Here is a 56,929-nt window from a genome sequence, read left to right on the forward strand (position 1 = left end):
TCGCCACAACCGCTGCCGGAACAGACGGCTGGCGTATTGGGCGCCCTGATCGGAATGAAATAGCACCTGCTGCGGTTTGCCTCGTTGTTCGTAGGCCATGTCCAGCGCCTTGATGACCCGCTCAGCATCCGGCTTTGCGGAAAGCGCCCAGCCGATCACTCGCCTTGTATGCAGATCCAACACTACCGCCAAGTAATGCCAGCGACCTTGTGCCCAGATGTAGGTGATGTCGCCGCACCACACCTGATTGGGGCGCTCGGTGGTGAACTCCCGGTTCAGTTGGTTCGGGATATTTGGACGTTCAACCGTAGCCTGCTTGTAAGCGTGCGAGCCAGGTTGCTTGCTGACCAGGCCCAACTCACGCATCAACCGACGTACACGAAAGCGGCCGATGCTTACGCCATTCTCACGCAGCATACCCACAACGCTGCGGCTACCCGCTGAGCCTCGGCTCTGGCTAAACAGCTGGTTGACCTGGCTGCGCAGTACAACGCGGCGGGCATCAACACGGCTGCGCCGCAGGCAGTGGGCGTAGTAGCAAGACCGCACCACGTCGAACGCTGAACAGACCACTTCCACCGACTCCTGCTCACTCAACTGGTCTATCAGCGCGTACGATTGAACTCGTCCGACATCAAGAGAGCGGTAGCCTTTTTTAGGATCGTTTTCTCTCGTTCCAGTCGGTCAATTCTGGCTTCCAGCTCCTGGATCTTCTGCTGCTCGGGTGTCAGTGCTTTGCTTTTCGGCGTGACTCCCAGGCGGTCCTCTTGGAGCTGTTTCACCCAGCGGCGTAATGCCGAATCCACGACACCCAACGAACGGCAGGCCTCGATATGGCTGTAGCCTTGATCCAGTACCAAGGCCGCTGCCTCTCGCTTGAACTCGGCGGAAAATGTACGTCGTTGCTTGCTCATCAGACACCTCTTTCACGGCGAGGATTTTCGCCTAAATCGGTGTCCGGAATCAGTAGACCACTACAAGCCGTTGGTGCTCTAACACGGGGCAATCGATAAGCACGGTAGAGCGCCTTGCCAATAGGTGCCGAGAAAAGCACCGGCCACAAGACCGGGGCTTTTTGTGGGCATCTATTCGGCAGGAGTCTAAAGCGGCCTTATTGCTCATCGCACCCAGCGTTGCCACAGCTTTCCAGGCACTTCTGGTTGGCGGCACCCATACGCTCGACATCATTGCAGGCATAGACCTGGAACCAGTTCTGCTTGGCGACGCGGCAAGCTTCACTCTTGTACGGCACGGTGACGTGTTGCTGTGGCTCCTCTGGTGAGCACTGGTAGGTGGCATCGAAGGTTTTCATTCCAGCATCGGCGGCTACCTGGGCAACGATGTCGTCCAGCTGTTGGCTGCGCTCGGCATGGCCCGGAGTGCTGCTAATACCAGCGATGTTCTGCAGGGTTGCATTAGAGGCGTCGGTCTCCGAACGACGGGCTACTGCTGAGCTCCCCTTGAGTGCACTGTTGGTGCCCATGCTGGCACCACTCAGCGCCGACACCGCGGGCTGCAAGCTCCCTGCATTCTGTACGCCGAGGTTCTGTTGTGCGGTGGCGATGCCTCCGGCTTGGCCGTCGGTGAGAATATCGGCCGCCATCCCGGTGATCATTTGGTTGCGGATTTCGCTGGAAACTCCAGATACCGAGCTGACAGCTCCCGCGCCAATACCAATAGCCATGACCTTGCCGAACAGGTCACCACCGCCCGAGCCAGTTTGCGCCTGCTGGCGAGCTGCAGCTTGTTGTTGAGCTAGCTGCTGTGCCTCCTGATTGGTCGCCATCTCACGGCGCAGGCGATTGTTTTCCAGCCGGGTCTTGTACAGGGCATCGATGCGCTCTCCCTGGGAGTATTCACAACGCTCGGGACTGCCATCGACAGTGCAGACTCCATTGCCGTCGGGAGCGAAGCTGCTCATCTCGCCTTCATATATCGGGCTTTCATTGATGCTCACTTGGCCCTTGGTGAAGCCCAAGCCACCGTTGACTGCCACCATGGTGCCTCGAATCTGCAGGCCGGTGTCCAATCTGGACCAGGTGACGGTACCAGCAGGAACGCCTTTCTTGAACGGGCCGGAAATGCGTTCCAAGCCGGATGCATCGTAAGCATCCACAGTGCCTGACCAGCTGTTTTGTTCGCAGGTACCACTTGCGAGGCGCCAGCCAGGGAAGCCGCACGACTTGGCGCTGGCCAGTTGAGCGCTGGACATATGGCGGGGCCCCAGCTTGCCATTGCTGACCATGGCCTGAGAAACCTTGCCATCAGGTGAGGTGACCTGTACCAGACCATCATCCAAGTGGCCGAGGTCGAAGTTCCCCTGTACCTGCTCGCCGTTGGCAAAGCGCATGACGCCTGGGCCGTTGGCCAGGGGGAAGTTGACGATGCCTGCCGCATCGAAGTGAATATATTGCTTGGTGGCTTCTAGGTGGGGAAGGCTGTAAGTCACGCCGTCAAAAGCAATGTTGGCGTGTTTGGACTGTGTGGGCAGGCTGCAGGTGCCGGTCCAGGTATTGCCCTGAGGATCGCCCAAGGTACAGGTGCTACCTGGGAGCAAATAAACTCCCATCGAGAAGGAGACCATGGTGAATTTGTCGGAGCTGACCGTCCAGCCCGCAGGTGAGGTGTAGGTCCCTTTGGGGCCGGCCATGCAGCCGGAGCCGAACGTCAGGCTCCCATTAATTTGTCCGCGAAACAGCACCGTGCCGTTGGGGCGGTAGATTTCCCCGTCGCCCTCAAGATAGCCGGGCTGGGGCGTTCTGAACTCACCTTTGCAGGTTACATTCAGGTTGCCGCTGAAATCGAACCAGCGCCCCGAGCCCTTACCCTGTGGTACGCCGCCTTTCCACTCGCCGCTGTATTCGAAAGCCGAGGTGGCCGGACTGGTCTGAAAACGGTGGGTATAGACGCCATCGGAGATACCGGTTGGCATTGCTGCTGGCGTGAATTGCGTGCACCCGACGAGAAGCATGGACATCGCGCCCAGGCAAATGGTGGTGCGTGATGAGGCGAGCAGGCGCATATGGCACATCCTTGATTGGTTTATCGGATCCGAAGTTTCGCTCGCCGCCTGCTTTAGGAGAGGCGCGGATGAGAGCGATCGCAGATTGCCATATTCCGGGAAGGGCTCAAGCGTGAAAGGCTCGACTTTTATTGGTACGTTTGGAGTCTCGAGGAGGCAGTTAGCTCTTAGTCTTGCTTGGCCTATCGAGACCAACAGCTATTGGCCCAGAGTGTGTAAAAACGTCCGGATAAACCCCTGCTATGATTTCTGAGAAATTTGTCGCGAGGGAAGCCCGCGCAGAGGTTTATCCAAGGTGAGTACCGAGGTCACAGCAACTTGCTTCCCGAGAGCCTCGGTGATTACCTCAGCGAGACTAATGCGGTGCGGGTGGTCGATGTCTTCGTCGATGTATCTGCCTCTCTTCCCATCTGTATGAGGCGCTCGATGTCTAGCCGATACTCCCCATCTCCTACCAGAGCTGTCCTAGACCTGCAAAACGCACGTTCGCTTGTGGGAAAGCGGCTGAGTGTGCTGCTGCACGACCAGTACTATTTCAACGACGAGAAAGATCCGGGATATATAGGTTCTCTAGAGTGGCGTTTTGGCGAGCAAGAAGTTCTATCCATGTATCTCTTGAGTGATGGCCAGCGAGTCGGCTCGGACTTGTTGCCTTCTGATACGCCGGCTTCCTTTGAGATAGAGCCGAACGTGACATGCTCCTGGAAGAGGGAGAACCTGCTTGCAGGTCTATCGGCAACCCAGCTAGAGAACACAAAAATTTGCGCAGTTGAGGGAGTTGTCGACTCTTTAAATGGGCATGAGCCTTGGCTGGCCGGATTCAGAGTTACGTTCGAGACCGGTGACTCATTGATCTACCTTAATCAGGGCGACGAGGCCGTCGTATTGGTTAATGCGCTACCGCCGGTAAATGTAGGCCTCGAAACACGCTTTGTAACCTCGATTTGATGACAGCTAGAGGTGGTGCTGTTCATAAAGGTCAGGAATTGGCCGGTAGCTGCCCGTCGTCACCGCCTGCAATCGGCCAGAAGCGTCGCACGGGAAGGTGACTTTCTAGCGGAATCACGTGCTGAAATTGTCCGTTTGCTAAACTCTTAAACTCTCGAAGCAACCATCAGTACTCCCAGGGAAGCAAGCGCTAATGGAACTGACATTGAACGCCGCACGAGCATTAAGAGATGGTGGCATCGATGCCATGGCTGCCTTGGATCAGATGCTGATTCAGACTCTGAAATACCTCCCTGCAACACAGCATGCAGACATCAAGCTCGTTACCGGCCGGCTCATGGGCGCTGTCGCGAAGGAAACGATTGAAAAGGCCATTACGGCTTTCCCTGAGCTGAACCCGGACGACGAAACCTGGATTTCGGTGGCGATCAGCAAGGGGCTCGAAAGATCTTCAGCACCTTAAACATTGGCAAAGTGTCTTGCACACATGTCGCCAGATCCGTACTCAACTAGCCTCCAGCTCCGACCGCTCTTCATAGCCGCTGGCAGGTAGCTACCTCTCGAGAAAGCCCACTATCGCCGCCGAAAGCGGCCGGTTGCGAGTTGCTCGCTCTCGGCCGGCAGCTTCCATATCTACCAGCAGCATCCTCGCTGCCCTCCGAAAAGGCTGCTCTCGCTCCGTGATCTGGAACGTGGCCCATTCGGTTTTCACCTCCGGGCCAACCGGCCATAATGGCGCCTGCTTCTCCACTCAACCTGGCTGCCGCCATTGCGCAGCAGCGCGACTCTGCAAGGAACGCTCATGAGCTTTTTCCGGAAGCTGTTCGGACTCTCACCCAAACCCGCCACCGAGGCAGCATCGCCAACGCCACAGGCGGCGCAGACGCCTGACAGCGAGAGCCTCTTCGACGCCGCCAACCAGGCCGCACGGGAGGCCAGTGCCGACTGCCTGGATCGCCACTGGCAGTCGGTCGGCGCCGTCGAACAGGATGTGCTGGGCTACCTCATGAGCCCGAGTTTTTCCGGCGGCCCGTATTGGCCCTCCACCCGCCAGGCCTACCGCATCGTGCGCCGCGGTGACGCCATCATCCTGGCAACCGAAGGCCTCTCGGATCCCTTCGACGATGAAGAGGGGCAGGGCAACGGCTTCGAGATGGAGCTGTTCCTGGAAACCGCCGATATCCCGGAGCATGCCCGCGGCAAGCCGGGCGAGGTCGACCCGCTCAGGTACAGCTGGGCCTTCGAGCTGATCAAGCACGTGGCCGGCACCGTGGCCAATGCTGGCGGCATCGTCAATCAGATCGAGCAGTACGGCGTGCTGTCCCTGGAGTTGCCTGGCCTAAGCCAGTCGCACTACATGAGCGAGCAGATTCCCCCTGCATTCGTCAGCGACGACGATGCCGTGGGCGTACTCATCGGCGGCCCGGCGCCTGACTTCGCGACGCGCCTGGATGACATGCCGTTGTCGCCCGTCACGCTGATGCCCGTGGTGCTGATCACCGCTGCGGAGCTCGACTACGTGCGTGCTGGCGGCGCCGCCGCCCGTGAGGATCTGGTGCAGCGCCTGCAGGCGGCCGGTGTCGGCCACCGCAGTAACCTGCAGCGCGCCAGCGTGGTGTGAGTGGGCGGGCTGCTGCCTGGCGGCCTGACCTTTCAACTTCACCAATTCATGACTCGAGTGCCGACAGATGTTATCCGCACAGCAAGCCTGCTCAATCGTCCTTGGCCTCTGTGAAGGTGTCACCAGAGACGGCAAGCCGGAGCGTTTTGCCATTCAGTCTTGCGAGCTTTCGGCGAAAGGCGACTATTGGGTGATCTACTGCAACAGCGAAGACTACGTAGTGCACGGCAAGACCGAATACTGTTACGTCGGCGTCAACGCCCATCTCGTCGACGTCACGACCGGTGAATGTGAAACAGTGGCCAGCTGTTTTTCGGTTGAGCAATACCTGCAAGACAAAAGCGACCGTCAGGCCGCCGCTGGCAACAGCTATGTACTTTGCCCGGCCTTCTCCCGTGAAGATAAAGCTGCAGTGATCAACCTGCGACGAAAGCTGTCGTGCTCATGCCCGGACAGCTTTGTCCTGCTATCGAGCACCGGCCGACATTGGCTTACCGGCATACGCAGGTACCTCGAAGATGCCCAGCGAATGCTCGCGGGCGAAGGCATCACGACAACCATCGAGCTAGACCCAGACCCGAAAGGCGCCATCGCCATCGGGCCGGAGGCTTGGCACATCGATAGCGTGCTAAAGGCTGTTCAGAAAAAGCTCGAAAGGGACGATTGACGAGAAAGGCGAAAAATTCTTCTCTGCCACAGCCGGCCTGAATGCTTGGCAGTGAGAGACGCCAGCATGGAGCGGGCAGGGCAGATGGCTGCCGTGCCCCGCCCCAATCTTCAACCCTTGCGCGCCTCCCGCACCGCTGCCTTGTGAGCCGCCCTGACCAGATCCCAGGCATCCGCGCTAAGCAGGTAAGCGGCTTCGCTTATGTGTTGCACGTCCAGGGCATCTGCCTGAGTGATGTTCATGGCGGCGAGACTGTGCAGCAGGCCGCGCACCGCTCTAAGCCGCTGTTCGACGCTTTCCTGCAGATCCATGTACGAGCAATTGCTGTCGATCAGCATTACCGCTGTCGTGGTTGGGTTGCTGGAGAGTGGGAGGAGGTTAGTCATGGCCCTGGCCTCCGTTCTGGTGACCATCGCGGCGGCGTGCGGACGGATTTAGGGCGTGTTTGTGCTTCATGGGTTGGTGCTCCTACTGTTCGATAAGAGCTGCCACGAACCGTCGCCAAACGATCATGGGTGGCAGCCGTGCGCAGGTTGGCGAACCGGGACAGTAGGCACCCGGCAGACCCGAAGGTCTCCCACGCACGGCCACCATAAAGCAGCACTGCGGGCACAAAAAAAGCGCCTGCAATGGACTCTCTGGCGCTTGTGCGCCTACTGAAGTTCGGGTCGCCAAACCCGGTCGCTGAATTTGCAGCAACGTGCGCAGGTTAGCGTGGCAGATGTTCGAGGGCAAGCGGGTGGTCGGCTCAGTAGCGGCGGTTGTTGAGCGCCTGTGTTGGATCAGGCTGCTACGGAGCGAAGTGCAGAATGGAAGTGGTCGAGTCGAACAGGGAGACAACGCTTTTGAAGGTTTGAAAACCTGCTGCTCGCGGGCTGTTTCTGATTCATACCGGCAGCTTCTGGCTGGTAGCTGCTACCTGGGACAGGCTGCTGTCGGCCAAAAGTGGACATTGGCGACGCTTTATCTAGCGTGTATTTGAGATTAAGATCTAGCTCAGGAGATGGCATTCCTCCTTAACCGCCTCTGGCTAATGATGCCTACGAACCCTGGAAAGGGCCGTAGGCTATTGCGCGCTTTCCAGTATCACCCCCTCTTCTGGAAAGCCTCTATGTACAGCTCTCTGCTTGCCGTCATCATTGGCGGATCTCTCGGCCGTGTTGGCCGTTGGGTTTTGTCGATGAAGCTCAACCATCTGTTTCCGAACCTCCCGCTGGGCACCCTGTTAGTCAACCTGATCGGTGGATTCATCATCGGAATGGCGATGGCGTTCTTTGGCCGCTTTCCGAACCTTGACCCAGCGTGGAAGTTGCTGATCACCACGGGGTTCTGTGGTGGGCTGACGACTTTTTCCGCGTTTTCTGCCGAAGTGATGTTCATGCTTCAGCAAGAGCGCTTAGGGTGGGCGGCGGTCACCATAACCACACACGTGCTGGGCTCGTTGCTGATGAGCTTCGCCGGCTATTATGGCGCTACCAAACTTTCGTAGAACCCACTAAAAAAGGCCCGTCTGCGACAGGCCTTTTTGGCAGCGGGATCACATCCGCTGGACGTCCCCATCCTGGCGAATCTCAATTTTCTGCTGCTGTTCCTCCTGCAACTGATCTTGCGCTTTGGGTGCAAAGCGCAAGATCAGGCAGGCCACAGCGGCGGATAGCAGCGAGCCCAGCATGATGCCGATTTTGGATTCTTCGACGAACTCGGGGTGGCCTGGGAAAGCTAGCCCGCTGATGAAGAGGCTCATGGTGAAGCCAATCCCGCAGAGCATCGATATGGCATAGATCTGCAGCCAAGTGCAGCCTCGCGGCTTGGCCGCCAGCCCTGACTTCACCGCCAGCAGCACGCCGCCGAACACCCCTAGTTGCTTGCCGATGAACAGCCCTGCTGCGATGCCGAGCGGCAGCGGCGCGATGACGTCCGCCATGGAAAGGCCTGCGAAGGAGACGCCTGCGTTGACGAAGCCGAAGGCGGGGACGATTAAGAAGCCTACCCATGGTGCGATGCCATGCTCCAAACGGTGTAAGGGCGAGTCAGCGGCGTCCGGCTCTCCAGGTGTAGGTATGTAGGGAATCAGGAACGCGCCCACGACGCCTGCAATGGTGGCATGCACTCCTGAGAGAAGCGTCACGTACCAAAGCAAGGCCAGGCCGATCAGATACGGCCATAGCACCATCACTCGCATGCGATTGAGCACGAACAAAACGCCGATGATCACTGCTGCTGCGAGCAGCGCCATGAGGTTGATTGAGGATGTGTAGAAGATTGCGATGATGGCCACTGCGCCCATGTCATCAATGATGGCCACGGAAACCAGCATCAGCTTGAGGGATAGCGGTGCATGGGGCCCTAGTAGAGCCAGGGCGCCGATGGCGAAAGCGATGTCGGTAGCGGCAGGAATGGCCCAGCCATTAGTCAACAGAGGGTCGCCCTGGGTTAGCGTCAGATAGATCACTGCCGGTACTGCCATACCCATCAGAGCTGGCAACGCCGGTAATCGGCGCTGCTCCCAGGAAGATAGGCGCCCATCTACCAGCTCGCGCTTGATTTCCAGGCCAACCAGCAGGAAGAAGATGGCCATTAGGCCGTCATTGATCCACAGGTGTAGTGTCATAGGGCCAAGCTTGTCGCTGAGCGTAGGGCCTGTTTCAACGTGGAGAAGATGCAGGTAGGTGCTGGCCCAGGGACTGTTGGCAACAATCACGGCGGCTGCGGCTGCGATCATCAGCAGTACGCCACCGGCTGCCTCGCTGGCCAGAAAGCGCTTGAGCGCGGACTGCCTTAGGGGGGATGACGATTGGGTCATGAAGGGTTCTCCTTTAGCGAATGAAAACTGGCGCTGTATCGCGCAGAGCACGCGGCCGTTAAACGGCGGACACAGCGAAGCACTGGCCAGGAAATACGCTGGTCAGCGGTAGGAATGCGGAGTGTTGAGTTGGCAGGGCGTGCCCAGCGGAGCTTCAGAGAAGCGGGGCGTTGCCATGAAAATTGGGACTGCTGCATGTCTCTGGAAAGCCTCACGGAAAACGACTAATCGTTCTCCGTATACGGGGCTAATCCCGGGCGCACGCAGCACACGCCAATAAACAGAATCATATCTCGGGGTCATGCGAACCTCAATCAAACAGCATTTCAGGCTGTTACGCGTGCTCTTCAAAAAATCGTTGATGGCACTAGCAATGCGATCAATGTAACATGTGGATATCCGCATATTCGGTTTTCCATTTATACGAGTCGCCATGCTGACCCCACCCGAAGCCTTCAAGTGCCTGGCAGACGAGACCCGCGCTCGTGCCACCCTCCTAATCTCTGAGCACGGAGAGCTCTGTGTCTGCGAGTTGATGTGCGCCCTGGAAGACAACCAGTCCAAGATCAGCCGTCACTTGGCGCAGCTCCGGACAGCCGGCCTGATGCTTGATCGCCGGCAGGGACAATGGGTGTATTACCGGCTTAATCCCAGCCTTCCAGAGTGGTTCAAAGACGTGCTTCGCATTACGTCAGAAGGCAACGCTGCGTGGCTGGGCGACAGCACGGCCCGCCTGAGCAAGATGAATGGACGCCCCGAGCGTGCCACCAGTTGTTGCTAGTTTTTGCCGAGAGCCTTTGAGATGGTCGTCGCAGCGGCTGTATTTGTCTTCACCCTTATCCTGGTCATCTGGCAGCCACGCGGCTTAGGCGTTGGCTGGAGCGCAACTGTCGGTGCCACCCTGGCCCTGCTGGTTGGTGCGGTATCGTTTCAGGACATCCCGACTGTCTGGGCGGTGGTATGGAACGCGACCGCAACATTCATCGCGATCATCATCATTAGCCTGTTGCTGGACGAGGCCGGTTTCTTCGAGTGGGCGGCCTTGCACGTTGCTCGTTGGGCGAATGGTAACGGACGGCGCCTCTTTGCATTTACAGTGTTGCTGGGAGCAGCGGTTTCAGCGTTATTCGCTAATGACGGTGCCGCGCTAATCCTCACCCCCATCGTCATTTCGCTTTTGGTGGCACTGCGTTTCTCGGCGGGCGCCACACTGGCATTTGTCATGGCTGCAGGCTTCATTGCAGACACCGCGAGTATGCCGCTGGTGGTCTCCAATCTGGTCAACATCGTTTCTGCTGACTTCTTCAAACTGGGCTTTGCCGAATATGCCTCCGTCATGGTGCCGGTCACCGTGGCCAGCGTGGCATCGACGCTGCTGGTGCTTTTCCTGTACTTCCGCCGTGAGGTGCCAGCCACTTACTCGTTGGCCGATCTGAAAGATCCTCGATCCGCGGTGCGAGACCGCAGCACCTTCATCTGTGGCTGGTGGGTGCTCGGGCTGCTGCTGCTCGGCCTATTTGCGCTGGAGCCGATAGGCGTGCCAATCAGCGCAGTCGCTGCTGTATGTGCAGCGATCCTGTTTGCGGTTGCATCCAAAGGACATGTGATCTCGACTTGCCGGGTACTGCGTGAGGCGCCTTGGCAAATCGTGGTCTTCTCGCTGGGCATGTACCTAGTCGTCTACGGGCTGAGTAATGCAGGTCTCACCAGCCACCTCACAGCCGTACTCAACCGACTTGGCGAGCATGGCGTCTGGGCCGCAGCGCTCGGCACCGGGCTGCTGTCAGCCCTGCTGTCATCGGTCATGAACAACATGCCCAGCGTACTGATCGGTGCGCTGTCCATCAATGCGAGCGCCACCTCGGGCTTAGTACGCGAGGCGATGATCTACGCGAACGTGATCGGCTGCGATCTTGGCCCGAAGATTACGCCCATCGGTAGCTTGGCCACCTTGCTGTGGCTGCATGTCCTTCAGCGTAAAGGTATCCGAATCACCTGGGGTTACTACTTCAAGGTTGGTGCCTTGCTCACTTTCCCAGTTCTGCTCATCACCCTTTCTGCGCTCGCTCTGCGGTTGAGCCTTTGAGCCCGCCAATGGCGGTAGGAGTTAGCATGCGAGTTCTATTCATGTGCACGGCCAACAGTTGCCGGAGCATCCTCTCTGAAGCGATGTTCAACCACATCGCGCCCCAGGGATTCGAGGCTGTGAGTGCCGGTAGTTTTCCCAAGGGGCAAGTGTTGCCGCGCAGTCTGCAAACGCTGAAAGAGGCAGGTATCTCTACCGCAGGCTTGAGCAGCAAGGGTAACGACGCTTTCGAGGCGAGCCCGCCTGATATCGTAATTACCGTCTGCGACAAGGCCGCTGGTGAGGCATGCCCGGTGTACTTCGGCCCGGCGCTCAAATCGCATTGGGGGCTGGAAGATCCTTCCGATCTGCAGGGCGAAGAAACCGAGATTTCAGCTGCTTTCAATGCGACGCTCGCGCAGATTGAACGGCGTTGTCGCGCATTCCTGGAACTGCCGTTTGAAGACTTGAGCCGTGACGAGCTGAAGCGCGAGCTGGATCGTATTGGCCAACTCTGAGGAATCCATCTATGACCGTTGAACTCCCCAACGTCGAACACGCCCTGATAGGCCAATTCTCCAAACGCATCGAAGCGAGCCAGCACAAGCCGCGAATCCTATTGCTCCATGGCTCCACCCGTGAGCGCAGTTTCAGCCGGCTGTTGGTCGAAGAAGCTGCGCGACTGCTTCAGCACTTTGGCGCAGAGACCCACATCTTCGATCCATCGGGCCTTCCGCTGCCTGATGACGCGCCGGTTGAGCACCCCAAAGTTCAGGAGCTACGTAATCTTGTACTGTGGTCTGAGGGACAGGTCTGGTGCTCACCGGAGCGACACGGCGCCATGTCCGCTGTATTCAAGGCTCAGATCGACTGGATTCCGCTCACGCTGGGTGCGGTCAGGCCCAGCCAGGGCAAGACACTCGCGGTTATGCAGGTATGCGGTGGCTCGCAGTCGTTCAACGTGGTCAACCAACTGCGCGTTCTGGGTCGATGGATGAGGATGTTCACCATCCCTAATCAGTCCTCGGTGCCCAAGGCCTACATGGAGTTCGGCGAGGATGATCGAATGAAGCCATCTGCCTACTACGATCGCGTGGTCGACGTGATGGAAGAGCTGATGAGGTTCACCCTTCTGTTGCGTGATCAGAAAGACTTCCTCTTGGATCGTTATTCCGAGCGCAAGGAATCGGCTGAACAGCTATCTGCCCGCGTTAACCAACGCTCCATCTGAGGTGCCGGATCATGATCAATGTGAGGGAGGCATCCGATTCGGATGCCGAAGCAATCCAAGCAATCTGTGAACCTGTGGTGCTTGTCACTGCTATCTCGTTCGAAGAGGTGCCCCTTCAGTAGAGGAAATGCGGGGGCGGATACTTGCGACCCTTGAGACCTATCCCTACTTGGTGGCTGAACAAGAAGGAGTTGTCATCGGCTATGCCTACGCAAGCCAGCACAGTGCTCGAGCAGCATACCGCTGGGCTGTCGATGTGACGGTGTACATCGCTGAAAACGCGCGCCGTGAAGGGGGTGGGGCGGCGGCTGTACGCGACCTTGTTATCGATGCTCAAAGGGATGGGCTACCGCTCCGTCTATGCGGGAATTGCACTGCCAAATGCAGGGAGCGTCGGGCTTCATGAGCGGCTAGGTTCCCGGCATATCGGCACATTCCCCCAGGTGGGATACAAGCATGGTGCGTGGCATGACGTGGGGTACTGGCTTCTTGATCAGGGCGACCGATCAGTGTCGCCCCTGGGGCCTATTCGCTTTCTTGGGTACCTGCCGAATTGCGATTAGCTCATTATCTCCTAAGGCGAGGCAATGACTGCTTCTGGCCGATTGCTGCCGGTGACGACGGGCAGCTATAGCTAGAAACATAACAAAGGCGCAAAGAACGACTCATTCGAATGACATGGGGCATTTTCCTAATCTCATAGTCGTCAGGAACGCTGATGGCCGGGCAGATCGCCATTTGTAATCCGCAAAACGACTATCTCTCTGCGTCGCCCGCTACGCTGTAATCGTCCGCATTGAGCGGTTAGCGACGGCCTGACATCGACCGTCCCCTACATGGTCAAACCTCGGTCTGCTCCGCCATTTCCAAGGCGTCATCGACCTCAATCCCAAGATATCTAACGGTGCTCTCCAGCTTCGTATGGCCGAGCAGCAGTTGAACCGCACGCAGGTTCTTCGTTCTGCGATAGATCAGTGATGCCTTCGTACGTCTCATTGTGTGAGTGCCATACATGGCAGGATCAAGGCCAATGGCTTTCACCCAGCCTTTCACGATACGAGCGTATTGACGGGTGGATAGATGCTCTGAGGTACGCAGCCGGCTGGGAAAAAGGCAGTCCTCGCTACGGAGCTGTGCTTGATGTATCCAGGCCGCGAGAGCAGACCGTGTTTGCTCAGTGATCTCGAACTGCACTGGCCGCTGCGTTTTCTTCTGCATCACCGCGGCTCGCTATGACACGTGTTCGCCATGGGCAACGTCGCACACACGCAGCTTAGTTAAGTCGCAGGCTCTAAGCTTGCTGTCGATAACCAGATCGAAGAGGGCCAGATCACGGGTTTTTTGTGCAATTTGCAGCCTTACTCGGATGGCCCAGATATCTCTCAGTCGGAGCGGGGTTTTCTGCCCGACCAGTTTTCCTTTGTTCCAGGGCTGACGGCTGCAGGTAGCGATGGTGTTCATGGCAAATCCTCCAGGTGTGGGAGGATAAGGATGGCTAGCGAGAGCAGTAGTCGCTAACCGGCCATGAGCAATAGTTAGGATGTGTCTATAAAGCTAGGGGCGATTCAGCTTACTGCGTGCATGAGGTGTAGTGGTCAACAATTCCCGGACACAGAATTGAGTTTTTCTTCCGCAATCGCTGGCGGCACGAAACCGTTGTGCTGATGCGGTCTTGTCCAATTGTAGCGCTGCATGAGATAGCGACCTATATCTTGCTCGGCCAGCGTTGTCGTCATGTAGCCCGCCGTCGGCACCCACTCCGTTTTCAAGCTACGAAACAGCCGCTCCATGGGGGCGTTGTCGTAGCAGTTTCCCCGTCGGCTCATGCTTTGCGTCATCCGATAGCGCCAGAGCCGCTGACGGAAATTACGGCTGCCATATTGGCTGCCCTGGTCGCTATGAAACAGGACACCCTGCGGCCTGCCACGCATCTCGTAAGCTCTGTCGAGCGCCTTGATGACCAAGTCGGCATCGGGCTTGGCAGACATCGCCCAGCCCACCACTCTGCGGCTGTACAAGTCCAGGACGACGGCCAGGTAGCTCCATCGACCCTGCGTCCAGATATAGGTGATATCGCTGCACCAGACCCTGTTTGGCGCTGCAACAGTGAACTGCCGGTCGAGGATATTGGGAATGTCAGGGCGCTCAATCGTGGCCTTCTTGTACGCATGAGAACCTGGCTGCTTGCTGATCAATCCCTGTTCCTTCATCAAGCCCCGGACCTTGAAGCGCCCGACCTCGGTGCCTTCGTCCTTGAGCATGGCAACGATACTGCGACTACCGGCTGAGTCACGGCTTTGGCTGAACAGCTCGTTGATGCGGCTGCGCAGACTCACTCGGCGCACATCGATGCGACGCCGTCGTGCCAGATAGGCGTAGTAACACGATCGGGGTAGTTCGAAGACCGAACACAACAGCTGAACAGGATGACGCTTGGCCAACTGCCGAATCGACTTCAACGTCTGCGCCCGTGCTCCTCGGCCATCAAGAGCGCAGTGGCCTCCTTTAAGATTTTCTTCTCAAGCTCCAGCCGGTTGATACGGGCCTGGAGTTCCTGGATCGTCTGCTGCTCAGGCGTGAGCGCCTTGGCACTAGGCGTGATACCTCCACGCTCCAGCTGCAACTGGGCGACCCAGCGGCGTAATGCGGTCTCACCCACGTCGAGGGATTTGGCGGCCTCAGGGCAGCTGTAGCCTTGGTCGAGCACCAGGCTGGCAGCCTCGCGCTTGAAGGCAGCAGTGAAAGTACGTCGTTGTCTGATCATCGAACACCTCTACATGGCAATCATCTTCGCCTAAAAAGGTGTCCGGGGTTAGTAGACCACTACAAGGTTTTTAGACTAGGTTTTAGCACTGACATTACTCTGCACTCTCGATGACTAAGCAGCCAACAAAATTGTTTACGCACGGACGACTTAATAAATGCGCGCGATGAAAAGCTTAGCCTTGCCTTACGTTTGTTGGCGATGGCTGGCGGCTGCATTTCTGTGCATCGGTGCTTTGGCCAGTGCCGATACGTTACCCAGTAGCACGACGGCATATGACGCACCTCCGACGAAAGCTTTACCGATTGCGCTGACGGATATTCTCGATCGTGCCGACGAAGATCAGCAGCGCGTGGATTGGGCAAAGCGGCTGCTTGCCTCGCCGGATCCGGTCGAGCATCTGAACGGCGTGCTAGACGACATCGCTCGTCCGGCTCACATCAAACAACGCACCTCTCACAGCGTCGTCTTTGGTGAGTTGCCTGTTATGCGAATTGAGAGCCTGGCTCGACATTGGGAGTTCGATGCTCGTCGTCTAGAGCGTTGGGAGATGCAAGCGCGTCGTGCGTTTAGCCCTTACTCCGACAGCGCACTGCACTTGGCTCAGCGCCGCGCTGTTTGGGCATCGACGCAAGCAGCGGGGGTGCTGGAAGGGTTGCCCCCGGTTCTCTCTGCTCGTATCGAGAGCATGCTGACGCAGATCGATGCTGCCGAGTCCAGTCTAAGCGTGGAGCTTTCCCGGCAGTTCGCACTCATGCAGCGGGCAAGCGAGCTCAAAGCGCTTATCGAAGCGGGCAGCAACGAGGTCGCTGCAGCGCTCGATGATCTGGATCGTCGGTTGCTGCGGGTCGATGTGCCGCCGCTTTGGCAAGCACTTGGGGCGAGCACGGAGCAGACCACCACCTGGGCTGCCATGTGGCGCGGTCTGGAGATCGAGGAGCAATTCGCGCGCGACTACCACGCGGCTGGCACGCGTAATCAGCAGGCTCTTACGCTGGTTCAGATTCTGCTGCTGCCGCTGATTCTGTGGCTGGTCGTCCGTAGCCGCCGCACGCTACGTGGCAATGACGAGCCGGAAAAGCTAACACGCGCATTGCGTCGTCCTTTCTCTGCCTGGCTGCTGCTGTGCATGCTTGCCGTACTGGTGCTGGAGCCGGATGCCCCGCTATTGGCCCAGGAAGCAGCGCTGCTGGTAGCGCTGGTGCCTGTACTGAGGCTGCTGCCCGGTGGGGTGCTACGCGCTCTTGGCGTGTGGCCATACATCGCCATCGCGATGTATGGGCTTGATCGCTTGGGCATCGTGGCTGCGGGCGATAGCGGGATTTATCGAATCTACCTTCTCTTAATCAACTGCCTTGCGCTGGCGCTAACCCTTTGGTTGCTGCGTAGCGCAATGCCAGCCGTCCAGAAGCGTGACAGTCGATTGCAGCGAATCATGCGCCCCATCGGCTGGGCAGCGTCGGCCTTGTTGAGCGTAGCGCTTGGCGCCAACATCGTCGGCAATACCTCATTGGCCGAGACGCTGACCAGTGGCGTGATCGATAGTGGTTATATGGCGCTGTTGCTCTATGCCAGCATTGCTGCGTGCGTGGGGCTGTTCCGAGCGCTGTTGGGGCAACCGGAACTCGCCAATCGCCATTTCGTTCGGCATCAGGAAATGGCTTTGCAATCCGCATTCACTCGCCTGCTGATGTTTGGCGCCGCATTCGGCTGGCTCCTTTACAGCATGGATCGATTTCGCGTGCTGCGGCCGCTGTATAGCGTGAGTAGCACGGTCATGGAGTTCGGTATCGACGTTGGTGAGGTTTCGGTAAACCTCGGCGATCTGCTGGTATTCCTGCTGTCGGCCTGGCTTGCCTTATGGGCGGCTCGCAGTGTACGACGACTGCTTCGTGCAGAACTGCCAAACCACATCAGGTTGCCGCGAGGCGTGGGCAACAGCATTGCATCGCTCAGTTACTACGGCGTCCTTTTACTCGGCTTGTTGGTGGCGCTATCGGCGGCCGGGTTCAAAGTCAGCCAACTGGCGCTGATATTTGGTGCGCTGGGCGTGGGCATAGGATTCGGGCTGCAGAACGTGGTGAACAACTTCGTTTCTGGTCTGGTGCTCATGTTCGAGCGGCCTATCCAGCCGGGTGATCTGGTCGATGCGGCTGGAACCTCTGGCACGGTTCGCGAGATCAGCTTGCGTGCGACCACCATTCGCACATCGGATGGCGCCGACGTGGTCGTGCCCAACGGTCTGCTGCTCAGCGGCAACCTGACCAACTGGACTATGTTTGATCAAAGTCGGCGCATTGAAATCCCAGTAGGCGTCGCCTACGGGTCGGATCCTGCAACGGTCATGACTGTATTGAGTACGGCCGTGCGTGAAACGCCAGGTGTGGCTGAACAACCCGCGCCTGTGGTCGTCATGACCGGCTATGGTGACAGCGCCCTGAATTTCACCATAAGTGCCTGGACACACGATATCAGTACCTGGACTAGGTTGCGTGGCGAGATGCTCACCCGCCTTTTGGCCGCTCTGCAAGACGCAGGAGTCTCGGTGCCCTATAAACAGGTTGATGTGAATCTGCATACCGTGCAGGAGCAAAAACCACTGCAGCCTTCAGTTTAATGAAGTGACAAACCAGCTGCCGCCATAAACCGTAGCCATAAGGGATTAAGCAGAAAGTATGAGCACACCATTGATTCTGTTCACCAAGGCACTGGACTTGGCATACGAGCGGTACGATGGGGCTCACGCACACGGATCACATCACCGCATGCGTCAGAATCTTTGAGAATATCCACAAAGAGGAGTCAACTCCCTCGAAGGATCACTTAATGCTAAAGCTGATTTTGTATGGCACGGCCTCACCACGCCTAGCCGAGGCGCGCATCTGAAAAAGCTGTACCGTATATTTGCCTGACGCCGGTAACGTCCCAGTCCAGTCTGAGCCAACACTGCCACTACCCAAGGCACTGGACTGCCCCGGTTGATCGCCTGGGGCGAACACGTTGAAGTTCGCATTGCTACTGCCGGTGATCAGCACCGTCATACGTTGTCCCGACTTCGCCGCCAACGTGTACTGGACAGTGTCATAGCCCTTGAACGTGCCATTAACCTGCGCGCTATTTGCACCCTTTGCAAAGCTGACCGTTACGGTGGTCACCTTGTCGGCTGCCCAGCATGCAGAGGAGGTGAGCACGAGCACTAGGCTGTAAATCATTGCGTTGTTCATATGCACTCCTTTGAAAGTGTGATGAAGATTACAGGGTGGATGCGTCGCAAGGGCGTGAACAATGTCGTAATAAATATTCAGATTGCAAAAAGCCAAGAAATCCAATCCAGCGATTTCTTCATCATAACTAATGCGTTATTGGAGGCCGCGCCATCAATACATTGATCGACATTACGTTGTTGTCTCGGTTAAAGGCAGAGCTGCTTGCTAAACATCAGTAGTGTAATCAGACCTCGTAACACGTGCGCTTTGCAAAGCTCTACAGCCACCTGGTGAACAGCACTCCACTATCAGCCTTGTCAACGATTGCCAGGGAAGACTGTTTCCAGCAACTGCCCGCCTGGGGTGCGCAAGAAAATGCGCCGCTCGTTGAGGGTCGCAATCTCCGTCGCTCTGTAGGCAACGCCAAGGCGCTCAAGCTTTGCCTTGAACGCGTCGTAGTCGCCCATGCGGAAACCCACGTGATCGATAAATTCGGCGACACGAAACAGGCCTGCTCCGTGGCTTTCAACAATGTGCACCAGAGGCTGGTCATCGCTGTACAACCAATGGCCAGGAATACCACCGATCTCGATAGGGCGGGGGCGCTCCTGCAGATCAAAGACTTGCATCATGAAGTCGCGAGTACCGCTGAGGTCTCGAGTACGAAGTGTTACGTGATCAATGAACACGATAGGAGCCCTCATTAAGTCAATGGGGAAACGATATCGCTGATCAGGTTGGCGTAGAATCCGGCCAAAAGCGCAATCATATTCAGGGAAATCCGAATAATGCTCTTGGAAAATCTGGCGCTGTTTTTGTTGATCGTTGAGAAAGGTAGCTTGTCGGCGGCTGGTCGTGAGGTAGGGCTCTCGCCAACCTCTGTATCAGAGCGACTCGGGGCGTTGGAGAAGCATTACGGGGCGACATTACTAACCCGCACTACACGTTCGATCAGCCTGACCGATGAAGGCCGGCTTCTGGTAGACGGCGCGCGTCGAATGCTTGCCGACGCCGAAGACATCGAGAGCAACATCAAACTGGGCACAGAGCGTATTTCCGGCCTTATACGCCTGAGTGCACCGGTCGATCTGGGGCGCAATCGTATCGTGCCCATACTGGATCAATTTCTCGACGACAATCCTAACGTCAGCCTTGACCTGAATCTGACTGACGGCTTTCTCGATCTTGCTGGTCAAGGCATCGACTTTGCGATTCGCTATGGGGCGTTGTCCGACAGTACGCTGCGCGTACGAAAACTCAGCGAGGGGCGCCGAGTTGTGTGTGCATCCCCGGCTTATCTAAGTGCTCACGGAACGCCCCTGCATCCATCTGAGTTGGCCCAGCAGCAGTGCATCCTGATGCGCTTTGGTGCCAACATTCACCGTGAATGGCTGTTCCGAGCTGACGGTCGCTCGTTCAAGGTTTTGGTGCCAGGCAGACGCATCGCCAATGACGGCGATCAAGTACGCCAGTGGTGCCTGGCCGGTCATGGTATCTGTATCAAATCTTACCTTGATGTGCGCGATGATTTGGAGGCGGGGCGGCTTATCGAAGTGCTGGGGGCTTATTCTTTACCGGGTGTGGACTTGCAAATTGTCTACCCTTCCGGCCATACGTTGCCACGTCGCGTCAAATTGCTGATGGACGAAATCTCCTCGAAGCTGGTGACTTGAGCCCGCTTCAAGGAGTGTTCTGTTTGGGTTTGCCGAGCCTTATGTCTCAGCTCTGCTGAGACCACGCCGGAAAATCGGAGTAACCGCGTTCGGTACCGCCAAACAACTCAGCGCCTTCCAAGCCGGCTAATGGGTAGCCCTTCTCCAGCCTCAGTGGCAGATCCGGGTTGGCCACGAACTTGCGGCCGAAGGCGACGAAGTCAGCATAGCCTTTACTCAGCACCCAATCTGCCAGTTCCAAGTCGTATTTGCCGGCTACCACAATGGCGTTGCGAAAGCGCTCACGCACAGCCTGGCGGAACTCCTCGGGAAACTTAGGCGCATCGTCCCAATCCGCTTCCACCAAGTGCAGGTACGCAATACCTTTGTCCTGCAGATAGGTGGCCGCTTGCAGAATCGTTGGCAGAATGTCCGGACACGCCATGCCCCGCGCCGTCAGGAATGGCGCGACACGAATCGCGGTGCGCTCGGCACCCACTTCATCGATCACCGCATCCATGACCTCTTTGAGAAAGCGCAGACGGTTTTCCCGCGAACCGCCGTATTCATCCGTGCGCACGTTGGAGGTGGTACGCATGAACTGATCAATCAGGTAGCCGTTGGCGCCATGCACTTCCACACCGTCGAAGCCTGCGGCCATGGCATTGCGGGCGGCGTTGCGGAAGTCGTTGACGACGTCGTGTATTTCGTCACGGCTCAGGGCCCGCGGCGTTGGGCATTTGACCATGCTGCCCACACCTGTCGCAGGATCCACTTTCCAGATGCTGCCTTCGAACGCGATGGCAGACGGCGCAACCGGTAGCTCGCCGTTATGGAAATCCGGGTGCGACATACGCCCCACGTGCCATAGCTGCAGAAAAATACGACCGCCAGCGGCATGCACCGCATTGGTCACCAGGCGCCAGCCGGCAACCTGCTCGTAACTGTGAATGCCGGGCGTGTAGGAATAGCCCTTACCCTGCGGGGAAATCTGCGTGGCTTCGGTAACAATGAACGCTGCCGATGCACGCTGGGCGTAGTACACCGCGTTCATGGCGTTCGGCACGTCACCAGGCTGAGTGCTACGCGAGCGGGTCATGGGAGCCATGACCACACGATTAGGGGTGTGCAGTTTGCCAACAGAACCGGGGGTAAATAATGCGGACATCAGCGCCTCCTTCTAGGGCGTCAGTGAATATTCTGGAAAGAGAATAGCCTGATGGAAACGTCTGATAATCGGCCCACAACGGAAAACAGTTTGCGGGCTATCCGGATAATCCAAGAATAAAACACCCACTCTGGCTTGAATGTTCAGCGGGCCGTCATACATGAGGAAGCAGGGAGCAAACGTTACCTTCGCGTTATGTCGGTAGACGAGTCAGCACCTTTTCAGGTGAACAGAGTGCTCATGCCCATTGAGCCGTGCGGACTGGATCAAACGTACGATCACCGCCGCAGGCCTACCGCTACGCAACACGCCCGCGAACAGTCGGTTCGACCGCCCAAGTGCCCACGGCTGGATTTGATTCTTGCCCCCGTTGCTATCGATGGGCACCACACCGCTTTCTAAATAGCGCGTCATCCCCATCCTGCGTCTGAGGCTGTAATCCAGCGCAGCACTTTTTCGGCGATCTGACACTTGTGGGTCGAGTGCCAATCGAAGTGCTTTCGGCGTGCATGGGTCATGCAGTCGATCTCCGTAACTTCTATTGCAGAAGCCGCGTTGTACCCAGCAAAGTCGTCGTAGACCCTCCCACCATTTTTAGTTGCCAAGAAAATTTCGGGAATGCTCGCCAGCACGGCTCAGACTGAAGTCGTAGGTAACCGTAGCAAGTTCAGAAACTAGCTGGTGGCAAAGATCCAGATATAAATTCGGTGAGTTATCTACACGCCAATTATCGATATTTGCGGAGTTTCGTTTGCGTGAACGACTCCTTGCGTCAGGATGTCTTGTTCGAACGGTTACGCTCAAGACGGGCCTCGTTTGCACAGGCCAGGAAGGTCTCGATTACCTGGCAGCGGCGTTCAGCTAGGCAATACAGGTAGGTCTCGGTGTACACCGGATTACCTTCCAAACGGATGGCTTTGAGGTTGGGGCCTGGGATGTACTCGGCTTCTGACACTACGCCCAATCCAATACCTCGCGCCACCGCCTCGCGCAGTGCCTCACGGCTGCCAATTTCCATGATCATGCGCGGCGTCACTTCGCGCTCGGCCAGCGCCTGCTCAAACGCCAGGCGAGTGGTCGAACCTTGCTCGCGTCGTAACATTGGCTGACCCTGCAGCTCTTCTATCCGCACCGTATCGTGCTGAGCCAAGGGATGTTCATGATGGGCGAATACGATGATGCGATGACGGGCATACAACGTCGAGTGGAAAGCTGGATCCTCATGCAGGCCAGCCAATACCCCGATATCCGTCACGTAGTTCTCCAGGTCAGCCAACACCGACGCTGAGTTACCCACCCGAATAGACAACTCGACCTGGGGGTAATCTCGACGATAGGCATCGACCATCTCGATAACGTGAAACGGCCCAACCGCACCTAGACGCAGTTGCCCTCTGACCAAGGCACCTGAGTCTCGTAATAGCCCGTGTGCTTCCGCTTCAAGAGCCATCAGTTGCTGCGCGATGGGCAGTAGCTGCCGGCCAACCGTCGACAGTTCGGCACGGCGACCACGGCGGTGAAACAGTTCGAGATTATGCAGCCTTTCTAAAGCCAATATCTGCGTCGTCACGGTCGGCTGGCTGAGCCCGAGTGATCGTGCACCCGCGCTAAAACTGCCCTGGCGTGCCACTGCCAGGAAGGCACGTAGCTTACTGTTCGACACCTATAGATTCCTTCAATAGTTTTGCGAGAAAACCAATATTGAATCGATGGCATGACGGTCACATTACAAAACTAGGGTAAGCGGCATTCCAACCACAACTCGGATATGCCATGAAAACTCTCCGTAAGCTGTTTTGCGCTGTCAGTGTGTCGTTGCCGCTATTAGTCAGTAGTGAAGTGTTTGCCGAAACGGCATTGAGGATCGGCCTCATCCCCTCCGAAGACTCGCAGTCGATGATCGAGAGCAGCCAGCAGGTGCTTGATCAACTGCAGGCCAAGCTGGGCATGCCGGTCAAACCGTTCGTGGCAACTGATTACAACGGTGTAATCGAGGCTTTGCGTTCCAAGAAACTGGACGTCGCTTATCTGGGGCCGTTCTCTTATGTACTCGCAAGCCAAGTAGCCGATGTCGAGGCCTTTGCCGTAGCAGTGACGAAGAAGACCGGCAAGAGCGCGTACCGCAGCCTTATCGTGACGCGCTCTGACAGCGACATCCAATCGCTGGCAGATCTAAAAGGCCATACGTTCGCCTTTGTCGATCCAAGCTCAGCCTCTGGTCATCTCTTCCCAAAATCGGGTATCGAGCAGGCCGGTTTTCAGCCTGATGAGCTTTTTTCACGGGTGATTTTCTCGGGCTCACACGATGCCAGCATCCTGGCTGTGGCCAATCGCAAGGTGGACGCAGCCGCTGTGGCCGACCGTATTCTTGCCACCGCTACGGCGCAGGGCCAGGTCAAACCGGACGAATTGCGCGTTGTCTGGAGCTCTTCAGATATCCCCGAATCGCCAATGGTCTGGCGCAAGGATCTGGATCCGGCGCTGAAGCAGAAGTTGGCTGCAGCACTCGCTGAGGTCAAGGATATTCCCTGGGGGGATCAGGGCATGCTCAACGGCTTTCAACCGACCCGTGACAGCGCCTACGACGTGGTTCGCGACACCGCCAAGGTGCTCGATCTCGACCTGAGCAAAATGAAATGATCAGCGTCCACCAGCTTACCAAGCGCTATGGGGACAACCCCGTACTGCGGGGCATCGATCTGCAGATCGGCGTTGGCGAGTTCGTCGTGGTGCTTGGCCAGTCTGGCGCTGGCAAGTCCACGCTGCTGCGCTGCATGAACCGCTTGGCTCATGCAGATGGCGGCATGCTCCAGGTCGCCGGAATCGATGCCATGCAAGCGCGTGATGAGCGTGCCCTACGCCGCCAGGTGGCGATGATTTTCCAGCACCACAATGTGGTGCCCCGCCTCTCGGTGTTGAAGAACGTGCTTACTGGGCGCCTGGGATCGCTGTCGACACTGGCCTCGGTTTTGCAGCTTTTCAGCCGAGCCGATGTGGAGCTGGCGCACCAGTGTTTGCGCCGGGTAGAGCTGATGCACAAGGCTGAAGCCCGCACCGACTCTCTTTCCGGCGGGCAAATGCAACGGGTCGGTATCGCGCGCGCGCTGGCTCAGCAGCCCAAGGTCATCCTCGCCGACGAGCCTGTTGCGAGCCTTGATCCGAAGACTGCGCGCCTGGTCATGCAATACCTGCGTGATGCTAGTCGGGATCTTGGAATTACCGTGGTTTGCAACCTGCATCAGGTGGACTTTGCCCGCGAGTTTGGCGATCGCATCATCGGTCTGGCACATGGTCGTCTGGTTTACGACGGCGACGCGGATGGTCTCGACCAGCCTACGCTGCATCGCATCTATCCCGGCGCGAACGAAGACAACCCGGTCGACGCCGAATGCTCTTTGCAGCTGCGTTACAGCACTGGCCTGGGAGGCTGAAATGCGCACCCAAAATTACCGCTGGATGGTAAAAACTCCAGACAGCCTGCGCGGTTGGGCTTCAACTGCCTCACTGGTATTGATACTGCTGGTCGTATTGCACTGGAGTGCAAATGGCGCTCAGCTCAGTTGGGGCGAATTGGCGTCAGGCCTTCCGCAAATCGGCGATTTTCTCTCGCGCTCGGTGCCGCCAGATCTGGATATCTTGCCCAAGCTGATCGCACCGGCCTTGGAAACCCTGCAGATCGCGATCTGGGGCACGCTGTTGGGGATTCTCTTTGCCGTACCTCTGGCCTTTCTCGCTGCTCGCAATCTGCAGAGCAACTGGTGGCTGTATCAAGGAACCCGGCAAGCGCTCAACATCATTCGCAGTATCAACGAGCTAATCCTCGCCCTGGTCTTCGTCTCCGCTGTGGGCTTGGGGCCATTTCCCGGTGTCCTGGCGCTGGCAGTGCATGGCGTAGGCATGCTCGGCAAGTTCTTCGCTGAAAGCATCGAAGAGATAGACCAGGGGCCCCTTGAGGCGCTTCGCGCCACCGGTGCCCGGCCTCTGCAAGTGATCGTGTTTGGTGTGCTCCCGCAAGTCATCACGGCCTGGATTGCCGTGATCCTCTACCGCTTCGAGGTCAACCTGCGCTCGGCAACCGTGCTCGGCATGGTCGGTGCGGGCGGTCTCGGGTTCGAATTAGTCAGTAGCATCAAACTGTTCAAGTATCAGGAAACGGCCACTTGCATCATCGTCATCACACTGATGGTGATTGCCGCCGACATGATTTCGAATCGACTGCGCGCCTCGATTCAGCAAAACGGTAGGCACTGAGCAGCCTTCCGGTGGCTACTCCACAAGGCCGTGTCGACCAGCACGGTCTCTCCAGGCAATTACACGCAACCTAATCGAGCGGAGCATCGCAGCGGTGACGCACGTCTTCTCTACACAAAATGATATCGGCTCAGCCGATGAAGGGCTCGAATCAATCGATTTGAGCCGAATTAGCCTGGCGGCGAACATGGCCTCACATTCAAACAACAATAAAGGAACTGCCATGTCTGCCCACTTCCACAATCCAGTTGCTACCTATTTTGGTAGTGGCAGCCTGAGCCAGATCGCAGCCCTCACCGAAGGCCAGACGGTCGCCCTGGTGACCTTTCCCGAGGCGCGCGGTCTGGGCGTGATAGACAAGATCCAAACGCTGCTGGGCGAGCGTCTGATTCATGTGGTGGAAGACGTGCAGCCTAACCCGGATGTCGCACAGCTGAGCGCGACATACGAACGTTTCTGGGCGCAGGCCGGTGAATGTGAAACGGTACTGGCCGTAGGTGGCGGCAGTGCCATCGATACCGCCAAGGCGTTGATTGTCGGCACGGCGAGCGGGCGCTTCGATGAGTTGCTGATCCTGCTGGGCAGTGGCAAGCCGTTTACCCCGGCGCGCTGCAAAGCACTAATTGCCGCGCCTACAACTGCCGGTACTGGCAGTGAAGTGACGCCATGGGCGACCATTTGGGATGCGGGGCAGCAAAAGAAATATTCACTGCACTTGGAGTGCACCTGGCCCAAAGCGGCAATCATCGATCCGGATCTGATGCTGACGGTACCGGCGGGCGTGACTGTCTCCACCGGCCTCGATGCACTGTCACACGCGCTGGAGTCGATCTGGAACGTCAACGCCAACCCGATCTCCGACACCTTTGCGATCTCTGCCATCGAAGACATCCTCGACTGCCTGCCGCGCTTGCGCGAAGACCTGGGCAGCCGCGAACTACGCGCTCGCATGGCGCTGGCCGCTTTGAAAGCGGGCCTGGCCTTCTCCAATACCAAGACTGCGCTGGCCCATTCCATTTCCTACGAAATGACCCTGCGCCAAGGCCTGCCGCACGGTATTGCGTGCTCCTTCACCTTGCCCTACGTGCTGGGTCTGGCTTGGGGGAGAGATGCCGCGCGCGATCAGACGCTCCAGCGGGTATTCGGGCCTGACCTGGCCAAGGCACAGGAGCGCTTGCGCGGTTTTCTCCATCGCCTGGGCGTGAAGACCGAGTTCACTGATTACGGGGTGACCGAGGTCGAGGCACAGGAGATGATCCTGTTTGCCCTGCAAGGCGCTCGCGGCAAGAATTTCATCGGTTCGCGCGCCGCCTGACACACCGCCTACCTAACATGGGCGGCTGTTCAGGTCGCCTGTTTCCTGTTGCACCGAATAAGAGTGCCGTTCTTCCAACAGCCTGGTTGGAGGGAGCGTAACAAGAAGGAAAATATGATGAATCGTGAGCATTCTCTGTCTGGTTTCGCCGTGCCTGCCAATCCATCCTTTCGCTTAGCCCAGTGGCGAATGCTGTTGGCAGCGATGTTCTGCTACCTGTTTTTCTACACCGGTCGACAGACCTTTGGTTTTGCCATTCCCGGAATGCAGGCCGAGTTTGGCTTGACCAAGGAAACCCTGGGCTGGGTGTCTGCCGCGATGCTTTGGGCCTATGCCATCGGCCAGGCCATTAACGGCAATCTGGCGGACAAGTTCGGCGGGCGTCGCATCATGAGTCTGGGCGCAGTTCTTTCCTGCCTGGCCAACTGGGTCACCAGCTTCGCAGGCGGTGTCGTCAGCTTGATCCTGCCTTGGGGCGTCAACGGGTATTTCCAGGCCCTGGGTTGGGCTCCAGGTAGCCGTCTGATCTCCAACTGGTGGGGCGTGTCCGAGCGCGGCAAGGTTTATGGCTTCTACGTATTCGCTGCGGGCTGCGCTTCGATTCTGTCCTACGTTACCTCGGTGGTCGTGCTTGAGGTGCTGCAACTGGACTGGCGCTGGATTTTTCGCCTGCCGGTGCTGCTCATGCTGGCGGGCGGCATCCTGTTTTTCATCATCGCCCGTGAACGCCCGCAGGACATGGGCTTCGAGCCGCTGGCCGACACCGGTGTGGCAAACGCCGACGACAAGAGCCAAGAGGCCAGCGGCGAAGTTGAAAGCTCTGCGCAGCGCTACAAGGCCGTACTGAGGAACACTCGACTGATCATCGCGGCGGTTTCCCTGGGGTTTCAAAATGCGGCGCGCTACGGCTTGATCGTCTGGGTACCGGTGCACTTTCTGGGCGCCGACTGGAAAAGCGGTGACAGCTGGATCGACCCCAAGTGGATCACCGTCGCGCTGCCCGTCGGTATGGCGGTAGGCGCACTGAGTAACGGCTGGGTATCCGACAAACTCTTCGGCTCCAAACGCTACCTCGCCATCATGCTGTACATGTTCCTCGGCGCAGCGACCAGCCTGTGGATGTGGAGCCTGCCTGCGCACAGCACTATCGCGCTGGGCGCATTGTTCCTATGCGGCTTCTTCGTCTATGGCCCAGCCTCCAGCTTCTGGGCGTTGTGTCCCGACCTGGTTGGCGCCAAGCGCGCAGGCACCGCAACCGGCGTCATGAACTTCTCGTCCTACCTTTTTGCGGGCCTGGCGGAGCCCTTGATCGGCAGCATGCTGGACAGCACGGGCAACACTTCACTGATCTTTGTAGTGGTCGCGTCTGCCTGTATTTGCAGTGCACTGGTCGCACTGTTCGTGCGGCGCTGACCTAGGCTCAACCAGCAGAACTCTCGGAATCGGTAATCTCCATGTACCAGTACCACAAATGGCTCCGCTCCTTTCACGCGGTTGCCCGCAATGGCAGCTTTACCCTCGCCGCAGACTATCTGAGCGTGGGGCAGCCAACTGTCAGCGAGCAGGTGAGTGCATTGGAGAATATGTTTTCCGTCGAGCTCTTTCATCGTCGCGGGCGCTCTATCGAGATGACGGCAGCGGGCCGCCAACTCTATGCCATCACACAGGGCCTGTTCGGCCAGGAGGACGAGGCGGTGCAACTGCTGCAGAGCTTCCGCCAGCGCAAGGCAGGCTTATTGCGACTTGGCGCAGTGTCGCCGCCAATCGCCATGAGCCTGACCTACGCACTGATGCAGCAATATCCGGATGTTGAGTTGGAAACGTCTTTTTCATCCGAGCGCGAAACACTCGAAAGGCTCTACAACTTCGACATCGATGTGGCGATCCTGGCGCTCTCGGAGTTCGATCATCGGCTGCACACGCGCCTGTATCGCCGCTACCCGATCATCGGAGTGGTTCGCGACGATCACCCGTGGGCAGTTCTGGATCAGGTGCGTGTCGAGCAGCTTCGCGGCGAGCGAGTGATCCTGCGCGAACGGGGCTCACGTACCAGGCAACTGGTGGAGGAAGCCTGTCAGCGAGCCGGTATTGAGCTGGACTGCGCCATGCAACTCAACAGCCGTGAGGCCATCGTGCATGCCATTGCTCAGGGAATCGGCATTGGCTTCGTTTCGGCGGTCGAGTATGCCGAAACGCCTGGCACCCGGCCGATCACCTTCGTCGACCACCCGTTTCACATTGAGTACCACCTGTGCTGTCTGGGCATACGCCGTAACCGGCCGATGATCGCCGAGCTATTCCAGAACAGCTTACCGCCACCGACCTGAATGCAACCGAATTCATAACCCAGCCTGCCCTGTCGACGGGGAGGGCAGGCCTCTCTCATCCTTCGTTTGGAGATACACCATGAACTACAAGCAACCGACTCAATTGCAAGCCGCGATTCTCGACTGGGCAGGTACCGTCGTCGACTTCGGCTCTTTCGCACCAACGCAGATATTCGTCGAAGCCTTCGGCGAGTTCGGCATCGAGGTTTCCCTTGATGAAGCGCGCGGGCCTATGGGCATGGGCAAGTGGGATCACATACGCACGCTCTGCGACCTGCCTGCCGTTGCCGAGCGTTACCGAGCGAAGTTTGGCCGAACGCCGAGCGATGCTGACGTGACAGCCATCTACGAGCGCTTCATGCCACTGCAGATAGCCAAGATCGGCTTACACTCGGCATTGATTCCCGGTGCACTGGATGCCATTGCGGCGTTGCGCGAGAAGGGTTTGAAGATCGGCACCTGTTCCGGCTATCCGGCGGTGGTGATGGCCAAGGTCGTGGAGCTGGCTCGGCACAATGGTTACGTGCCGGATCACGTCGTCGCCACCGACGAAGTGCCCAATGGTCGCCCTTATCCGGCTCAGTCACTGGCCAACGTCATCGCGCTTGGTATCAGCGATGTAGCAGCCTGCGTGAAGGTCGACGACACCTGGCCTGGCATTCTGGAAGGCCGCAGCGCCGGTATGTGGACAGTGGCACTGACCTGCTCGGGCAATGCGCTTGGCGTGACGTATGAGCAGTATAAAAACATGCCTCAGGACAAGCTGGATCAGGAGCGTATTCGCATTGGGCGCATGCTGGAAGGCTCGCGTCCACACTACTTGATCGACACCATCGCCGATCTGCCAGCGGTGATCGATGACATCAACGCCCGCCTGTCGAGAGGCGAGGTGCCGCAAAACACCTGAGCCCTGCACGCTGTATCTCTGGGGCTGTCGGCAAAGGCTGACTGCCCCACACTCGGTCGCGATGCAGCGGCCAACCGACAATAAGAGGTGATCACCATGATCTACGTAAACCCTGGATTACCTGGCGCCGTCGTCACCCTCAAGCCACGCTACGGCAACTACATCGGTGGCGAATTCGTCGCCCCGGTCGGTGGCCAGTACTTCACCAACACCAGCCCGGTGGATGCCTCGGTGATCAGTGAATTCCCCCGTTCCGACGCCAAGGACATCGACAAGGCCCTGGACGCCGCCCATGCAGCCGCCGATGCCTGGGGCAAAACCTCGGTGCAGGATCGCGCGCTGGTTCTGCTGAAGATCGCCGACCGCATCGAAGCCAACCTTGAGCTGCTCGCCGTGGCGGAAACCTGGGACAACGGCAAGGCCGTGCGCGAAACCCTCAACGCTGACGTGCCGCTGGCCGCCGATCACTTTCGCTACTTCGCCGGCTGCATCCGCGCGCAGGAAGGCAGCGCGGCGGAGATCAACGAACACACCGCGTCCTATCACTTCCACGAACCGCTGGGTGTGGTCGGGCAGATCATCCCCTGGAACTTCCCGCTGTTGATGGCCGCGTGGAAGCTGGCTCCGGCGCTGGCAGCCGGCAACTGCGTGGTACTCAAGCCCGCCGAGCAGACGCCGCTGTCGATCACTGTATTTGCCGAACTGGTCGGCGACCTGCTGCCGCCGGGCGTACTCAACATCGTTCAGGGGTATGGCCGTGAAGCCGGCGAGGCGCTGGCCACCAGCACGCGCATCGCCAAGATCGCTTTCACCGGCTCCACCCCGGTCGGCTCGCACATCATGAAGTGCGCTGCTGCCAACATCATTCCGAGCACAGTCGAGCTGGGTGGCAAGTCGCCGAACGTGTTCTTCGAAGACATCATGCAGGCCGAGCCGGCCTTCATCGAGAAAGCCGCCGAAGGCCTGGTGCTGGCCTTCTTCAACCAGGGCGAGGTGTGCACCTGCCCGTCCCGCGCGCTGGTGCAGGAGTCGATCTTCGAACCGTTCATGGTCGAGGTGATGAAGAAGATCAAGGTCATCAAGCGCGGCAACCCGCTGGACACCGACACCATGGTCGGCGCCCAGGCGTCGCAGCAGCAGTACGACAAGATCCTCAGCTACCTGGAAATCGCCCAGCAGGAAGGTGCCGAGCTGCTCACCGGCGGCGCTACCGAGAAGCTCGAGGGCGACCTGGCCAGCGGTTATTACATCCAGCCGACCCTACTCAAGGGCACCAACAAGATGCGCGTGTTCCAGGAGGAAATCTTCGGCCCAGTGGTCGGCGTGACCACTTTCAAGGACGAAGCCGAAGCCCTGGCCATCGCCAACGACACCGAGTTCGGCCTGGGCGCCGGCGTGTGGACGCGCGACATCAACCGCGCCTACCGCATGGGCCGTGGCATCAAAGCCGGCCGCGTATGGACCAACTGTTACCACCTGTACCCGGCGCACGCTGCCTTTGGCGGCTACAAAAAGTCCGGGGTCGGGCGCGAAACCCACAAGATGATGCTCGACCACTACCAGCAGACCAAGAACCTGCTGATCAGTTACGACATCAATCCGCTGGGCTTCTTCTAAACGGTGCCAGACAAAACCTGCTAAGCAGGTTTTGTCTCAATCCCCAGCGACGGATTCTGGCCAAAAATGTGCATTAGATGACAGTCCCATTCAGGACTTTTCTGTGCAGATGCAGTACGAAAGCCAGACCTAATGCGAAGGATCCGATCTGCAGTCAACCAACATGCTTCTTTTTGACAGTCCTTGAGCGCTGTGCTTGGCTTCTTAAGCAAATACCCCGACTGCACCGTGCTAACGCCCTCATACTTGCGGTGAGCGCTTTGCTCACGACGACCAGCCAGCTGTGTGAAGAATGTTGTATCGCTGCGGCGCTCATGATCTAGCCAAGCCGATATTCCTACATCGCTGCGTACCTACGTTTTATTGCGTATGGATTGCTCGAGAAAGGAAGCTCCATGGATTTTCTGCATCAGGTTCTGAACCAGTCACCCGAACTTGCATTGTTTCTGTCCCTAGCGATTGGCTATTGGGTGGGTAGCATCCAATTCGGCAAGTTTCAGCTTGGCGGTGTGGCCGGATCGTTGCTGGCTGCCGTGGTCATCAGCCAGGTCGGCGTGACCATCGACAACGGCATCAAGTCGGTACTGTTCGCCCTGTTCATCTACGCCGTAGGTTTCGAGAGTGGGCCCCAATTCTTCCGCTCGTTGGGTCGCAACTCGCTGCGCGAAATCGTGCTGGCAGCGGTCATGGCGCTCAGTGGTTTGGCGACGGTAGTCATTGCCGCCAGGTTACTGGATCTGGACAAAGGGCTAGCCGCCGGTATCGCGGCAGGTTCCATGACGCAATCGGCGATCATTGGCACCGCCAGTGCGGCTATCGCCAAGCTGGATCTACCCCTTGAGCAGATCCAAGCGCTGCAGGGCAACGTCGCTGTCGGTTATGCCGTGACCTACATCTTCGGTTCGTTCGGCGCGATCATCATGTGCGTCAACGTCCTGCCCTGGTTCATGAAACGCACCATTCGCGATGACGCGACCAAAGCCGAGGCCGAACTGCTCTCCGGCGCACGGGTTTACGGGCAGGGTGAACAGCCGGCGGTAGCGCCGCTGGTTGGCCGCATTTACCGCGTCGAGCAGGCTGCGGGCAAGACCGTCGAGCAGCTCGAAGCGCTCCAGCAAGGCAGCGGCCAGACCACCTTGACCGTCGAACGCATCAAGCGCGGAGGTGCCTTGGTCGGCATTGCGCCGGATACGGTGCTTGAGAACGGCGATGTGGTGTTGGTGGTAGGGCGCCGTGCGCGCGTCGTGGCGATAGCCGAGCAGCTTGGTGCCGAACTGCAATCCTATCCCGACATGGATGTGGTGGTGGTTCAGCGTGAACTCACGATCGACAACCCCGCGTTCCTCAATCGCACCGTGGCGGACATTCGTCAGGAGGCTAACCGGACGCTGCGCCACGGCGTGTACGTCGTGGAGGTCAAGCGTGGCGGGCGGCCGCTGGCCTTGCAGCCCGATACGGTGATCGCTTCAGGCGACCTGGTCATGCTGTACGGCACCCCGGATGACATCCAGCGCGTAGCCAAGCAGGTCGGTTCGGTCATCGTGCCCAGCGACAAGACCGATTTCGTGTTTCATGGGTTCGGGCTTGTGGTGGGCTTGCTCATCGGCATGATCGTGGTGCGCCTCGGCGCCGTACCGCTGACTCTGGGCAGTGGCGGGGGTGCACTGATCGCCGGGCTGGCCTTCGGCTGGTACCGCAGCCTCCACATGACCCGGGGCAACATGCCCACCCCTGCTTCGACACTGTTGCGTGACCTCGGCCTGGCCGGTTTCGTGGCCGTGGTCGGTCTGCAGTCTGGGCGCCAGGCGGTGGAAACCATCGCCACGCAGGGCGTTTCCATCTTCTTGGTCGGAGTGGTGGTGTGCATTGTCCCCATCCTCATCGCCATGTTCGTGGGCCGCTATGTGCTGCGTTACGACAATGTGGCGCTGTTCGCCGGTGCCCTGTCTGGCGCACGCAGTGCCAACCCAGCCTTTGGCGAGGTGCTCGACAAGGCGGGCAATTCGATACCGACGGTTCCCTTCGCGGTCACATACGCCCTGGCCAACGTGTTTCTCACGTTGCTCGGGCCGCTGGTTGTCGCCTTCGCCTAACTGTAGAGAGGATGCCATGAGCAACGAGCAAGCCCAGAACGAAGACTACGCACAGTACGCCAAGTTGAGCCCATTCGAACTAAAGGACGAGTTGATCAAGCTTGCCTCGGGCAGCGAAAACCGGCTGATGCTCAATGCCGGGCGGGGCAATCCCAACTTCCTCGCGACGCTGCCGCGGCGAGCCTTCTTCCGCCTGGGGCTGTTCGCCACCGCCGAGGCCGAGCTGTCTTACTCCTATATGCCCCACGGCGTGGGTGGTTTGCCGCAGATCGATGGAATCGAGGTGCGCTTCGAACGCTATACCTCCGAGTACCGTGATCAACCTGGCGTGCTGTTCCTCGCCAAATGCCTCAGCTATGTACGCGATCAACTGGGTCTTTCTGCGTCGGCCTTTCTCCACGAAATGGTCGAAGGCGTCCTGGGCGTCAATTATCCCGTGCCGCCACGGATGCTGAGGGTTTCCGAGCAGGTGGTGCGCGAGTACATCGTCAAGGAGATGATCGGTGGATTCATCCCCGCAGGCACCGTCGACCTATTCGCTGTGGAGGGGGGCACGGCAGCCATGACCTACATCTTCCATTCGCTGCAGCAGAACGGTCTGCTCAAGCGCGGCGACAAGGTCGCGATCGGCATGCCGGCCTTCACGCCCTACATCGAGATCCCAGAGCTGGAGGAGTTTGGCCTGGAGCAGGTGCACATCGATGCCGATCCTTACGCCAATTGGCAGTACCCGGATGCCGAACTCGAAAAGCTGAAAGACCCGGCGATCAAGATCTTCTTCTGCATCAACCCCAGCAATCCGGCGTCCGTGAAAATGGATGAGCGCAGCCTGGAGACGGTCGCGCGCATCGTCACCGAGTCACGCCCGGATCTGTTTATCCTCACCGACGACGTATACGGCACCTTCGCTGACGATTTCCGCTCGTTGTTCGCGATCTGCCCGCACAACACCATGCTGGTCTATTCCTTCTCCAAATACTTCGGTGCCACGGGGTGGCGCCTGGGCGTGATCGCCGCGCACAAAGACAGCGTTTTCGACAAGGCGCTAGAGGCGCTGCCAGATGAGACCAAAGCGTCGCTGAGCCGGCGATACGGCACGCTGCTTCCTGACGTCGAGCGCCTCAAGTTTATCGACCGGATCGTCGCTGATAGTCGCACCGTCGCCCTCAACCACACGGCCGGCCTGTCGACGCCGCAGCAGGTGCAGATGGTGCTGTTTTCCCTCTTCGCTTTGATGGATGAAAGTGACGGCTACAAGATCGAGCTCAAGAAACTAGTGCGCCGCCGTGAGGCCGCGCTCTACCGGGAGCTGGGCGTTGCGCCAGAGCGTGACCTGAATGCCGTCGAGTACTACACCTTGCTTGACCTTGAAGAGCTGGCACGCAAGATCCACGGCGACGACTTCGCCGCTTGGGTGAAGGCCAAATTCAGCAGCGGCGATCTGCTGTTCCGAATCGCCAAGGAAACCGGAATCGTGCTGTTGCCAGGCAAAGGGTTCGGCACCAAGCAACCTGCCGCCCGCGTATCCCTGGCCAACCTCAATGAATACGAATATGCCAGCATCGGCCGCTCGCTCAGGGCCATGGCTGACCAGTACTACGAGGAGTTCAAGGAATCCAAGGAAGGTACCCAGAGTTCGCCGAGAAAGGCCACCTGAGGCAGGTATCGTGGAAACTGTTGGGGTTCTGGTGAACCTCACCGTAAAACCTGCCGGCGATCTGGCCCACCCCACGCAGAACCCTTCCAAGCCCAGAAACGGATACTCCAGATGAGAATCGCCGTCTTCAGTGCACGCCCCTATGACCGTCATTCACTCGATCGTGCCAATGAGGCCGCCGCAGCGGGGCAACGGGTCCAGTTTCTGTACAACGAGGCCACACTCGATTCCCGTACAGCCGCGCTGGCGGATGGTTGTGACGGGGTTTGCGTGTTCGTCAATGATCGGCTTGATGCGCCGGTGCTGCAGACATTGCATGAGTTGGGGGTGAGTGCCATCGTGCTGCGCTGTGCAGGCTTCAATAACGTGGACTTGGCCACGGCGCAGCGGCTGGGCTTCTTCGTCGCCCGCGTGCCTGCGTATTCGCCCGAAGCAGTGGCCGAGCACACACTGGCGCTGGTGATGACGCTGAACCGCCATACACACCGCGCCTACAACCGCGTACGCGAGGGCAACTTCATGCTTAATGGCCTCCTCGGGCGAACGCTGCACGGCAAAACGGTGGGCATCGTGGGCACAGGAAAGATCGGGCTGGCGACGTCGCGAATCTTTAACGGCATGGGCTGCAGGGTGCTTGGCCATGACCCGTATCCATCGCCTGCCTTCCAAGCAATTGGTGAGGATGTAGAGCTTGATGAACTGCTGGCACGCTCAGACATCGTCTCTCTGCATTGCCCACTGACCGAGCAAACAGAGCACTTGATCAATGATGTCTCGCTGTCCCGGCTGAAGCCCGGTGCCATGCTGGTCAATACCTCGCGCGGTGGGCTGGTGGACACCGGTGCGGTAATTCGTGCGCTGAAGTCGCGCCATCTGGGTCACGTCGCCATCGACGTGTACGAGCAGGAAAGCGAGTTGTTCTTCCAGGATCGCTCCGGCGAGATCATCGATGACGACGTGTTCCAGCGCCTGATGACCTTCCCGAATGTGCTGGTGACCGGGCATCAAGGGTTCTTCACCGCCGAAGCGCTGGAAGAGATTGCACAGACCACGCTGGCCAATCTCGGGCACTTTACTGCCGGCACACCATGCCCGAACTGCGTCTCGTGATTCAGCCGGCAATCCATACCCGGCAGTGCGCTGCGCCCGCGCGCGCACTTTTGCAGCGCCCGTTGCCAACACCCGGAGCCCCCAAAAATGTGGCCGCAGAACTACGATCCGCTGGGTAACCCTAATCTCTCCGCACTGCTGGCTGCGTTGCCCGTGCTGGTGTTCCTGCTGGCACTTACGGTGTTTCGGCTCAAGGGGTTGACTGCCGCACTGCTGGCTGTGGTCGTCTCGGCGGCGGTCTCCGCGCTGGTATTCGCAATGCCTTCCAGCGCGATTGCCGGGGCGGCGATCTTCGGCATCTTAAGCGGGGTGTTCCCCATCAGCTTCATCGTGCTGATGGCGGTTTGGCTGTACAAGCTCGCAATCCGTAGCGGCAAGTTTGAGATCATCCGCAGTAGCATTGCGACGGTATCGGAAGACCAGCGCGTCCAAGTGCTGTTGATCGCCTTCTGCTTCGGCGGCTTTCTGGAGGGTGCGGCAGGATTTGGTGTGCCGATCGCCATTTGTGCCGCGCTGCTGGTTGAGCTGGGCTTCCGGCCACTAAAGGCCGCCATGCTGTGCCTGCTGGCCAACGGTGCGGCGGGGGCCTACGGAGCGATCGGCATTCCGGTGCTGGTCGGGGCGCAGCAAGGCGGGGTGGCAGTATCCGAAATGGCTCCAATGCTGGTGGCGCTGGTACAGGTCATCGCTCTGGTGTCGCCGGCCATCCTTGTACTCATGCTGGACGGCTGGCGTGGCGTGCGTGAGACCTGGCCGGTGCTGATCGTCGTCGGCGTGGTCTTCAGTGGTGTGCAGACGGCCACGCTGTACCTGCTCGGGCCTGAGCTGGTGGACATCCTCGGGCCACTGGCGGCGATGGGGGCTCTGGCCGGCTTCATGCAGCTCTGGCGTCCCAAGCGGATCTATCGCGAATCCGACACGGCGTCCGGGCCAGCAAGCCATTACAACCTCAGGGAGGTGCTGCAGGCTTGGTCGCCATTCTACATTTTGACCGGAGCGATCCTGCTGTGGAGCCTGCCTGCGTTCAAGTCGCTGTTCGTACCAGGTGGGGCGCTGGCGAATACGGTGCTGAAACTTCCCATCGGGCTGCTGGATGGGAGGGTACAGGAGCTACCGCCACTGGTGCCGCAGGTACACGTGCTGTCGGCGGTATGGAATGTGGGTTGGCTCAATGCCTCCGGAACCGCGATTCTGGTGGCAGCGGTGCTGACAGTTGCGCTGTCGCCACGGCTCAACCCGCGCATTGCCGGCCAGGAGCTGGCGCAGGCCTGCCGGGAGATGTGGAAGCCGCTGGCGACGGTTTCGCTGGTCATGGCGGTGGCCTACATCACGAACTATTCGGGTGGATCTTCGACCATCGGGCTGGCGCTGGCGCAGACCGGCGGCGTCTTCCCGCTTCTGTCGCCGTTAATTGGCTGGATGGGTGTCTTCATAACCGGCTCGGTAGTCAATAACAACACGCTGTTTGCCCACCTGCAGGCGGTGACGGCCGCACAGATCGGTGCACCAGAGGCGCTGCTGGTGGCCGCAAACACAGCGGGTGGCGTAATGGCCAAGTTGGTTTCGCCGCAGTCCATTGCCATTGCCGCAGCGGCGGTGAAACTGGTGGGCCAGGAGGCCGCGATCATGCGCACAACGCTCTCTATTAGCATTGTGCTGCTCGCCTACGTTTCCCTGTGCACATGGGTGCTTTCTATCATGTAAGGCCGCGCTGTGGGCGGGTAACTGTCGTCGACATTTGCGGCCGTTTTTAAATGTGTTCCATATAGCAGACCAAGCGTGTCAGACAGATACATCGTTCGAGATCAGACCGCGGTTCTACTGAAAGGCCGCTAATTACGTATGCTCATGGCCGAAACCTACCTCTACTGCCTGGCCGAGCGCCGTACCAGCCAAGTGATCGACATATCCCTAGCTTTTGTAGACAGGCCCGACTGCGGCGGCCTGCAATGCGTTTATGAACGCAGAGCAGCACTAGGGATCTGTCGCTATGACTGCACACGATTTCGTCCACCATCCTTGGCCTGGTATAGACGATCGTCAGCGAGTTTGAGAACGCCTTCGGCGGTTTGGACACCGGGTTGTAGGGTGGCCACACCGATGGAAATGGTGATGTAACCCACCTGCGGGACTTCACAGGCAGCGATGGTCTCTCGTATACGCTCAGCAATGGAGGCGGCTAGTTGAAGTGGCGTATCGGGCAGGATCAGGATGAATTCCTCGCCCCCGGCTCTGCATGCAAGGTCCGCAGCTCTTGAGTTGTCCTTGAGGATGTTCGATACATGCTGCAGAGCAATGTCGCCTGCATCGTGACCGAAAGTGTCGTTGACCCGCTTGAAGTGATCAATGTCTAGAGCAAGTATCGAATATGGCTGGCCAGCCTGCCCCAGCAAATCCAGCAGAGCATTCATGGCGCGGCGATTAGCCAGGCCGGTTAATGGGTCGCTTTGCGCCTCTTGGCTGAGACGTCCCAATTTCTGCAGCAGCAGTTGTACGCCAGCCAACAGCGCCTGACGAATGGCGAAGGCGTCACGGTACCAGGCACGAACCTCCAGAAGGCGCTCGGTCGTCTGAGGTGCCGCTAATTGCTCAGCAATCGATGCGAGCTGGCGCAGCGGGCGCGCAATGTAAGCAGCCCCAACCCAGATCAAGAACAATCCAAGTATCCCTGCGGGAAGCATCCCGATAAGCATTTCGCGCATCAGCCTGTTCAGAGGTGCCAGACTATGTTCGCGTGGCTGCTGGGTCACAACAGCCCAGTTGGCGTTAGCTACCTGAGCATAACCTGCGAGCATCGGGACGCCCTTATAGTTGGGCACCGCCATGAAGCCGCTTTCGCCTCGAAGTGCTGCATCAACCGTCTTGCTCCACTTCAGCGTCTCGCCGATCCGTTGCGGATCAGGGTGGTACAACAGGCGGCGATTACCGTCGGCCACGAAGGCGAACGTGCCTTCATGGTGAAAATGACTGCTGATTACCGAATATAGCGCGCTTTGCTTGAGCAAATAGACTGACCCACCAACTACCCCGACAAAGGTGCCCGAAGCGTCGAATATGGGCTGAGAAATGAATATAACTAGGTTGCCTGCTATTGAAACGTAGGCAGCGCTGACTTGCGGGCGGCGTGCAGCTAGAGCTTGCTGGATGCCGTCAGAATCGGAAGTTGAACCTTTTATCTGCAGCGTGTTGGGATATGCTTCGAGTATCTTGCCGCTGGCATCCACAACGGTGATCGAGTTGAAATCGTCATCCTGCGCCTGTAGGCGCAGCGCCTCTGCACGCAATAGCTGGGCATCGCCCCAATGCTTACCCAATTCGCTGGCACTGAAGCTGAGATGGCTATGCGATGAGCGCAGAAACTCGCCAATACTGGACGCAACCTTGGCAGCATAGGCGCTGTTGGACACTAAGGCGTGTTCAATTAAAGCGTCACGCTGAACCCGGTACGCTGTAACCAGGCTGTTGGCTAGCGTCGCCAGAACAGACAGCAGGGCAAATCCCAAAATCAACGTACGTAGATCTACCGGCCAAGCTGTCGATTGCTTCATAGAGGCTCCTGATTCAATTTCACTCCCTTACTGCCACTTTGCCTCAACTTAGCAAATACCGTGAATCCTGCACTTACCGGTATAGGACACCACAACGGTACCGTCCGGCTTGATGCTCAGTGAAACAGTTACCTCGGTATTACTAGCCTCAAAATGCACCTTCAAATTACCCGGGCAGGTTGCATCGATGTGTAGCACCGCTGCAATGGCAATGCCCGAAGCACTCCACAGAAGGAAATAGGTCAATAGTCTTGTCGCTTTTCACTCCTAGGCCCGGATAGAGCCGAGGTGGTTCTGAGCGACCATAGTGACCCAAGATAGCTTCGCGTCTGTGCTGTCCGGTTAGCAACCACCGTCTTAAGTATCCATCCTTGTCCTCCTCATATGAAGGACATGCCATGAATTCCATTTCCACCTGCAGTCATCAACCCTGGAACAATGGAAGATTAATCGGACAGAAAGCCCCGCTCTGACTAAAAAATATTCTGGCTATACGGATAAGGCTTCAAATGATGGCGGAACAGACTGAGATTTGATCCTCATAGCGACGATCAAACCCAGGCCGCCGCTAAGTGGCCGATAGCCGTCCTCCACGACCGGCCGCTATTGGCCGATTGCTGCCGGTGGTGTCCTGGCAGCACACGGTTTCAGCCAGTTCGAATTTCATCTCATGGTAAGCAGGTAAGGAGATACCAGTCCTGTGGCCTAGCTCTAGCCAACGATCCTTACGCCAACAGCGACCATCTCCCACCAAATCACGCCCACGATCCAATCGTCTTGCCGGCCAAATACCGGAGGAGGCGGGGAGAAACAGCCAGATACGACAAAGCCCGCACAAGGCGGGCTTTGTCGAGGTGTTTCGCGAGCAGCGCAGGGCTGCTGGAAACTGGGATTTGGTCGGAGAGACAGGATTCGAACCTGCGACCTTCTCGTCCCGAACGAGACGCGCTACCAAGCTGCGCTACACTCCGAATGCGCCGAATTGTACTGAAAAAGTTTTGCAGCACAAGGGGTTAGCGCAAAATTTTTGATCGGGGCGCAGCGCCTGAAGCCTGCGCCCGCGATGGGTCAACGGTGCTTACAGCTCTTTGACGGTACGAACCTGGTCTTTGTTGACCTTGGTGCGCTTGCCATCCAGTTGTTCGAATTCGTAGAAGCCAGTGTCGTCGTCGAAATCAGGGCGATCTACGGTCTGGATTTCCCGGCCATCGTTCAGGGTGATGACCGAAGGCGTGGAACAACCGGCCAGAGTAACCAGGCCGAACGCGAGTAGAAATGCAGCGGTAGTCCGTTGCTTCATGACATGTCTCCTTAAATCGAAGCTGAATGATTACTTGGGCTAAGACGAGCACGGCGACCCCAAGTTCCACCCTATTTATCCACTCGGCTGGCTGACTCGCAAGCGCGATCTATTCGAGAAGCTGCGGTGAATTGACGTTGCTCAGGCGCGGATCGTCTGGCGCGCAGGTTAGCGCCACGGGCTGGTGATCGTGCAGCCAGCGCTGTGTGCTGCGCTGGCCCGCCTGCCAGGCCTGCTCCAGAGAGGGCAGCAGGCTGCGCGGGACGACCGCGAACAGTGGTTCCCAGTGGCCGTCGCGCTTGGCCATCACCGGGCGCTCGCCGGCCAGCGCGATAAGTTCGTCGAGCAGGCTGCGGTCTACCCGGGGTGCGTCACAGGGCAGCACCAGCAGGAGAGGGTGGCGGGCGATCTGCAGGGCGGCGCGGATGCCGGCCAGGGGGCCGGGGTAGTCTGCGCTGTCATCGCCAACGAGGCGGTCGGCGTAGGGCGCATAGGCGTCATGGTTACGGTTGCAGGAGATGATCAGGTCGTCGGTGAGGGGGCGAACCTGGTCGTGCAGCCAGGCGATCATCGGGCGCTCCTGCCACTGCACCAGGCCCTTGTCGCGGCCCCCCATGCGCTGGCCGCGGCCGCCTGCGAGCAGGACCACCGAGAGGCTTTGGGGCGGGGCTGAGGTAGGCATGGCAGGGTCTCTGGAGGTGGCGCTGTGGTATAACACCGGCCATTGTTCACGACAACTGGAAGCCTGCCATGAGCCACAAGGCCGATGCGCCATTCGTGCCCCTGAATATCGCCGTTCTGACCGTCAGCGATACCCGCACGCTGGAAACCGATACCTCCGGGCAACTGTTCGTCGACCGCTTGAAAGCGGCCGGCCACAACCTCGCCGAGCGCGTACTGCTGAAAGACGATCTGTACAAGATCCGCGCCCAGGTCGCCACCTGGATCGCCGAAGACGTGGTGCAGGTCGTGCTGATCACCGGCGGCACCGGCTTCACCGGGCGTGACAGCACGCCGGAAGCGGTGGCCTGCCTGCTGGACAAGCAGGTCGACGGCTTCGGCGAGCTGTTCCGGCAGATCTCCACCACCGACATCGGCACCTCGACCATTCAGTCCCGGGCACTGGCCGGCCTCGCCAACGGCACGCTGGTCTGCTGCCTGCCTGGCTCGACCAACGCTTGCCGCACCGGCTGGGACGGCATCCTGGCCGAGCAGCTCGACGCCCGCCATCGCCCGTGCAACTTCGTGCCGCACCTCAAGCTCGCTGCGCCCTGCGAGAGCCGCGGATGAGCGAGCCGCATTCGCCGCTGATGCCGGTGGAGCAGGCGCTGCAGCGTCTGCTGGCACTGGCCGAGGCCACGCCCATCGAGGGGCAGGAGCTGGTCGATCTGGCCGACGCCGATGGCCGTGTGCTGGCCCAACCGATGATCGCCGGCCTGGATCTGCCGCCATGGCCGAACAGTGCCATGGACGGCTACGCGCTGCGCCTTGCCGACTGGCAGGGCGATGCGCTGCCGGTCAGCCAGCGCATCCTCGCGGGTACCGCCCCGGAGGCGCTGCAGCCCGGTACCTGTGCGCGGATCTTCACCGGTGCGCCGGTGCCGCTCGGTGCCGACACGGTGGAGATGCAGGAAAACGTCAGCGTGGCTGATGACGGTCGCGTGCACTTCGATCAGGCCCTGAAGCTCGCCCAGAACATCCGCCCCCAGGGGCAGGAGAACCGCAAGGGTGAAACCCTGCTGACCGCCGGTACGCGGTTGGGCCCGGTGGAGCTGGGGTTGGCGGCGTCGATTGGTCTGGCGCAACTGCCGGTACGTCGCAAGCCGCGGGTGGCGGTGCTCTCCACCGGTGATGAGCTGGTCGAGCCGGGGCAGCCGCTGGGCGCTGGGCAGATCTACAACAGTAACCGCTACCTGCTGGTCGCCTGGTTGCAGCGCCTGGGCTGCGAGGTGATCGATGCCGGCATTCTGGTGGATGATCTCGAGCGTACGCGCGAGGCCCTCGGTGCCCTGCAGGATGTCGATCTGATTCTGTCCACCGGCGGTGTGTCGGTGGGCGAGGCGGACTTTCTCGGCATCGCCTTGCGTGAGGCTGGCGAGCTGGCCCTGTGGAAGCTGGCGATCAAGCCCGGCAAGCCGCTCACCGTCGGTGAGTTCCGTGGCCGCCCGGTGATCGGCCTGCCCGGTAACCCGGCATCGACCCTGGTGACCTTCGGCCTGCTGGCGCGGCCTTATCTGCTGCGCCGCCTGGGCGTGCAGAAGGTCGAGCCGCTGGGCTTCGCGGTACCCGCGGGCTTCGTCTGGCCGAAACCGGGCAAGCGCCGCGAGTTCCTGCGGGCGCGGCTCGAGAACGGCCGTGCAGTGCCCTATGCCAATCAGAGCTCCGGTGTGCTGCGCAGTGCCGCGTGGGCCGAGGGGCTGGCGCAGGTGCTGGAAGGCACCACCCTGGAAGAAGGCGACAGCCTGCACTTCATTCCCATGAGTGAACTGCTCGGCTGAGGTGTAGAGTCGACGATGGGCTGGCGTGATTATTTCGTTTGCCCGTTGTCTGCATTGGCAGTCGTTTTCAATCCCGTTTTCCGGAGCCGTTATGCAAGAGCGTAAAGCGCTGTTGATCCTTCATGGTAAGCAGTCCCTCAACGAAGAGGTGCGTGCGGCGGTCAAGACCCAACGCGAGCGTGGCTGGGACCTGGCCGTGCGCCTGACCTGGGAGGGCGGCGATGCCCAGCGCCTGGTCAGCGAAGCGTTGCAGGCGGGCTATCCGACGCTGATCGCCGGGGGCGGCGACGGTACCCTGCGTGATGTCGCCGAAGCCATGGCCAAGGCCGAAACGGATGCCAGCCTGGTGCTGCTGCCGCTGGGCACCGCCAATGATTTCGCCAATGCAGCCGGTATTCCGCTGGCGCCGGCCGAGGCCCTGGCGCTGCTCGACACCCCCGCGCAGCCCATCGATCTGGGCGAGGTCGACGACCAGCTGTTCCTCAATATGGCCACTGGCGGCTTCGGCTCCAACATCACCGCCAATACGTCCGAAGACCTCAAGCGTGTGCTCGGTGGCGCGGCCTACATGCTTACCGGCCTGACCCGCTTCGCCGAAGTGCGCTCGGCCTTCGGGCGCTTCAAGGGGCCGGACTTCGAGTGGGAAGGCGAATTTCTCGCCCTGGGCATCGGCAATGGTCGCCAGGCCGGTGGCGGGCATGTGCTGTGCCCCCATGCCCGGGTCAACGACGGCCTGCTGGATGTGTGCATCGTGCCGGCTGCGTCGGATGTGGTCGGCACCCTCGGTACGTTGTTTTCCGGTGGGCTGAAGGGCATCGAAGGGGTATCGGTAAGCGCTCGGTTGCCCTGGCTGGAAATCGAGGCGCCCGAGGGGCTGGACCTGAACCTCGACGGCGAGCCGCGAGAAGGCCACAGCATGCGTTTTTCCGCGCGGCCCCAGGCGTTGCGGGTGCATTTGCCCCAGCAGTCGCCTTTACTGCAGGACTGAGCATGGCGCGCTGGTTTTCCGCCAGCCACTGGTGCAGGATGGCGTTGCGCCATGCCGCCTTCAGTAATGCAACGACTGGCCGATAGCCTCACAAGAACATCACGCCTCACAGGAGCGAATAATGGCCGGTATTCTCGACACCGTTGATCAACGGACACAGCTGGTAGGTGAGAACCGCCTGGAAATCCTGATGTTCCGCCTGGCTGGCCGGCAGTTGTTCGCGATCAACGTATTCAAGGTGCAGGAAGTCTTGCAGATGCCCAAGCTGACGCTGATGCCGCAGCGCCATCGTTTCGTCTGCGGGGTGATTCACCTGCGCGGCCAGACCCTGCCGGTGATCGACCTGTCCCAGGCCATCGGCATGCGCCCGATCGTGCCCGATGAGCGCAGCACCATCATCGTCACCGAATACAACCGTTCGATTCAGGCCTTCCTGGTCGGCGGCGTCGACCGCATTCTCAACCTCAACTGGGAATCCATCCTGCCGCCGCCTGGCGGAGCAGGGCGCCACCACTACCTGACGGCGATCACCAAGGTCGACGACCAGTTGGTGGAAATCATCGACGTCGAGAAGGTCCTGGCCGAGATCGTGCCGTACGACACCCGCATTTCCAGCGACCGCCTCGCCGATCCGCTGCTGGAGAAGGCCCGTGGCCGCGAAGTGCTGCTGGTCGACGACTCCAGCGTGGCGCTGTCGCAGTTGCGCGATACCCTGTCGCAGCTGGGGATCAAGATGCATGTGGCCACCGATGGCCTGAAGGCGCTGAACATGCTCAAGGCCTGGGCCGATAACGGCCAGGTGATGACCGACAAGCTGCTGATGATCTTCACCGACGCCGAGATGCCGGAAATGGACGGTTATCGCCTGACCACCGAGATCCGTCAGGACCCGCGCCTGCGTGATCTGTACGTGGTGCTGCACACCTCGCTGTCCGGCAGCTTCAACGATGCCATGGTGAAGAAGGTGGGCTGTGACAACTTCCTCTCCAAGTTCCAGCCCGACAAGCTGGTCGACGTGATTCGCGAGCGCCTAGCGCTCGACGAGCAGTAAGCGCTCAACGCCACGCGCCTGGCTTGAGCCGCGGCGGCGGTTTGCGTATAACCGCCGTTTCGCTCTAGTCAGGACGCCGGGCCATGCACCTTTCCTCGCTTTATCGCTTTCCTCTCAAGTCCGCCATTGGCGAATCGCTCCCCAGCCTGCAGCTCGACGGCCTGGGCGTGGTCGGTGATCGCCGCTGGATGCTGGCGAGCGAGGAGAACGGCCGCTTTCTGACCCAGCGCACCTTTCCGCAGATGAGCCGCCTGACGGCGCGCTGGAATCAGAGCGGCGGCCTGACCCTCGAGGCGCCGGACAGGCCCTCTCTCGATGTGGCGCTGCCGGACCCGGACGAGGCGTTGCGCGGCGTGATCATCTGGCGCGACAGCATGCGCGTGCCGGATGCCGGCGACGAAGCCGCGGCCTGGGTCAGCGCGTTCATCGGCAAGCCCTGTCGGCTGGTGCACGTGCCTGCAGAGCGTGCGCGCTATATCGAGGGCAATGTGAGCGGCGATGAGAAGGTTGGGTTCGCCGACGGCTTCCCGCTGTTGCTGATCGGCCAGGCCTCGCTCGACGACCTGGTGGCCCGGGTTGGCCGCCCGCTGGAAATGCTGCGCTTTCGTCCCAACCTGGTGGTGCAGGGCAGTGAGCCCTATGCCGAAGACAGCTGGAAGCGCATTCGCATCGGCGATGTCGAGTTCACCCTCGCCAAGGCCTGTTCACGCTGCATCATCACCACCATCGATCCGCAAACAGGCGAACGCAGCGCGGATCGCGAGCCGCTGACCACCTTGCGCAGCTACCGCCAGCGCGAAGGCGAGATTCTCTTCGGGCAGAACCTGATCAACCACGGCAGCGGCGAATTGCAGGTCGGCATGCCGGTCGAGGTGTTGGCGTAGGTTGAGGCATTCACCCCTGATGTAGCCTGGGTCGAGCGCAGCGAAACCCGGGAGGGTGCCCTGGGTATCGCTGCGCTTAACCCAAGCCCCGGCGGCGGGGCCACTGCGCGCTCTTTCTTGCCGCTTGCCGCCGCTTTATTGGTCGAAATAACGCTCGTGCCAGCCTACCAGCGGCTGCGGCGCGTTGAGTTTGTCGCCGTAGATCACCGCATAGGACAGCACGTTCTGCACGTACTGGCGGGTTTCATTGAACGGGATGTTTTCGACCCATACGTCGTAGGACAGGTGGTTGGCGCCGCGCAGCCATTGGCGAACACGGCCTGGGCCGGCGTTGTAAGCGGCCGAGGCCAGCACGCGGTTGCCGTTGAACTGGCCGTAGATCTGGCTCAGGTAGGCGGCGCCCAGCTGGATGTTGACGCTCGGCAGCAGGGCGTTGTTGGGGTTGCTCAGGGGAATGCCGTACTTCTTGGCGGTCTCCTTGGCGGTGGCGGGCATGACCTGCATCAGGCCCATGGCGCCGGCGTGGGATTTGGCGTCGGCCATGAAGCCGCTTTCCTGGCGGGTGATGGCGAACACCCAGCTGGAATGCAGGCCGCGTTTCTTCGCTTCGGCGGTCAGCGGCTCGCGATGCGCCATCGGGAAGCGCACGTCGAGGTCATCCCAGTACTTGGCCTGGCTGATGGTGCGAATGGCCGGGAAGTACCACTCCATGTCGTAGGCCAGGCGTGCCTGGGCGACCAGTTCGTCGCGGTCGAAATGACGGCTGGCGTGATACCACTCGCGGCGGCCGTCGACGATCTGGCCACGGTCATGGAATTCCATGGCACGGCGAATGCCGGGGGCGTTGCGGACCTTCTTGATCACTGCGGCGCTGAGCGGCAGCGGCGCGTTTTTCAGGTAGTAGGGTTCCTTGACCTGGTCGGCAGCCATGAAGCCATAGAAGTCGCGCTCCTTGGCCAGTTCGTGGAACAGCGGCTGAGCGGCCTTGCCGTTGGGTTGCGCCAACTGCAGGCTGCGCGCCTGCCAGTAACGCCAGCGGTTGGTGCTGATCAGGGAGTCGGGCATGCGGCTGATCAGTTTGTAGGCGTCGTCCCAGCGACCCAGGCGCAGCAGCAGGCGCGCGCGCCACTCGCTGACGGTGTCGTCACGCAGGTTGGGGTCGTACTTGGCCATCACGTCGAGGGCACGCGGGTCGAAGCGGCGTGCCAGGGTCAGGCCGATCTCGTTGGCGATGGCCACCTTCTCCTGCTCGGAGAAGCGCATGCGCTGGGAATAGCCTTCGAGCAGGCTCAGGGCCTGTTCCGGGTCCTGGCGAGCGAGGCGGCGCAGGCCCAGGCTGACCACGTCGCCCATGGCGTCGTCGGCCGGCATGAAACGTGCGGTCTGGGTGAGTATCTGCGGCTTCTGGCCGACTTCCACGAGGAGCTTGCCGTGGTTGCTGAGCGTCGGCAGGTCCTTGCTCAGAAAGGTGGCCAGGCTGTAGTTGCGCGCTTCGGTAGCCAGCTTGGTACGTTGCCAGCGGCGCTGTTCGGTCAGTTGCCCTTCGGCGGCCCAGCGGTCGAACAGGCGATCGCAGGCTTCCGGTTGCGACTTGCCGACCAGCCACAGCTTTTCGGCGCTGGCGTAGCCTTCGGCGGTTTCGCCCTGATTGAGCTGGCGCTGGCCGTTGAGGCAGTCCAGTTCGGTGAAATTGAGGGTCGGATCGTAGTACTTGGCGAAGGTCTGCCATTCGCCACGCTCGGCCAGCCAGCGCAACCAGCGCAGCTTCATCCAGTTGGCCTGAGGCAGGTCGCCATGGGCCGCGAGAAAGGCCTCGATCTCGTCGTTGCTGGCCCATTTCAGGCGCGCAGTGAGCTCGTCGTACGCCAAGTAGGGCGTCAGCGGGTAGTCACGCAAGGCGCTGGCATAGCGCTGATAGGGGCCCTTGTCGCCCTTGGCGAGGGCTGCTTTGGCCTCGTCGTAGTACTGGCGTTGCTGGGGCAGGCTGGCTGCCTGGCTCAGGGTTGCCGTGGTGGCGCAAAGGATCAGGCAGGACAGCAGACTGGGCAAACGACAGCGCATGGCACTTCCGGGGGATCATCTCGTGAGCGGGCGCGATCTGGCTGAATGCCGGTCGCTCGATGCGCCCTTGGGGCGGTTGCCGTTCTACAGGCGATCACGGCAGTGCCGGGCGCGGTGACGACAACGGGCGTTAGCTTAGCCTTTTGCCCGCTTGGCGCGAAAGGGCCGTTGCAGTCTGGCGCATGTCTGTTTATGTCACGTCGACGGTCGGCACGCACGGCCTCACAGACGCCGAGGGTCTTCTCGGTTAGAATACGCGCCCGGTTTTTGGCTGGCGCATGCGCCGGCCAGATCAGTTTTCGTGGTGGTCGGCCACGCGACGAGCCCATTGGCTGCGTTCGCACACCCTTTCGCCCATCACCCCAGCGTATTGTCGAGGCAACTCCATGACCCTGCTCAAGTTCACCGATGTATCCCTGGCCTTTGGCGCCATGCCGCTGCTGGACAAGGTGTCTTGGCAGATCGCCCGGGGCGAGCGGGTGTGCATCATCGGTCGCAATGGCACCGGCAAGTCCAGCATGCTCAAGCTGGTCAAGGGTGACCAGAAGCCCGATGACGGTGCCGTGTGGCGCGCGCCGGGTCTGAAGATCGGCGAGTTGCCCCAGGAATTGCCGGTGGCCGACGGGCGTACCGTGTTCGACGTCGTCGCCCAGGGGCTCGACGGCGTGGGCGAGTTGCTCGCTCAGTACCACCACCTGGCACAGAACTGCGTCACCGAAGAGGACCTGAACAAGCTGATGCACGTTCAGCAGGACCTCGAAGCCCGTGATGGCTGGCGCCTGCAGCAACTGGTCGACAGCACCCTGAGCCGTCTGCAGTTGCCTGCCGACAAGACCCTTGCCCAGCTGTCCGGTGGCTGGCGCCGCCGCGTGCTGTTGGCCCAGGCGCTGGTCAGCGAGCCGGATCTGCTGCTGCTCGACGAGCCGACCAACCACCTGGACATCGGCGCGATCGCCTGGCTGGAAGAAGCCCTCAAGGATTTCCAGGGCGCCGTGCTGTTCATCACCCACGACCGTTCCTTCCTGCAGAACCTGGCCACGCGCATTCTCGAACTGGATCGCGGCGGCCTGATCGACTGGAATGGCGATTACGCCAGCTTCCTGGTGCACAAGGAGGCCGCGCTGGCCGCCGAGGAAACCGCCAACGCGCTGTTCGACAAGCGCCTGGCCCAGGAAGAGGTATGGATCCGTCAGGGCATCAAGGCCCGACGTACCCGTAACGAAGGCCGTGTGCGCGCTCTCAAGGCCCTGCGCGTGGAGCGCAGCGAGCGTCGCGAGCGCACCGGCAAGGCCAACATTCAGCTCGACACCGCGGAGAAATCCGGCAAGCAGGTGATGGTGCTGGAGAACGTCAGCTTCGCGCACCCGGGCGGGCCGTTCCTGATTCGCGATTTCTCCATGGTGCTGCAGCGCGGCGACCGTATCGGCCTGCTGGGCGCCAACGGCACCGGCAAGACCACCCTGTTGAAACTGATGCTCAATGGTCTGCAGCCGACCAGCGGCACGGTGGAAGAGGGCACCAAGATCGATGTCGCCTACTTCGATCAGTTGCGCCACCAACTGGACCTGGAAAAGACCGTCATCGACAACGTCGCCGAAGGCCGTGACTTCATCGAGATCGACGGGCAGAACCGCCACGTGCTCAGCTACCTCGGCGACTTCCTGTTCAGCCCGCAGCGTGCCCGTACGCCGGTCAAGGCGCTGTCCGGTGGCGAGCGTGCGCGTCTGCTGCTGGCCAAGCTGTTCAGCAAGCCGGCCAACCTGCTGGTCCTCGATGAGCCGACCAACGACCTCGACGTGGAGACCCTCGAACTGCTCGAGGAAGTGCTGCTGACCTTCAAGGGCACCGTGCTGATGGTCAGCCACGACCGGGCCTTCCTCGACAACGTGGTCACCAGCACGCTGGTCTTCGAAGGCGAGGGCAAGGTGCGCGAGTACGTCGGTGGTTATCAGGACTGGCTGCGCCAGGGTGGTTCGCCGCGCCTGCTGGGCGTTGGCGAGACCAAATCGGGCAAGGCCGAGCTGGGTTCCGCAGTGGTCGAGGCGCCTGTCGCCGCACCCGTTGCCGCCCCGGTGGAAAGCGCGCCGGCAGCCAAGAAGAAACTCAGCTACAAGCATCAGCGTGAGCTGGACGCCATGCCCGAGCAGATCGATGCTGCAGAGCAGAAGATCGCCGAGCTGGAAGGGCAGATCGCCGATCCTGCGTTCTATCAGCAGTCGGCAGAGCACACCGCTGCGGTGCTGGCGCAGTTGCAGGCGCAGCAGGAAGAGCTGGACCGTCTGGTGGAGCGCTGGGCTGAACTGGAAGGCTGACAATCGTCACAGGGTGGTTGGGACTTACCGCTGCCCTGTGAGGTAAGTCGATTGCAAAACGTCAGGCCTTTGTCTGGCCAGCAAGAACATGTTCGGTGTCGTTGCAGGAGCCGTGACCCTGCGGCGATCGCTGGCCATCACGCCACTGGTGTGATGGCCAGCCATTGCATCGCGCCGGGGGCGACGCTCCTACGCGGGTTTCTGCCTTTTACTCAGCGAGTAGCGGTCAGGCCGACGGCTTTTTCAGGCTGACGGCCAGTACGTCGCAGGGCGCGCCGTGCAGCACGTCATTGGCGGTCGAGCCGAGCAGCAGGGCCAGGCCGTGACGGCCATGGCTGCCGACGATGATCAGGTCGCAGTGCTGTTCGGAAGCCAGGCGGTGGATTTCCTGGCGCGGCTGGCCGTAAGCCAGGTGGCGGCTTTCGGTGCCGAGCTGCGGGTGTTTGAGGGCGAAGGCGTCGAGGCGCTCCTTGGCCTGTTCGAACTGCTGTTGCTGCAGCATCGACAGGTCCATCGGTACGTCGCCACCAAAGGCCATGGCCATGGGTTCGACGATGTGCACCACGGACAGTTTCGCCTGGGTGCTGCTGGCCAGGGCCTGGGCGCGCTTCATTACCGGATCGCACTCCTCGGTCAGATCGACGGCGACCAGAATGTGCTGGTAGGACATGAGATTGTCTCCTTACAAGGGTGACCAATGATTTCAAGTGTGGCTGATTTGAGCATTTACCACAGGTTGCACGGTCGAGATAGAAATTATGACGGGTTGGATCGTTGTCGCACTACTGGTAGTCGCTCTTAGCCCCCTGGTCTGGCTGGTGCCGTCGCGGCGTCAGCGCGGCCAGATGGACGTTCGCATGGAGGCGCGACGCATGGGCCTGGCCATGCAGCTGGCCCGGGAAGAATGGCCGTACTGGATGACCAGTGCGCCGCCGAGCCCCTGCCCGCAATACCACCATCCGCGGCCTCGCGGGCGGCAGGACAGCTGGTGCTACTGGCAGAAAGAGCCGGGCCTGTGGGTGAACAAATGGCAGGAGCCCTGCGCGGACAGGCCGCTTGCCGAGCAACTCGCCACGCTGCCGGGGGATGTCTACAAGGCCGAAGTAACCCCGCAGATGATCGCCTTGTTCTGGGGTGAGCGGGCGCGCCCCGAATCGTTGCAGGCTGTTGCGACTTTTCTCAAAACCCAGGCTTGAGGGTTGCTCATCAAGGGCTGTCATGACGGCTCGCTCACCTGGTCTTGCCGGGCGTAAAGCTCGGTAACCTCCATCAGCCCGCGGATGATGCTGTCCGAGTACTTGTTGACCAGAAACGGCACGCTCTTTTCGTTGTAGTTGCGCAGCGACTTCTCGATGTAGCGCCATTTGGTCGTCACCGCGTCGAGCGCCGTATCGATCCGTGCATCGTTGCCCGGCCGGTTGCGTAGTGCAGTCAGGCGGCTGGAAAAGTCAGTCACCTGATCCTCGATGGGCCGCTCGCTGCTGTCCCCGGAAAAACTCGCGCCTATCGATGCACTGCGTGCCGCGTAGCTCACGGCGATGCCTTGCATCAGCAGGCTGAGCTCTCGGGTGCTGGCGGTCTGCTCGGAGATCGCGCCGGGGTCCGTGCGCTGCTGGGCTTCGTACAGGGCCTGGCTGGTCGCCAGCACCTGGCGGTTGCGCGCGGCCATGTCGGCCACCGGCTGCAGGTCGGTATAACCCTGCTTCGCCAGGGCGGCCATCAGCTCGCTCAGATCCCGGTCATAGGCCTGCCATTGCTGCTGCAATTGGGCATGCAGGCGCGCTGCGCCAACGTCGGGGATGCCAGCCAGCGTGCTCAGTTGTTCACTGGCCTCCCGGCGGGATTCATCGATCATCCGCGCATAGCGCTGATCACCTTCCATACTGTTGTACATGTAGAAGTCGCCCAGGCTTTTCTGCGCAGCCAGGTGCAGGCGCAGCAGATGTTGCAGGTAGGGCGAGGTCTGCGCGGCAGCGGCCAGACCAGGCAGGAGCAGAAGGGTGGCGAGCAGGGTGTGCAGAGAGATGGCGCGCAGGCGTGAATGCATGCTGGAACCTCGGTGACGACATGTCGTTATTGTTGTTTTTGTCATTCGGTGGCAGCCGAATCGCGCGACTCTACCTGCGGCCTGAAATTTTGGCTAGCGGCGGATCGAGGTGCGGGCATGTCTACCGAATGATGCGTTATCGACGCCATTGATCTGCTTTTCGCCGCAGCCTCGATCGATCACCTTGAGCAGGTAGTGCGCACTGCAAGTGGCTACAGAACGCCAATTGACAATTCACGGCTTTTCCGTGAATGTGTGCTCACCCAAATCAAACGGGCGTATGAATTGAGCGTTTGCCGTTTTGGCAGTGCCCAATCCAGTCCGATATCGCATCGGTGGGTAGCGGAATTTCGGCTACGGTGTCTTGTGGCGTGAGTCTGTGGATTGACTCCGGTGTGTACTGTTCAGATTCCCTAAGCGTGGAGATCAGTTGATGATTTACGAAGGTAAAGCCATCACGGTTAAGGCTCTTGAAAGCGGCATCGTCGAACTCAAGTTCGATCTCAAGGGTGAGTCCGTCAACAAGTTCAATCGTCTGACCCTGAGCGAGCTCCGTCAGTCCGTCGACGCGATCAAGGCCGACGCCTCGATCAAAGGCGTGATCGTCAGCAGCGGCAAGGACGTGTTCATCGTCGGTGCCGACATCACCGAGTTCGTCGACAACTTCAAGCTGCCGGAAGAGCAACTGGTCTCCGGTAACCTGGAAGCCAACAGGATCTTCAGTGATTTCGAAGACCTGGCAGTGCCCACCGTCGTCGCCATCAACGGCATCGCCCTGGGTGGCGGCCTGGAAATGTGTCTGGCCGCCGACTACCGGATCATGGCCGAAGGCGCCAAGATCGGTCTGCCCGAGGTCAAGTTGGGGATCTACCCAGGCTTCGGTGGCACCGTGCGCCTGCCGCGCCTGATCGGTACCGACAACGCCGTCGAGTGGATCGCCTCCGGCAAGGAAAACCGTGCCGATGAAGCCCTCAAGGTCGGTGCGGTGGACGCCGTGGTCAGCGCTGACAAGCTGCAGGCCGGTGCCCTGGACCTGATCAAGCGCGCGATTTCCGGTGAGCTGGATTACAAGGCCAAGCGTCAGCCCAAGCTGGAAAAGCTCAAGCTCAACGCCATCGAGCAGATGATGGCCTTCGAAACCGCCAAGGGTTTCGTCGCAGGCCAGGCCGGCCCGAACTACCCGGCACCGGTCGAAGCGATCAAGACCATTCAGAAAGCCGCCAACTTCGGCCGTGACAAGGCGCTGGAAGTCGAAGCCGCCGGTTTCGCCAAGCTGGCCAAGACCTCGGTCGCGGAAAGCCTGATCGGCCTGTTCCTCAACGATCAGGAACTGAAGAAGAAAGCCAAGGCCCACGACGCCATCGCTCAGGACGTGAAACTGGCCGCTGTGCTGGGTGCCGGCATCATGGGCGGCGGCATCGCCTACCAGTCGGCGTCCAAAGGCACGCCGATCCTGATGAAGGATATCCGCGAAGAGGGTATCAAGATGGGCCTGGGCGAGGCCTCCAAGCTGCTCGGCAAGCGCGTCGAGAAGGGTCGCATGACCACCGCGCAGATGGCCGAATCGCTGAGCGCCATTCGCCCGACCATGTCCTATGGCGACTTCGGCCATGTCGACATAGTTGTCGAAGCCGTGGTCGAGAACCCCAAGGTCAAGCAGGCCGTGCTGGCCGAGGTCGAGGCGGCGGTCAAGGAGGACACCATTCTGGCCTCCAACACCTCGACCATTTCCATCAGCTTGCTGGCCAAGGCCCTCAAGCGCCCGGAAAACTTCGTCGGCATGCACTTCTTCAATCCGGTGCACATGATGCCCCTGGTCGAAGTCATCCGCGGTGAGAAGTCCAGCGAGAAGGCGGTTGCCACCACCGTGGCGTACGCCAAGAAGATGGGCAAGAACCCGATCGTGGTCAACGATTGTCCGGGCTTCCTGGTCAACCGCGTGCTGTTCCCGTACTTCGGCGGCTTCTCCAAGCTGCTCAGCTTCGGTATCGACTTCGCACGTATCGACAAGGTCATGGAGAAGTTCGGCTGGCCCATGGGCCCGGCCTATCTGTCCGACGTGGTCGGCATCGATACCGGCCACCACGGCCGTGACGTGATGGCCGAAGGCTTCCCGGATCGCATGGCGGTAGAAGGCCGCACCGCGGTCGACGTGATGTACGAAGCCAACCGCCTGGGCCAGAAGAACGGCAAGGGCTTCTACGCCTACGAGACCGACAAGCGCGGCAAGCCGAAGAAGGTCACCGACCCCGAGGCTTACGAGCTGCTCAAGTCGATCGTGGTCGAGCAGCGCGAGCTGAGCGACGAGGACATCATCAACACCATGATGATCCCGCTCTGTCTGGAAACCGTGCGCTGCCTGGAAGACGGTATCGTCGAAACGGCTGCCGAGGCCGACATGGGCCTGATCTACGGCATCGGTTTCCCACCGTTCCGCGGTGGTGCGCTGCGCTACATCGACAGTGTCGGGGTAGCCGAATTCGTGGCCCTGGCCGACAAGTACGCCGATCTGGGCGCGCTGTATCAGCCGACCGAGAAACTGCGTGAAATGGCCAAAAACGGCCAGACCTTCTTTGGTTAATCGCGCAACGATTGGAGCGAGAGTGAATTTATGAGCCTGAATCCAAGAGATGCAGTCATCGTCGACTTCGGCCGTACCCCAATGGGGCGTTCCAAGGGCGGCATGCACCGTAATACCCGTGCCGAGACCCTGTCCGCGCAACTGATCAGCAAACTGCTGGAACGCAACGACAAGGTCGATCCCAAGGAAGTCGAAGACGTCATCTGGGGTTGCGTCAACCAGACCCTGGAGCAGGGCTGGAACATCGCGCGCATGGCGTCGCTGATGACCCAGATCCCGCACACCAGTGCCGGGCAGACCGTCAGCCGCCTGTGCGGTTCGTCGATGAGCGCGCTGCACACCGCCGTGCAGGCGATCCAGACCGGTAACGGTGATGTGTTCGTGGTCGGCGGCGTGGAGCACATGGGCCACGTCGGCATGATGCACGGCGTCGACCCCAACCCGCACCTGTCGCTGTACGCTGCCAAGGCCTCCGGCATGATGGGCCTGACCGCCGAGATGCTGGGCAAGATGCACGGCATCACCCGTGAAGCTCAGGACAAGTTCGGCGTGCGTTCGCACCAGCTGGCCCACAAGGCCACTGTCGAAGGCAAGTTCAAGGACGAGATCATCCCGCTGCAGGGTTACGACGAAAACGGCTTCCTCAAGGTCTTCGACTACGACGAAACCATTCGTCCCGAAACCACCCTGGAAAGCCTGGCCAACCTCAAGCCTGCGTTCAATCCCAAGGGCGGCACCGTCACGGCGGGTACCTCCTCGCAGATCACCGATGGCGCTTCCTGCATGATCGTCATGTCCGCCCAGCGTGCTCAGGATCTCGGCATCCAGCCAATGGCAGTGGTTCGCGCCATGGCCGTGGCCGGTGTCGATCCGGCGATCATGGGTTACGGTCCGGTACCGTCCACCCAGAAGGCGCTCAAGCGCGCCGGCCTGACCATCGACGACATCGATTTCGTCGAGCTCAACGAAGCCTTCGCTGCCCAGGCCCTGCCCGTGCTGAAGGACCTCAAACTGCTCGACAAGATGGAAGAGAAGGTCAACCTGCACGGCGGCGCCATCGCTCTGGGTCACCCGTTCGGTTGTTCCGGGGCGCGTATCTCCGGTACCCTGCTGAACGTGATGAAGCAGAACAACGGTACCTTCGGCGTGGCGACCATGTGCGTCGGCCTGGGCCAGGGTATCACCACGGTGTTCGAGCGCATCTGACGTTTAGGTGGTTGCACAACCGGGGCTTC

Annotated in this window: 46 protein-coding genes, 1 tRNA gene, 6 pseudogenes and 1 riboswitch; of the genes and pseudogenes, 35 read left to right on the forward strand and 18 right to left on the reverse strand. The window is 59.8% G+C overall.

What is annotated here, in order from left to right; translation table 11 throughout:
• Both ACT9T4_RS14670 and ACT9T4_RS14675 read right to left on the reverse strand, forming a co-directional pair.
• A pseudogene (locus ACT9T4_RS14670) lies at positions 1-914 on the reverse strand (IS3 family transposase); the annotation flags it as partial.
• 197 nt (positions 915-1,111) lie between these two features.
• A complete protein-coding gene (locus tag ACT9T4_RS14675; protein ID WP_042555574.1) occupies positions 1,112-3,022 on the reverse strand; it encodes a hypothetical protein in 1,911 nt (636 codons plus the stop codon).
• 258 nt (positions 3,023-3,280) lie between these two features.
• Here ACT9T4_RS14675 and ACT9T4_RS14680 point away from each other — a divergent pair.
• The 5 genes and pseudogenes from ACT9T4_RS14680 to ACT9T4_RS14700 all read left to right on the forward strand — a co-directional run.
• Positions 3,281-3,412: pseudogene (locus ACT9T4_RS14680) on the forward strand (hypothetical protein); the annotation flags it as partial.
• 120 nt (positions 3,413-3,532) lie between these two features.
• Positions 3,533-3,970, forward strand: a complete 438-nt coding sequence (locus ACT9T4_RS14685) for a hypothetical protein (protein WP_499117738.1) — start codon at positions 3,533-3,535, stop codon at positions 3,968-3,970.
• A 193-nt stretch (positions 3,971-4,163) separates the two neighbouring features.
• A complete protein-coding gene (locus tag ACT9T4_RS14690; RefSeq protein WP_499117640.1) occupies positions 4,164-4,433 on the forward strand; it encodes a hypothetical protein in 270 nt (89 codons plus the stop codon).
• A gap of 339 nt (positions 4,434-4,772) precedes the next feature.
• Positions 4,773-5,591: a suppressor of fused domain protein gene (locus ACT9T4_RS14695; protein ID WP_499117642.1), complete on the forward strand. Its 819-nt coding sequence runs from the start codon at positions 4,773-4,775 to the stop codon at positions 5,589-5,591.
• A 67-nt stretch (positions 5,592-5,658) separates the two neighbouring features.
• Complete coding sequence (locus tag ACT9T4_RS14700) at positions 5,659-6,258, forward strand: hypothetical protein (RefSeq protein WP_499117644.1); 600 nt, start codon at positions 5,659-5,661, stop codon at positions 6,256-6,258.
• A gap of 110 nt (positions 6,259-6,368) precedes the next feature.
• Here the strand turns inward: ACT9T4_RS14700 and ACT9T4_RS14705 are convergent, their stop codons facing one another.
• Positions 6,369-6,644: a hypothetical protein gene (locus ACT9T4_RS14705; RefSeq protein WP_052493845.1), complete on the reverse strand. Its 276-nt coding sequence runs from the start codon at positions 6,642-6,644 to the stop codon at positions 6,369-6,371.
• Positions 6,645-7,248: 604 nt separating this feature from the next.
• Positions 7,249-7,308: riboswitch (Fluoride riboswitch) on the forward strand.
• A 61-nt stretch (positions 7,309-7,369) separates the two neighbouring features.
• On the opposite strand from ACT9T4_RS14705, the gene crcB reads away from it, so the two are divergent.
• A complete protein-coding gene (crcB, locus tag ACT9T4_RS14710) occupies positions 7,370-7,747 on the forward strand; it encodes a fluoride efflux transporter CrcB (protein ID WP_499117646.1) in 378 nt (125 codons plus the stop codon).
• 48 nt (positions 7,748-7,795) lie between these two features.
• On the opposite strand, the gene nhaA is transcribed toward crcB, so the two are convergent.
• Positions 7,796-9,061, reverse strand: coding sequence for a Na+/H+ antiporter NhaA (gene nhaA / locus ACT9T4_RS14715; RefSeq protein WP_179538597.1), 1,266 nt, complete (start codon positions 9,059-9,061; stop codon positions 7,796-7,798).
• Positions 9,062-9,494: 433 nt separating this feature from the next.
• Here nhaA and ACT9T4_RS14720 point away from each other — a divergent pair, with 433 nt between their 5' ends.
• The 5 genes and pseudogenes from ACT9T4_RS14720 to ACT9T4_RS14740 all read left to right on the forward strand — a co-directional run bounded on the left by ACT9T4_RS14720 (position 9,495) and on the right by ACT9T4_RS14740 (position 12,920).
• Positions 9,495-9,842 carry a metalloregulator ArsR/SmtB family transcription factor gene (locus ACT9T4_RS14720; protein ID WP_042555563.1) on the forward strand — a complete coding sequence of 116 codons (348 nt, stop codon included), beginning with the start codon at positions 9,495-9,497 and terminating at the stop codon, positions 9,840-9,842.
• 21 nt (positions 9,843-9,863) lie between these two features.
• Positions 9,864-11,147, forward strand: a complete 1,284-nt coding sequence (locus tag ACT9T4_RS14725; protein ID WP_179538596.1) for an arsenic transporter — start codon at positions 9,864-9,866, stop codon at positions 11,145-11,147.
• Between the two features lie 26 nt (positions 11,148-11,173).
• Positions 11,174-11,644, forward strand: coding sequence for an arsenate reductase ArsC (locus ACT9T4_RS14730; RefSeq protein ID WP_042555565.1), 471 nt, complete (start codon positions 11,174-11,176; stop codon positions 11,642-11,644).
• Positions 11,645-11,655: 11 nt separating this feature from the next.
• Positions 11,656-12,357 (forward strand): arsenical resistance protein ArsH, encoded by a 702-nt coding sequence (gene arsH / locus ACT9T4_RS14735; protein ID WP_042555566.1) that lies wholly within the window; start codon positions 11,656-11,658, stop codon positions 12,355-12,357.
• An 11-nt stretch (positions 12,358-12,368) separates the two neighbouring features.
• Positions 12,369-12,920 (forward strand): annotated as a pseudogene (locus tag ACT9T4_RS14740) (arsinothricin resistance N-acetyltransferase ArsN1 family B).
• Between the two features lie 277 nt (positions 12,921-13,197).
• On the opposite strand, the pseudogene ACT9T4_RS14745 reads toward ACT9T4_RS14740, so the two are convergent.
• Together ACT9T4_RS14745 and ACT9T4_RS14750 are read right to left on the reverse strand one after the other, a co-directional pair.
• Positions 13,198-13,818: pseudogene (locus ACT9T4_RS14745) on the reverse strand (tyrosine-type recombinase/integrase).
• 134 nt (positions 13,819-13,952) lie between these two features.
• A protein-coding gene (locus ACT9T4_RS14750) for an IS3 family transposase (protein ID WP_499117650.1) occupies positions 13,953-15,121 on the reverse strand; the annotation gives its coding sequence in 2 pieces (ribosomal slippage) (positions 13,953-14,860 and positions 14,860-15,121; 1,170 coding nt in all).
• Between the two features lie 157 nt (positions 15,122-15,278).
• Between ACT9T4_RS14750 and ACT9T4_RS14755 the strand changes: the two genes are divergently transcribed.
• Positions 15,279-17,738: a mechanosensitive ion channel family protein gene (locus tag ACT9T4_RS14755; protein ID WP_499117652.1), complete on the forward strand. Its 2,460-nt coding sequence runs from the start codon at positions 15,279-15,281 to the stop codon at positions 17,736-17,738.
• Positions 17,739-17,940: 202 nt separating this feature from the next.
• Here the strand turns inward: ACT9T4_RS14755 and ACT9T4_RS14760 are convergent, their stop codons facing one another.
• Both ACT9T4_RS14760 and ACT9T4_RS14765 read right to left on the reverse strand, forming a co-directional pair.
• Positions 17,941-18,345, reverse strand: coding sequence for a hypothetical protein (locus ACT9T4_RS14760; protein ID WP_499117654.1), 405 nt, complete (start codon positions 18,343-18,345; stop codon positions 17,941-17,943).
• A 299-nt stretch (positions 18,346-18,644) separates the two neighbouring features.
• Positions 18,645-19,016 carry a VOC family protein gene (locus tag ACT9T4_RS14765; RefSeq protein WP_499117656.1) on the reverse strand — a complete coding sequence of 124 codons (372 nt, stop codon included), beginning with the start codon at positions 19,014-19,016 and terminating at the stop codon, positions 18,645-18,647.
• A 99-nt stretch (positions 19,017-19,115) separates the two neighbouring features.
• Here ACT9T4_RS14765 and ACT9T4_RS14770 point away from each other — a divergent pair, with 99 nt between their 5' ends.
• Positions 19,116-20,000, forward strand: coding sequence for a LysR family transcriptional regulator (locus ACT9T4_RS14770; RefSeq protein ID WP_499117658.1), 885 nt, complete (start codon positions 19,116-19,118; stop codon positions 19,998-20,000).
• 46 nt (positions 20,001-20,046) lie between these two features.
• Here the strand turns inward: ACT9T4_RS14770 and ACT9T4_RS14775 are convergent, their stop codons facing one another.
• From ACT9T4_RS14775 to ACT9T4_RS14785, 3 genes and pseudogenes are all read right to left on the reverse strand, one after another.
• A complete protein-coding gene (locus tag ACT9T4_RS14775; protein WP_499117660.1) occupies positions 20,047-21,147 on the reverse strand; it encodes an alkene reductase in 1,101 nt (366 codons plus the stop codon).
• A gap of 193 nt (positions 21,148-21,340) precedes the next feature.
• Positions 21,341-21,834 (reverse strand): annotated as a pseudogene (locus tag ACT9T4_RS14780) (IS66 family transposase); the annotation flags it as partial.
• An 85-nt stretch (positions 21,835-21,919) separates the two neighbouring features.
• Positions 21,920-22,810 (reverse strand): LysR substrate-binding domain-containing protein, encoded by an 891-nt coding sequence (locus ACT9T4_RS14785; protein ID WP_499117663.1) that lies wholly within the window; start codon positions 22,808-22,810, stop codon positions 21,920-21,922.
• Between the two features lie 110 nt (positions 22,811-22,920).
• Between ACT9T4_RS14785 and phnD the strand changes: the two genes are divergently transcribed.
• The 12 genes from phnD (at position 22,921) to ACT9T4_RS14845 (ending at position 38,128) form a co-directional block, all read left to right on the forward strand.
• Complete coding sequence (gene phnD / locus ACT9T4_RS14790; RefSeq protein WP_499117665.1) at positions 22,921-23,787, forward strand: phosphonate ABC transporter substrate-binding protein; 867 nt, start codon at positions 22,921-22,923, stop codon at positions 23,785-23,787.
• Positions 23,784-24,578, forward strand: a complete 795-nt coding sequence (gene phnC / locus ACT9T4_RS14795; RefSeq protein WP_499117667.1) for a phosphonate ABC transporter ATP-binding protein — start codon at positions 23,784-23,786, stop codon at positions 24,576-24,578. The genes phnD and phnC overlap by 4 nt, the downstream gene beginning before the upstream one ends.
• Before the next feature lies 1 nt (position 24,579).
• A complete protein-coding gene (phnE, locus tag ACT9T4_RS14800; protein ID WP_499117669.1) occupies positions 24,580-25,398 on the forward strand; it encodes a phosphonate ABC transporter, permease protein PhnE in 819 nt (272 codons plus the stop codon).
• Between the two features lie 223 nt (positions 25,399-25,621).
• Positions 25,622-26,713 (forward strand): iron-containing alcohol dehydrogenase PsrA, encoded by a 1,092-nt coding sequence (psrA, locus tag ACT9T4_RS14805; RefSeq protein WP_499117739.1) that lies wholly within the window; start codon positions 25,622-25,624, stop codon positions 26,711-26,713.
• 117 nt (positions 26,714-26,830) lie between these two features.
• Entirely contained in the window at positions 26,831-28,126 is a 1,296-nt protein-coding gene (locus tag ACT9T4_RS14810; RefSeq protein ID WP_499117671.1) for an MFS transporter, read from the forward strand.
• Positions 28,127-28,167: 41 nt separating this feature from the next.
• Positions 28,168-29,040: a LysR substrate-binding domain-containing protein gene (locus tag ACT9T4_RS14815; RefSeq protein ID WP_499117673.1), complete on the forward strand. Its 873-nt coding sequence runs from the start codon at positions 28,168-28,170 to the stop codon at positions 29,038-29,040.
• Between the two features lie 79 nt (positions 29,041-29,119).
• Positions 29,120-29,947, forward strand: coding sequence for a phosphonoacetaldehyde hydrolase (gene phnX, locus ACT9T4_RS14820; RefSeq protein WP_499117675.1), 828 nt, complete (start codon positions 29,120-29,122; stop codon positions 29,945-29,947).
• Between the two features lie 96 nt (positions 29,948-30,043).
• A complete protein-coding gene (exaC, locus tag ACT9T4_RS14825; RefSeq protein ID WP_499117677.1) occupies positions 30,044-31,564 on the forward strand; it encodes an acetaldehyde dehydrogenase ExaC in 1,521 nt (506 codons plus the stop codon).
• 395 nt (positions 31,565-31,959) lie between these two features.
• Complete coding sequence (gene aspT, locus ACT9T4_RS14830) at positions 31,960-33,657, forward strand: aspartate-alanine antiporter (protein WP_499117679.1); 1,698 nt, start codon at positions 31,960-31,962, stop codon at positions 33,655-33,657.
• Between the two features lie 16 nt (positions 33,658-33,673).
• Entirely contained in the window at positions 33,674-35,314 is a 1,641-nt protein-coding gene (locus tag ACT9T4_RS14835) for a bifunctional aspartate transaminase/aspartate 4-decarboxylase (protein ID WP_499117680.1), read from the forward strand.
• A 111-nt stretch (positions 35,315-35,425) separates the two neighbouring features.
• On the forward strand, positions 35,426-36,424 hold the full coding sequence (locus ACT9T4_RS14840; RefSeq protein ID WP_499117682.1) for a 2-hydroxyacid dehydrogenase: 999 nt from the start codon (positions 35,426-35,428) through the stop codon (positions 36,422-36,424).
• Positions 36,425-36,511: 87 nt separating this feature from the next.
• Positions 36,512-38,128, forward strand: a complete 1,617-nt coding sequence (locus tag ACT9T4_RS14845) for a lactate permease LctP family transporter (protein ID WP_499117684.1) — start codon at positions 36,512-36,514, stop codon at positions 38,126-38,128.
• Positions 38,129-38,412: 284 nt separating this feature from the next.
• On the opposite strand, the gene ACT9T4_RS14850 is transcribed toward ACT9T4_RS14845, so the two are convergent.
• Positions 38,413-39,972 carry a sensor domain-containing diguanylate cyclase gene (locus tag ACT9T4_RS14850; RefSeq protein ID WP_499117686.1) on the reverse strand — a complete coding sequence of 520 codons (1,560 nt, stop codon included), beginning with the start codon at positions 39,970-39,972 and terminating at the stop codon, positions 38,413-38,415.
• Between the two features lie 398 nt (positions 39,973-40,370).
• Between ACT9T4_RS14850 and ACT9T4_RS14855 the strand changes: the two are divergent.
• A pseudogene (locus ACT9T4_RS14855) lies at positions 40,371-40,442 on the forward strand (integrase); the annotation flags it as partial.
• 424 nt (positions 40,443-40,866) lie between these two features.
• Here ACT9T4_RS14855 and ACT9T4_RS14860 read toward each other — a convergent pair.
• The 3 genes from ACT9T4_RS14860 to mobA all read right to left on the reverse strand — a co-directional run bounded on the left by ACT9T4_RS14860 (position 40,867) and on the right by mobA (position 41,954).
• A tRNA-Pro gene (locus ACT9T4_RS14860) sits at positions 40,867-40,943 on the reverse strand.
• 107 nt (positions 40,944-41,050) lie between these two features.
• Positions 41,051-41,272 carry a YgdI/YgdR family lipoprotein gene (locus ACT9T4_RS14865; RefSeq protein WP_042555582.1) on the reverse strand — a complete coding sequence of 74 codons (222 nt, stop codon included), beginning with the start codon at positions 41,270-41,272 and terminating at the stop codon, positions 41,051-41,053.
• Between the two features lie 109 nt (positions 41,273-41,381).
• Entirely contained in the window at positions 41,382-41,954 is a 573-nt protein-coding gene (gene mobA, locus ACT9T4_RS14870) for a molybdenum cofactor guanylyltransferase MobA (RefSeq protein ID WP_042555583.1), read from the reverse strand.
• 68 nt (positions 41,955-42,022) lie between these two features.
• Between mobA and moaB the strand changes: the two genes are divergently transcribed.
• From moaB to ACT9T4_RS14895, 5 genes are all read left to right on the forward strand, one after another.
• Positions 42,023-42,562, forward strand: a complete 540-nt coding sequence (moaB, locus tag ACT9T4_RS14875) for a molybdenum cofactor biosynthesis protein B (protein WP_042555584.1) — start codon at positions 42,023-42,025, stop codon at positions 42,560-42,562.
• Positions 42,559-43,770, forward strand: a complete 1,212-nt coding sequence (locus tag ACT9T4_RS14880; RefSeq protein ID WP_499117689.1) for a molybdopterin molybdotransferase MoeA — start codon at positions 42,559-42,561, stop codon at positions 43,768-43,770. Before moaB ends, ACT9T4_RS14880 begins: the two co-directional genes overlap by 4 nt.
• Positions 43,771-43,861: 91 nt before the next feature.
• Entirely contained in the window at positions 43,862-44,758 is an 897-nt protein-coding gene (yegS, locus tag ACT9T4_RS14885; RefSeq protein ID WP_042555586.1) for a lipid kinase YegS, read from the forward strand.
• Positions 44,759-44,879: 121 nt separating this feature from the next.
• Positions 44,880-45,809: a chemotaxis protein CheV gene (locus tag ACT9T4_RS14890; RefSeq protein ID WP_042555587.1), complete on the forward strand. Its 930-nt coding sequence runs from the start codon at positions 44,880-44,882 to the stop codon at positions 45,807-45,809.
• A gap of 83 nt (positions 45,810-45,892) precedes the next feature.
• A complete protein-coding gene (locus ACT9T4_RS14895; protein ID WP_179538591.1) occupies positions 45,893-46,693 on the forward strand; it encodes an MOSC domain-containing protein in 801 nt (266 codons plus the stop codon).
• Between the two features lie 135 nt (positions 46,694-46,828).
• Here the strand turns inward: ACT9T4_RS14895 and ACT9T4_RS14900 are convergent, their stop codons facing one another.
• Entirely contained in the window at positions 46,829-48,754 is a 1,926-nt protein-coding gene (locus ACT9T4_RS14900; protein WP_499117692.1) for a transglycosylase SLT domain-containing protein, read from the reverse strand.
• A 386-nt stretch (positions 48,755-49,140) separates the two neighbouring features.
• On the opposite strand from ACT9T4_RS14900, the gene ACT9T4_RS14905 reads away from it, so the two are divergent.
• The gene (locus ACT9T4_RS14905; RefSeq protein ID WP_042555590.1) at positions 49,141-51,066 is read left to right on the forward strand and encodes an ATP-binding cassette domain-containing protein; all 1,926 of its coding nucleotides are present in this window, start codon (positions 49,141-49,143) and stop codon (positions 51,064-51,066) included.
• A gap of 226 nt (positions 51,067-51,292) precedes the next feature.
• On the opposite strand, the gene ACT9T4_RS14910 is transcribed toward ACT9T4_RS14905, so the two are convergent.
• Positions 51,293-51,736: a universal stress protein gene (locus ACT9T4_RS14910; protein ID WP_042555591.1), complete on the reverse strand. Its 444-nt coding sequence runs from the start codon at positions 51,734-51,736 to the stop codon at positions 51,293-51,295.
• 88 nt (positions 51,737-51,824) lie between these two features.
• Here ACT9T4_RS14910 and ACT9T4_RS14915 point away from each other — a divergent pair, with 88 nt between their 5' ends.
• Positions 51,825-52,262: a hypothetical protein gene (locus tag ACT9T4_RS14915; RefSeq protein ID WP_179538587.1), complete on the forward strand. Its 438-nt coding sequence runs from the start codon at positions 51,825-51,827 to the stop codon at positions 52,260-52,262.
• Between the two features lie 20 nt (positions 52,263-52,282).
• Here the strand turns inward: ACT9T4_RS14915 and ACT9T4_RS14920 are convergent, their stop codons facing one another.
• A complete protein-coding gene (locus ACT9T4_RS14920) occupies positions 52,283-53,113 on the reverse strand; it encodes a hypothetical protein (RefSeq protein WP_499117695.1) in 831 nt (276 codons plus the stop codon).
• Between the two features lie 433 nt (positions 53,114-53,546).
• On the opposite strand from ACT9T4_RS14920, the gene fadB reads away from it, so the two are divergent.
• Both fadB and fadA read left to right on the forward strand, forming a co-directional pair.
• Entirely contained in the window at positions 53,547-55,694 is a 2,148-nt protein-coding gene (fadB, locus tag ACT9T4_RS14925; protein ID WP_042555594.1) for a fatty acid oxidation complex subunit alpha FadB, read from the forward strand.
• Between the two features lie 30 nt (positions 55,695-55,724).
• On the forward strand, positions 55,725-56,900 hold the full coding sequence (fadA, locus tag ACT9T4_RS14930; RefSeq protein WP_042555595.1) for an acetyl-CoA C-acyltransferase FadA: 1,176 nt from the start codon (positions 55,725-55,727) through the stop codon (positions 56,898-56,900).
• Positions 56,901-56,929: the final 29 nt, after the last annotated feature.

This window comes from Pseudomonas sp. SZ40, assembly GCF_052958135.1.

What these genes read in the sequence shown, in the direction of transcription:
- arsH (WP_042555566.1), top strand. Translation starts at nt 11,656, where the DNA reads ATGACCGTTGAACTCCCCAACGTCGAACACGCCCTGATAGGCCAATTC.
- ACT9T4_RS14865 (WP_042555582.1), bottom strand. Translation starts at nt 41,272, where the DNA reads ATGAAGCAACGGACTACCGCTGCATTTCTACTCGCGTTCGGCCTGGTT.
- moaB (WP_042555584.1), top strand. Translation starts at nt 42,023, where the DNA reads ATGAGCCACAAGGCCGATGCGCCATTCGTGCCCCTGAATATCGCCGTT.
- ACT9T4_RS14890 (WP_042555587.1), top strand. Translation starts at nt 44,880, where the DNA reads ATGGCCGGTATTCTCGACACCGTTGATCAACGGACACAGCTGGTAGGT.
- ACT9T4_RS14915 (WP_179538587.1), top strand. Translation starts at nt 51,825, where the DNA reads ATGACGGGTTGGATCGTTGTCGCACTACTGGTAGTCGCTCTTAGCCCC.
- ACT9T4_RS14920 (WP_499117695.1), bottom strand. Translation starts at nt 53,113, where the DNA reads ATGCATTCACGCCTGCGCGCCATCTCTCTGCACACCCTGCTCGCCACC.
- ACT9T4_RS14850 (WP_499117686.1), bottom strand. Translation starts at nt 39,972, where the DNA reads ATGAAGCAATCGACAGCTTGGCCGGTAGATCTACGTACGTTGATTTTG.
- ACT9T4_RS14905 (WP_042555590.1), top strand. Translation starts at nt 49,141, where the DNA reads ATGACCCTGCTCAAGTTCACCGATGTATCCCTGGCCTTTGGCGCCATG.
- ACT9T4_RS14725 (WP_179538596.1), top strand. Translation starts at nt 9,864, where the DNA reads ATGGTCGTCGCAGCGGCTGTATTTGTCTTCACCCTTATCCTGGTCATC.
- ACT9T4_RS14770 (WP_499117658.1), top strand. Translation starts at nt 19,116, where the DNA reads ATGCTCTTGGAAAATCTGGCGCTGTTTTTGTTGATCGTTGAGAAAGGT.
- ACT9T4_RS14810 (WP_499117671.1), top strand. Translation starts at nt 26,831, where the DNA reads ATGAATCGTGAGCATTCTCTGTCTGGTTTCGCCGTGCCTGCCAATCCA.
- phnE (WP_499117669.1), top strand. Translation starts at nt 24,580, where the DNA reads ATGCGCACCCAAAATTACCGCTGGATGGTAAAAACTCCAGACAGCCTG.
- ACT9T4_RS14845 (WP_499117684.1), top strand. Translation starts at nt 36,512, where the DNA reads ATGTGGCCGCAGAACTACGATCCGCTGGGTAACCCTAATCTCTCCGCA.
- ACT9T4_RS14700 (WP_499117644.1), top strand. Translation starts at nt 5,659, where the DNA reads ATGTTATCCGCACAGCAAGCCTGCTCAATCGTCCTTGGCCTCTGTGAA.
- exaC (WP_499117677.1), top strand. Translation starts at nt 30,044, where the DNA reads ATGATCTACGTAAACCCTGGATTACCTGGCGCCGTCGTCACCCTCAAG.
- phnD (WP_499117665.1), top strand. Translation starts at nt 22,921, where the DNA reads ATGAAAACTCTCCGTAAGCTGTTTTGCGCTGTCAGTGTGTCGTTGCCG.
- ACT9T4_RS14730 (WP_042555565.1), top strand. Translation starts at nt 11,174, where the DNA reads ATGCGAGTTCTATTCATGTGCACGGCCAACAGTTGCCGGAGCATCCTC.
- ACT9T4_RS14815 (WP_499117673.1), top strand. Translation starts at nt 28,168, where the DNA reads ATGTACCAGTACCACAAATGGCTCCGCTCCTTTCACGCGGTTGCCCGC.
- aspT (WP_499117679.1), top strand. Translation starts at nt 31,960, where the DNA reads ATGGATTTTCTGCATCAGGTTCTGAACCAGTCACCCGAACTTGCATTG.
- psrA (WP_499117739.1), top strand. Translation starts at nt 25,622, where the DNA reads ATGTCTGCCCACTTCCACAATCCAGTTGCTACCTATTTTGGTAGTGGC.
- fadB (WP_042555594.1), top strand. Translation starts at nt 53,547, where the DNA reads ATGATTTACGAAGGTAAAGCCATCACGGTTAAGGCTCTTGAAAGCGGC.
- ACT9T4_RS14880 (WP_499117689.1), top strand. Translation starts at nt 42,559, where the DNA reads ATGAGCGAGCCGCATTCGCCGCTGATGCCGGTGGAGCAGGCGCTGCAG.
- ACT9T4_RS14840 (WP_499117682.1), top strand. Translation starts at nt 35,426, where the DNA reads ATGAGAATCGCCGTCTTCAGTGCACGCCCCTATGACCGTCATTCACTC.
- ACT9T4_RS14705 (WP_052493845.1), bottom strand. Translation starts at nt 6,644, where the DNA reads ATGACTAACCTCCTCCCACTCTCCAGCAACCCAACCACGACAGCGGTA.
- ACT9T4_RS14690 (WP_499117640.1), top strand. Translation starts at nt 4,164, where the DNA reads ATGGAACTGACATTGAACGCCGCACGAGCATTAAGAGATGGTGGCATC.
- ACT9T4_RS14900 (WP_499117692.1), bottom strand. Translation starts at nt 48,754, where the DNA reads ATGCGCTGTCGTTTGCCCAGTCTGCTGTCCTGCCTGATCCTTTGCGCC.
- fadA (WP_042555595.1), top strand. Translation starts at nt 55,725, where the DNA reads ATGAGCCTGAATCCAAGAGATGCAGTCATCGTCGACTTCGGCCGTACC.
- ACT9T4_RS14760 (WP_499117654.1), bottom strand. Translation starts at nt 18,345, where the DNA reads ATGAACAACGCAATGATTTACAGCCTAGTGCTCGTGCTCACCTCCTCT.
- ACT9T4_RS14695 (WP_499117642.1), top strand. Translation starts at nt 4,773, where the DNA reads ATGAGCTTTTTCCGGAAGCTGTTCGGACTCTCACCCAAACCCGCCACC.
- ACT9T4_RS14835 (WP_499117680.1), top strand. Translation starts at nt 33,674, where the DNA reads ATGAGCAACGAGCAAGCCCAGAACGAAGACTACGCACAGTACGCCAAG.
- ACT9T4_RS14895 (WP_179538591.1), top strand. Translation starts at nt 45,893, where the DNA reads ATGCACCTTTCCTCGCTTTATCGCTTTCCTCTCAAGTCCGCCATTGGC.
- phnX (WP_499117675.1), top strand. Translation starts at nt 29,120, where the DNA reads ATGAACTACAAGCAACCGACTCAATTGCAAGCCGCGATTCTCGACTGG.
- yegS (WP_042555586.1), top strand. Translation starts at nt 43,862, where the DNA reads ATGCAAGAGCGTAAAGCGCTGTTGATCCTTCATGGTAAGCAGTCCCTC.
- ACT9T4_RS14910 (WP_042555591.1), bottom strand. Translation starts at nt 51,736, where the DNA reads ATGTCCTACCAGCACATTCTGGTCGCCGTCGATCTGACCGAGGAGTGC.
- ACT9T4_RS14720 (WP_042555563.1), top strand. Translation starts at nt 9,495, where the DNA reads ATGCTGACCCCACCCGAAGCCTTCAAGTGCCTGGCAGACGAGACCCGC.
- crcB (WP_499117646.1), top strand. Translation starts at nt 7,370, where the DNA reads ATGTACAGCTCTCTGCTTGCCGTCATCATTGGCGGATCTCTCGGCCGT.
- ACT9T4_RS14755 (WP_499117652.1), top strand. Translation starts at nt 15,279, where the DNA reads ATGCGCGCGATGAAAAGCTTAGCCTTGCCTTACGTTTGTTGGCGATGG.
- phnC (WP_499117667.1), top strand. Translation starts at nt 23,784, where the DNA reads ATGATCAGCGTCCACCAGCTTACCAAGCGCTATGGGGACAACCCCGTA.
- ACT9T4_RS14775 (WP_499117660.1), bottom strand. Translation starts at nt 21,147, where the DNA reads ATGTCCGCATTATTTACCCCCGGTTCTGTTGGCAAACTGCACACCCCT.
- nhaA (WP_179538597.1), bottom strand. Translation starts at nt 9,061, where the DNA reads ATGACCCAATCGTCATCCCCCCTAAGGCAGTCCGCGCTCAAGCGCTTT.
- mobA (WP_042555583.1), bottom strand. Translation starts at nt 41,954, where the DNA reads ATGCCTACCTCAGCCCCGCCCCAAAGCCTCTCGGTGGTCCTGCTCGCA.
- ACT9T4_RS14675 (WP_042555574.1), bottom strand. Translation starts at nt 3,022, where the DNA reads ATGCGCCTGCTCGCCTCATCACGCACCACCATTTGCCTGGGCGCGATG.